This window comes from Fastidiosipila sp., assembly GCA_012511175.1.
GTDB lineage: Bacteria > Bacillota > Clostridia > Saccharofermentanales > DTU023 > UBA4923.
The window spans coordinates 57,672-115,342 of sequence record JAAZGO010000028.1 but is presented as its reverse complement, the minus strand read 5'-3'; the positions used below and the strand labels follow the sequence as shown (position 1 = coordinate 115,342).

56 protein-coding genes (2 of these 56 cut by a window edge) are annotated in these 57,671 nt (G+C 55.1%); 35 read left to right on the top strand and 21 right to left on the bottom strand.

Going from position 1 to position 57,671, the window contains the following annotated elements:
- Nucleotides 1-169: the end of a hypothetical protein gene (locus GX839_06700; protein NLB05146.1), read on the top strand. The gene continues 974 nt to the left of window position 1, outside the view; 169 of the gene's 1,143 nt are visible here — the last part of the coding sequence; its start codon lies off the left edge, out of view; the stop codon is at nt 167-169.
- A gap of 69 nt (nt 170-238) precedes the next feature.
- Here GX839_06700 and GX839_06695 read toward each other — a convergent pair whose 3' ends face one another.
- From GX839_06695 to GX839_06680, 4 genes are all read right to left on the bottom strand, one after another.
- Entirely contained in the window at nt 239-976 is a 738-nt protein-coding gene (locus tag GX839_06695; GenBank protein NLB05145.1) for a glycerophosphodiester phosphodiesterase, read from the bottom strand.
- Nucleotides 977-1,061: 85 nt separating this feature from the next.
- Complete coding sequence (locus tag GX839_06690) at nt 1,062-2,450, bottom strand: SLC45 family MFS transporter (protein NLB05144.1); 1,389 nt, start codon at nt 2,448-2,450, stop codon at nt 1,062-1,064.
- A 106-nt stretch (nt 2,451-2,556) separates the two neighbouring features.
- Entirely contained in the window at nt 2,557-2,838 is a 282-nt protein-coding gene (locus GX839_06685; protein NLB05143.1) for a DUF503 domain-containing protein, read from the bottom strand.
- A 7-nt stretch (nt 2,839-2,845) separates the two neighbouring features.
- Nucleotides 2,846-3,664 (bottom strand): hypothetical protein, encoded by an 819-nt coding sequence (locus tag GX839_06680; protein ID NLB05142.1) that lies wholly within the window; start codon nt 3,662-3,664, stop codon nt 2,846-2,848.
- Between the two features lie 272 nt (nt 3,665-3,936).
- Here GX839_06680 and GX839_06675 point away from each other — a divergent pair, with 272 nt between their 5' ends.
- The 6 genes from GX839_06675 to GX839_06650 are packed head-to-tail and all read left to right on the top strand — an operon-like array spanning nt 3,937 to nt 10,903.
- On the top strand, nt 3,937-7,338 hold the full coding sequence (locus GX839_06675; GenBank protein NLB05141.1) for an aminotransferase class I/II-fold pyridoxal phosphate-dependent enzyme: 3,402 nt from the start codon (nt 3,937-3,939) through the stop codon (nt 7,336-7,338).
- 10 nt (nt 7,339-7,348) lie between these two features.
- Nucleotides 7,349-7,972: a methyltransferase domain-containing protein gene (locus GX839_06670; GenBank protein ID NLB05140.1), complete on the top strand. Its 624-nt coding sequence runs from the start codon at nt 7,349-7,351 to the stop codon at nt 7,970-7,972.
- Nucleotides 7,969-8,310: a hypothetical protein gene (locus GX839_06665; GenBank protein ID NLB05139.1), complete on the top strand. Its 342-nt coding sequence runs from the start codon at nt 7,969-7,971 to the stop codon at nt 8,308-8,310. Before GX839_06670 ends, GX839_06665 begins: the two co-directional genes overlap by 4 nt.
- 51 nt (nt 8,311-8,361) lie before the next feature.
- On the top strand, nt 8,362-9,336 hold the full coding sequence (locus tag GX839_06660) for a zinc ABC transporter substrate-binding protein (GenBank protein NLB05138.1): 975 nt from the start codon (nt 8,362-8,364) through the stop codon (nt 9,334-9,336).
- Nucleotides 9,333-10,061, top strand: coding sequence for a metal ABC transporter ATP-binding protein (locus tag GX839_06655; GenBank protein NLB05137.1), 729 nt, complete (start codon nt 9,333-9,335; stop codon nt 10,059-10,061). The genes GX839_06660 and GX839_06655 overlap by 4 nt, the downstream gene beginning before the upstream one ends.
- Nucleotides 10,058-10,903, top strand: a complete 846-nt coding sequence (locus tag GX839_06650) for a metal ABC transporter permease (protein ID NLB05136.1) — start codon at nt 10,058-10,060, stop codon at nt 10,901-10,903. Before GX839_06655 ends, GX839_06650 begins: the two co-directional genes overlap by 4 nt.
- Here GX839_06650 and GX839_06645 read toward each other — a convergent pair.
- The gene (locus tag GX839_06645; protein ID NLB05135.1) at nt 10,851-11,561 is read right to left on the bottom strand and encodes a tRNA threonylcarbamoyladenosine dehydratase; all 711 of its coding nucleotides are present in this window, start codon (nt 11,559-11,561) and stop codon (nt 10,851-10,853) included. The two genes, GX839_06650 and GX839_06645, sit on opposite strands and share 53 nt — an antisense overlap.
- A 110-nt stretch (nt 11,562-11,671) precedes the next feature.
- Here GX839_06645 and GX839_06640 point away from each other — a divergent pair, with 110 nt between their 5' ends.
- Together GX839_06640 and GX839_06635 are read left to right on the top strand one after the other, a co-directional pair.
- Nucleotides 11,672-13,102, top strand: a complete 1,431-nt coding sequence (locus GX839_06640; GenBank protein NLB05134.1) for an NAD(P)/FAD-dependent oxidoreductase — start codon at nt 11,672-11,674, stop codon at nt 13,100-13,102.
- A gap of 148 nt (nt 13,103-13,250) precedes the next feature.
- Nucleotides 13,251-14,606, top strand: coding sequence for an SPFH domain-containing protein (locus tag GX839_06635; GenBank protein NLB05133.1), 1,356 nt, complete (start codon nt 13,251-13,253; stop codon nt 14,604-14,606).
- Nucleotides 14,607-14,669: 63 nt separating this feature from the next.
- On the opposite strand, the gene GX839_06630 is transcribed toward GX839_06635, so the two are convergent.
- From GX839_06630 to GX839_06575, 12 genes are all read right to left on the bottom strand, one after another.
- Nucleotides 14,670-15,608 (bottom strand): HD domain-containing protein, encoded by a 939-nt coding sequence (locus GX839_06630; protein NLB05132.1) that lies wholly within the window; start codon nt 15,606-15,608, stop codon nt 14,670-14,672.
- Between the two features lie 19 nt (nt 15,609-15,627).
- A complete protein-coding gene (locus tag GX839_06625; GenBank protein ID NLB05131.1) occupies nt 15,628-17,319 on the bottom strand; it encodes an ABC transporter ATP-binding protein in 1,692 nt (563 codons plus the stop codon).
- Nucleotides 17,319-18,995: an ABC transporter ATP-binding protein gene (locus tag GX839_06620; GenBank protein NLB05130.1), complete on the bottom strand. Its 1,677-nt coding sequence runs from the start codon at nt 18,993-18,995 to the stop codon at nt 17,319-17,321. The genes GX839_06625 and GX839_06620 overlap by 1 nt, the downstream gene beginning before the upstream one ends.
- Nucleotides 18,996-19,005: 10 nt before the next feature.
- Nucleotides 19,006-19,830, bottom strand: a complete 825-nt coding sequence (locus tag GX839_06615) for a hypothetical protein (GenBank protein ID NLB05129.1) — start codon at nt 19,828-19,830, stop codon at nt 19,006-19,008.
- 109 nt (nt 19,831-19,939) lie between these two features.
- Nucleotides 19,940-20,878, bottom strand: coding sequence for a glycyl-radical enzyme activating protein (locus GX839_06610; GenBank protein NLB05128.1), 939 nt, complete (start codon nt 20,876-20,878; stop codon nt 19,940-19,942).
- A gap of 3 nt (nt 20,879-20,881) precedes the next feature.
- Entirely contained in the window at nt 20,882-23,368 is a 2,487-nt protein-coding gene (locus tag GX839_06605) for a hypothetical protein (protein NLB05127.1), read from the bottom strand.
- Nucleotides 23,369-23,514: 146 nt separating this feature from the next.
- Nucleotides 23,515-24,165, bottom strand: coding sequence for a hypothetical protein (locus GX839_06600; GenBank protein NLB05126.1), 651 nt, complete (start codon nt 24,163-24,165; stop codon nt 23,515-23,517).
- Nucleotides 24,166-24,178: 13 nt separating this feature from the next.
- Complete coding sequence (locus tag GX839_06595) at nt 24,179-24,754, bottom strand: hypothetical protein (GenBank protein ID NLB05125.1); 576 nt, start codon at nt 24,752-24,754, stop codon at nt 24,179-24,181.
- 10 nt (nt 24,755-24,764) lie between these two features.
- Nucleotides 24,765-27,716 carry a VWA domain-containing protein gene (locus GX839_06590; protein ID NLB05124.1) on the bottom strand — a complete coding sequence of 984 codons (2,952 nt, stop codon included), beginning with the start codon at nt 27,714-27,716 and terminating at the stop codon, nt 24,765-24,767.
- 91 nt (nt 27,717-27,807) lie between these two features.
- The gene (locus tag GX839_06585; protein ID NLB05123.1) at nt 27,808-28,362 is read right to left on the bottom strand and encodes a hypothetical protein; all 555 of its coding nucleotides are present in this window, start codon (nt 28,360-28,362) and stop codon (nt 27,808-27,810) included.
- Nucleotides 28,363-28,406: 44 nt separating this feature from the next.
- Nucleotides 28,407-29,012, bottom strand: coding sequence for a hypothetical protein (locus GX839_06580; protein NLB05122.1), 606 nt, complete (start codon nt 29,010-29,012; stop codon nt 28,407-28,409).
- Nucleotides 29,009-29,614, bottom strand: coding sequence for a signal peptidase I (locus GX839_06575; protein ID NLB05121.1), 606 nt, complete (start codon nt 29,612-29,614; stop codon nt 29,009-29,011). The genes GX839_06580 and GX839_06575 overlap by 4 nt, the downstream gene beginning before the upstream one ends.
- A gap of 646 nt (nt 29,615-30,260) precedes the next feature.
- On the opposite strand from GX839_06575, the gene GX839_06570 reads away from it, so the two are divergent.
- Genes GX839_06570 through GX839_06530 form a run of 9 tightly spaced genes read left to right on the top strand, consistent with a single transcriptional unit; the run spans nt 30,261 to nt 35,487 of the window.
- Nucleotides 30,261-30,542 (top strand): DUF5320 domain-containing protein, encoded by a 282-nt coding sequence (locus GX839_06570; protein ID NLB05120.1) that lies wholly within the window; start codon nt 30,261-30,263, stop codon nt 30,540-30,542.
- Nucleotides 30,543-30,602: 60 nt separating this feature from the next.
- Nucleotides 30,603-30,983 carry a DUF134 domain-containing protein gene (locus GX839_06565; GenBank protein NLB05119.1) on the top strand — a complete coding sequence of 127 codons (381 nt, stop codon included), beginning with the start codon at nt 30,603-30,605 and terminating at the stop codon, nt 30,981-30,983.
- Nucleotides 30,980-31,387, top strand: a complete 408-nt coding sequence (locus GX839_06560) for an iron-sulfur cluster assembly scaffold protein (GenBank protein NLB05118.1) — start codon at nt 30,980-30,982, stop codon at nt 31,385-31,387. Before GX839_06565 ends, GX839_06560 begins: the two co-directional genes overlap by 4 nt.
- Complete coding sequence (locus tag GX839_06555) at nt 31,365-31,724, top strand: dinitrogenase iron-molybdenum cofactor biosynthesis protein (GenBank protein NLB05117.1); 360 nt, start codon at nt 31,365-31,367, stop codon at nt 31,722-31,724. Before GX839_06560 ends, GX839_06555 begins: the two co-directional genes overlap by 23 nt.
- A 4-nt stretch (nt 31,725-31,728) precedes the next feature.
- Nucleotides 31,729-32,571, top strand: coding sequence for a 4Fe-4S binding protein (locus tag GX839_06550; GenBank protein ID NLB05116.1), 843 nt, complete (start codon nt 31,729-31,731; stop codon nt 32,569-32,571).
- Nucleotides 32,568-33,434: a 4Fe-4S binding protein gene (locus GX839_06545; protein NLB05115.1), complete on the top strand. Its 867-nt coding sequence runs from the start codon at nt 32,568-32,570 to the stop codon at nt 33,432-33,434. The genes GX839_06550 and GX839_06545 overlap by 4 nt, the downstream gene beginning before the upstream one ends.
- A 12-nt stretch (nt 33,435-33,446) precedes the next feature.
- Nucleotides 33,447-34,268, top strand: coding sequence for an MBL fold metallo-hydrolase (locus GX839_06540; protein NLB05114.1), 822 nt, complete (start codon nt 33,447-33,449; stop codon nt 34,266-34,268).
- Between the two features lie 15 nt (nt 34,269-34,283).
- Entirely contained in the window at nt 34,284-35,129 is an 846-nt protein-coding gene (locus tag GX839_06535; GenBank protein ID NLB05113.1) for an Mrp/NBP35 family ATP-binding protein, read from the top strand.
- Nucleotides 35,122-35,487, top strand: coding sequence for a dinitrogenase iron-molybdenum cofactor (locus GX839_06530; GenBank protein ID NLB05112.1), 366 nt, complete (start codon nt 35,122-35,124; stop codon nt 35,485-35,487). The genes GX839_06535 and GX839_06530 overlap by 8 nt, the downstream gene beginning before the upstream one ends.
- Before the next feature lie 30 nt (nt 35,488-35,517).
- Here the strand turns inward: GX839_06530 and GX839_06525 are convergent, their stop codons facing one another.
- The 4 genes from GX839_06525 to atoD are packed head-to-tail and all read right to left on the bottom strand — an operon-like array spanning nt 35,518 to nt 38,206.
- Nucleotides 35,518-35,898: a hypothetical protein gene (locus tag GX839_06525; protein ID NLB05111.1), complete on the bottom strand. Its 381-nt coding sequence runs from the start codon at nt 35,896-35,898 to the stop codon at nt 35,518-35,520.
- Entirely contained in the window at nt 35,895-36,854 is a 960-nt protein-coding gene (locus GX839_06520; GenBank protein NLB05110.1) for an L-threonine 3-dehydrogenase, read from the bottom strand. Before GX839_06520 ends, GX839_06525 begins: the two co-directional genes overlap by 4 nt.
- A gap of 43 nt (nt 36,855-36,897) precedes the next feature.
- Nucleotides 36,898-37,551, bottom strand: a complete 654-nt coding sequence (locus GX839_06515) for a CoA transferase subunit B (GenBank protein ID NLB05109.1) — start codon at nt 37,549-37,551, stop codon at nt 36,898-36,900.
- Nucleotides 37,538-38,206 (bottom strand): acetate CoA-transferase subunit alpha, encoded by a 669-nt coding sequence (gene atoD, locus GX839_06510; GenBank protein NLB05108.1) that lies wholly within the window; start codon nt 38,204-38,206, stop codon nt 37,538-37,540. Before atoD ends, GX839_06515 begins: the two co-directional genes overlap by 14 nt.
- A gap of 454 nt (nt 38,207-38,660) precedes the next feature.
- Here atoD and GX839_06505 point away from each other — a divergent pair, with 454 nt between their 5' ends.
- From GX839_06505 to GX839_06425, 17 genes are all read left to right on the top strand, one after another.
- The gene (locus GX839_06505; protein ID NLB05107.1) at nt 38,661-39,041 is read left to right on the top strand and encodes a 3-aminobutyryl-CoA ammonia lyase; all 381 of its coding nucleotides are present in this window, start codon (nt 38,661-38,663) and stop codon (nt 39,039-39,041) included.
- Nucleotides 39,042-39,056: 15 nt separating this feature from the next.
- Nucleotides 39,057-39,881, top strand: a complete 825-nt coding sequence (locus GX839_06500; GenBank protein ID NLB05106.1) for a 3-keto-5-aminohexanoate cleavage protein — start codon at nt 39,057-39,059, stop codon at nt 39,879-39,881.
- 20 nt (nt 39,882-39,901) lie between these two features.
- Nucleotides 39,902-40,936, top strand: a complete 1,035-nt coding sequence (locus GX839_06495) for an L-erythro-3,5-diaminohexanoate dehydrogenase (GenBank protein ID NLB05105.1) — start codon at nt 39,902-39,904, stop codon at nt 40,934-40,936.
- A gap of 10 nt (nt 40,937-40,946) precedes the next feature.
- On the top strand, nt 40,947-42,242 hold the full coding sequence (ablA, locus tag GX839_06490) for a lysine 2,3-aminomutase (GenBank protein NLB05104.1): 1,296 nt from the start codon (nt 40,947-40,949) through the stop codon (nt 42,240-42,242).
- Nucleotides 42,243-42,250: 8 nt separating this feature from the next.
- A complete protein-coding gene (locus GX839_06485; GenBank protein NLB05103.1) occupies nt 42,251-43,315 on the top strand; it encodes a hypothetical protein in 1,065 nt (354 codons plus the stop codon).
- A gap of 24 nt (nt 43,316-43,339) precedes the next feature.
- Nucleotides 43,340-44,824, top strand: coding sequence for a hypothetical protein (locus GX839_06480; GenBank protein NLB05102.1), 1,485 nt, complete (start codon nt 43,340-43,342; stop codon nt 44,822-44,824).
- Entirely contained in the window at nt 44,802-46,373 is a 1,572-nt protein-coding gene (locus tag GX839_06475; protein NLB05101.1) for a D-lysine 5,6-aminomutase subunit alpha, read from the top strand. The genes GX839_06480 and GX839_06475 overlap by 23 nt, the downstream gene beginning before the upstream one ends.
- Nucleotides 46,357-47,118: a hypothetical protein gene (locus GX839_06470; protein ID NLB05100.1), complete on the top strand. Its 762-nt coding sequence runs from the start codon at nt 46,357-46,359 to the stop codon at nt 47,116-47,118. Before GX839_06475 ends, GX839_06470 begins: the two co-directional genes overlap by 17 nt.
- A gap of 19 nt (nt 47,119-47,137) precedes the next feature.
- On the top strand, nt 47,138-47,977 hold the full coding sequence (locus tag GX839_06465; GenBank protein ID NLB05099.1) for a 3-hydroxybutyryl-CoA dehydrogenase: 840 nt from the start codon (nt 47,138-47,140) through the stop codon (nt 47,975-47,977).
- Nucleotides 47,978-47,989: 12 nt separating this feature from the next.
- Entirely contained in the window at nt 47,990-49,165 is a 1,176-nt protein-coding gene (locus tag GX839_06460) for an acetyl-CoA C-acetyltransferase (GenBank protein NLB05098.1), read from the top strand.
- Between the two features lie 11 nt (nt 49,166-49,176).
- The gene (locus tag GX839_06455) at nt 49,177-49,956 is read left to right on the top strand and encodes a hypothetical protein (GenBank protein NLB05097.1); all 780 of its coding nucleotides are present in this window, start codon (nt 49,177-49,179) and stop codon (nt 49,954-49,956) included.
- Between the two features lie 141 nt (nt 49,957-50,097).
- A complete protein-coding gene (locus GX839_06450) occupies nt 50,098-50,985 on the top strand; it encodes a DUF488 domain-containing protein (GenBank protein NLB05096.1) in 888 nt (295 codons plus the stop codon).
- Nucleotides 50,986-50,988: 3 nt separating this feature from the next.
- Nucleotides 50,989-51,822: a hypothetical protein gene (locus tag GX839_06445; protein NLB05095.1), complete on the top strand. Its 834-nt coding sequence runs from the start codon at nt 50,989-50,991 to the stop codon at nt 51,820-51,822.
- 159 nt (nt 51,823-51,981) lie between these two features.
- Entirely contained in the window at nt 51,982-53,544 is a 1,563-nt protein-coding gene (locus tag GX839_06440; protein ID NLB05094.1) for a type I restriction-modification system subunit M, read from the top strand.
- Nucleotides 53,545-53,711: 167 nt separating this feature from the next.
- On the top strand, nt 53,712-54,482 hold the full coding sequence (locus tag GX839_06435; protein ID NLB05093.1) for a hypothetical protein: 771 nt from the start codon (nt 53,712-53,714) through the stop codon (nt 54,480-54,482).
- Nucleotides 54,483-54,554: 72 nt separating this feature from the next.
- Nucleotides 54,555-55,100, top strand: a complete 546-nt coding sequence (locus tag GX839_06430; GenBank protein ID NLB05092.1) for a restriction endonuclease subunit S — start codon at nt 54,555-54,557, stop codon at nt 55,098-55,100.
- Nucleotides 55,097-57,671, top strand: the 5' portion of a protein-coding gene (locus tag GX839_06425) for a type I restriction endonuclease subunit R (GenBank protein NLB05091.1). It continues 521 nt past the right edge of the window; 2,575 of the gene's 3,096 nt are visible here — the first part of the coding sequence; the start codon lies at nt 55,097-55,099; its stop codon lies off the right edge, out of view. Before GX839_06430 ends, GX839_06425 begins: the two co-directional genes overlap by 4 nt.

The window sequence follows — 57,671 nt, the reverse complement described above, 5'->3', positions numbered from 1 at the left end:
AGCCCGCTTCTTCCTGCAGCCTGGTTATTTTATTCATCTGACCTCCCCTGACGGCGCAGCCGGACCAGCTGCCATCCGTACCCGACGCCTTGCCGACAGACTGATCCCGTCCCCCTTTGCAGCCGTAGAAGTCAAGGACATAAGTCAGCAAATCGATCGAATGATTTGAGCCGTGAAAAGCGCGGGATTCCAGGAGGTTAAGACAAAATACCGATCCCTGCCCTGAATTAAACAGGGTCTACAGTCTTTCCCGACTACCGCGAAGCCTGAGGGCCAGTTCAGGCTCATCCGTCATAATGACCTCAACTCTCCGCCAAAGAGCATTGCGGATAAACCATGGGTGGTTGACCGTCCAGATACGAACCTTCAATCCCCGCCCGTGCGCCTGACGTGTAAGCCAGGGCCAAAGCTGATTGGCAAAGAAGGGATGAATGGCATCCAGGCCATGCATCAATGCTTTACCCACAACAGAGGGCAGAAATTTCTGGTAGAGGAAACCCACATCCATGTCGGGCGCCAGCCTTTTAAAGATCGCCACACTGTCCAGGCTGAAGGATGAGATGATGACACGGTCACGAAGGCCGTAGCTGTCAACCAGCCCGAGGACCTCTTTTTCCATGCCTTCATAGGGGACAATGGTATTCTTGAGCTCCAGATTGGCAGTCATGGAGGTCGTTTTGAACCAGGCCAGAAACTCATCAAGCGAGGGTGCACATTCGAGCGGGGAATCGGGCCTGTAGCGGGCAATGTTCAGGGCGGACAGCTCTTCGAATGTCAGATCCTTGACCCAGAGGTCTTCTCCTGACAGTCTTGCAAGATTCTCATCGTGGCAGATGATCAGCTGACCATCTGCCGTCCGCTGGACATCAAGCTCAATGCCGTCCAGCCCCATGGCTTCCGCAGCCCGGAAAGCTGTCATGGTGTTCTCGGCATGGTATTTCCGGACACCCCGGTGGGCAAAAATTTTTGTTACCATCGAATATCCCCTTTGCAAAGCGCCGGACGAGTGCTCTCTTGTCCGGCGCTTACGGCTGTTCTCAGGCTGTTTCGGCACCCGCTTTCTAGTCGAGGTCGAGTGTAGCCTCCTCCATCACTTCTTTGGTGTGTTGATGGACTTCGCCGTGCTTGACGAAGAGCATGGAGGCGAGTGCCAGCATGAAGCAAATGACTGCGTAGATAAAGAGCGTGTTGTAATCTTTGGTCAGGTCGCGGATGGCTCCCCACAGGATGGGGCTGAAAATCGAAGCCCCAAAGGAGAAAAAGTAGTAATAACCGGTGAAGCGCCCAATCTTGTCAACCGAGGCCAGCTCAACCACCATAGGCAGGGAGTTGATGTTGACACAGGCCCAGCCGAAACCGGCGGAAGCCAGCAGGGCAATGACAACAATCTGCTTGATCATGAGGGTTGACGTGTTTGCGATGTCAACGCCGAAGGCAGACAGAATCGGATTGATAAAGATCATGGGGAGCATGAAGGCAATCAAGAGAATCAGCCCCGTCACGATGGTCCGCTTGCGGCCCCGCTTCCCGGCGATCAGGCCCGCGGGGAGGGCGAAAGCTACGAAAGTCAGTGAGAAGGACGTCAGCATGGTAGTTGCCGTGCCTGCCCCAACTTTCAAGACGTTGACCGCGTACAGGGTAAAGAAAGTCTCGATGGCGTTGTAGGCGCAGAACCAGAAAAATATCGCAGCCAGGATCAAAATCAGGCTTCGCTTTTCACCGGCGGTCAGTTTATGGCCCGCCCCTCCTTTTTCCTTGATGTCCTCGGATTCTTCTTCGGTTTCGAGTGTCCTTGCAAATTCTTTGGCTGTCAGCCTGCGGCCAACGGTCTCACGTTGTGCCCTTGCCCACGCTTCGCCCAAAGGCTCACGGATGAAGAGTAAAAGACAGATCAGTGCCAGGACCATGACGATGGAACCCATCCCGAAAGACAGGCGGCCACTGCTGTCGATTTTCGCCAGAATGCCTCCGACGAGGAAGGCGATGATGCTGCCAATGCCGCCCATCAGGTTGATGATGCCGTTCGCCTTGCTTCGCAGGGGCCGAGGAGTCAAGTCAGGCATGAGGGCAATGACAGGTGACCGCCACAGGGACATGATCAAGTTGAAGCAGATGAGAAATCCCATGAACAGACCCAGGCTGGTTGACCAGGGAACGAGTGCAAAGAAAATGGCCGAGAGGGGGATGCCTATCATGATCCAGGGCATCCGCCGTCCAAACCGGGTGAAGGTGCGGTCACTGTATGCGCCAACCAGAGGTTGGAAAATGATGCCGAAAATGTTGTCAATGGTCATGATAGTCCCGATAACCGTCGTGGAAAGCAGGAAACGCTCTTCCAAAAGTACAGGAACCAGACTGTTGTAGATGCTCCAGGCGAGAGAACTTGCCAGGAAGCCAAAGCCAAGAAAGGCAGTCTTCTTATAATCCAGTTTTCCGGTTGACTGAGACATAAACACCTCCGAATACAAGTTGCCAGATGAATCCGGGATTAGCTGTCACATACGTCAACTGACAGACTTACCGGAAATACGCCTTCATTGTAACAAAGAATGAAGCCTAGAGAAGATCGACTTTCCAGTCTTGGATGTCGCCGTTGCTGTGTTCCTCGATGGTGGTGCGGATCGATTGCTCCAGCGTTCGGCCGCCCCCCTCGCTCAGGACAACGGCTGCCATCCCCAGGCAAAGCGTCTTCCACATATCCTGGCAATCAATTTCCTTGACCGACAGACGGTGGCGCTTTTCCAGGCGGTCAATCAGGCTCTGGCGGACCCGGCGCTTATCCTTGAGGGAATGGCACCAAGGCAAATCGATGATGGTTTCGATGATCAGGACATTCATAGGGACCTCATATACCGGGAGGGCTGAGACTGTTTAGCCGATAAGTCATTCTTGCAAGGAAGGAGGATGCCGCCCCGTCTTCGAGTCTGCCCGCAATGTGGATCAGGGACGGATCACAGGGATCGAATCCGGAAGTAACGATCAAGCGGTCGTTATAATGGACTTCCGCATTGTACTGGATGTGAAAGGAACTGATTTGAAGATACTGGCGCCGGGGATCCAGTTTGACCAGTCTGGCTGCGGCATCGACGGCAAGCCGCGCGTAGTGCGTGTTGTGCAGATGAATGTTCAAGTCCAGGTCGCCCAGACCGATGCGGTAATCAAGGCAGCAGGAAGTGGCGGGGGGATTCGCGGGTGGGCTGAGCCGTTCGATTATTTCCAGGTTGGCAACCCGGGGGTCGCTCAGGGCATTGAATTCGTCCGGATCGAGGATGGCAGCCGGGCGCAGCGGCCTGTGCCGGTCCGTGCTTGCCAGGATCCATTCCGATGTCGCCATCCCAATCAGATTGGCTTCAGCCTGCTTTCCCAGATAATAGTTGTTCTCGCGATAGAAGCGGATGCCATCAAGCCCTCTCGACCAGCTGTCGACTACCAGGATCTCATCGGATCCGGGCAGGCCGGCGATGAGACGGATGGCGTATCCCACCATGATCCAGCAGGCCTTGTGCTTGAGAAGGGATTTGCCGTCGACACCAAGGAGGCGGCAGTTGCGGTCGTCACAGTCTTGCGCGTAATCCATCAGGCGGTGCAGGTGGATACGACCAGAGGGGTCGCAGTCCTGGAACTTGACCGGGTAGCTCTCGACTGAGTGGCAAGAAGTATTCATTTAAAAAGGCGGTTCCGTCTCGCTTTCCTAAACTGCTATCCAACAGTCTAGCACGCCGGACGAAACCATCGGAAAAGAATTGGCTATAGTTGCAGTAAACCAGCCCTGTGAGGACTCATAATTGGCCAGAACGACAGGACGCTGACAATCCTCTTATTTATAACTTGCTCACATTTAAGTGACATACTATGCTTTACTTTGAGGGGATGATGAGGAGACGGCCCTCCTTTTCGGGTGCCTGTTCCACACGATCCTTTATCAGGGAGGATTGCATGAAATTTTTTGAATATCTTGAGCAATTAGAAGAAGTGCCGGGATACAGGGGACTCTTCCGCTTGGTGGAGCGCCTCGGCCAGGGAACGGCCTTTGAAATTCATACTTCGAATGGCCTGATGGAGATTTCCTACGATGAATACCTGGGCCTGATCGATGAGACTGCCAAACGGATGACCGACTATTTCCGCTCCGGCGGCATGCAAAAGGCGATCGAGGAAAAAGAGCGATCCCTGGACAAAGACGATCCGGGCCGGCGGGGTTGGGTGGGCATCCAGATGCAAAACGGCCCCGGATTCGGCATCTGCTACTGGGCAGCCATGGCCTCGGGCCACCCGGTTGTCCTGATCGATGTCAGAGCATCGGATCCATTGACTGACACACTGGCGGCTGAAACAGGTATCATTGCACTCATCGCTGACGAGGCAGCTGAGCGGACGACGCCCTATCCCGTCATCCCGGCCCTGGCCTTGATGCCCGACTGGCGCGATGCCGGTGTACGCCAGCGCTATGCCCGGGGCGGCAAAAATGAACTGGCTGCACCGGCTTCTGAACTTGACGGCTGGGGCGGACACATCTGCCTGTGCACAAGCGGGACGACCGGCATCTCGCGCTGCTACGTCCACGATGATATCGGGATCACCGAGCAGTATGGCATCCTGAAAAAACTGCTTGCGTCAACCGACCGCTTTGCCCGGGAAGGGGTCAAGGAAAAGGCGGTTGCCTTTATTCCCTGGCACCACGTCTTCGGCTTCATTGTCTGCTTCCTCTTCCCGCAGGTCTTTGGCAACACCATGGTGATTCCGGCGAAACCATCACCTGAAGCCATTGTCCAGGCCTGCAAGGAGAGCAGGGTCACTCAGTTTGTTGCCATTCCCGCTGTCTGGAATGGGGTCGCTCAACTGGTAAAAAAACGCTTTGTTGAGATGAGTGGCACATCACCCGAAGATTTTGACAAAATGATCGAACTGTCGCTGTCCTACCAGGAAGCAGGGGTGGATCTGCCCATGCCGGTTGCGGGCATGCTGCAGATGATCCGAGAGCAGCTTGTGGGAAATGAGCTTTACATTGCCGTCTCAGGCGGCGGCTACATCCTGCCGGAGACGCTGCGGATACTGAATGGCCTTGGCTATTACCTGGTCAATGGATACGGGATGACAGAGATCGGCATCTATTCCGTTGTCAATACCGAGGTGCTGGCAGACCGGCTGGATGGAAACGTCGGGGCACCACTCTTTGACGATTCGCTGAGGATGGTTCCGCTAGGCGACGAGCAGAGGGACAGGGATGATCCCTGCGAACGCGGCGAATTGACAGTCCGTTCCAACGTTGTCTTTTGCGGCACGCTGCGGGGAGGCATCTTCCATGCCCGGGACCGGAAGGAGTGGTTTCACACAGGTGATATCGGCCGCTTCTGCGGTGACCGGATTTTCCTGGACGGCCGGGTTAAAGATATTATCCTGAAAGCCAGCGGAGAAAATCTCTACCCCGATGAACTGGAGGGGGCTTTTGCGACCGTTCCCGGCTTGCAAAAATACGTCATTTTTGGACTTCCGGAGGGCCTCTATGACAGAATTGCCATGCTGGTTGAACCGGTTGAAGGAGCTGATCCGGAGGTCTTGGCGGAAGCCGTTGCGGAAATCAACCTCACCATGCCGCTCGACCAGCAGATCGAACGGTTCTTCGTATCGAAAAAACCGCTCGATCTTTCCGCTTCTGCCAAAGTCAGGCGGGGCCCTGTCGCTGAAGCTGTAGCCAGCGGTGATTGGCCCCTGACCGAGTACCCGCTTGCAGCCAGGAAAAAGGCAGCAGAAGCTGTAGCGCCGTCAGAAACGGAGATCCGCGCCTCGTCTTACTGCACGCCTGAGATCGCGGCTGATCCCGCCTTTTTTGAGGTGAGAAAGACCGTCCAGTCACTGATCGCGGAGCTGCTGGACCTGCCTTTCGACCAGGTTGAGCCTTCCTCCTACTTTTCACAGGATTTGGGCGGTGACAGCCTGCAAAGTATTTCATTGCTTACCCACGCAGAAGTGGAATTTGGACTGGCCATCGATGAACGCCTTTTCGACCGCGACTTGACGGTCAACGACATCGCGGCGCTGGTATTCCGTCGCATCCACGGTGAATTTGCCGATGGGCGCGCCGCCGATACCTCCGAGCCTGACCGCCAGGTGACGCGGATTAAGACTTTTGAGGAAACACCCGAATACAAAGCTTTCGCCGAGAGGCGTGATTCGCTGACGGCGGCTCTTGAGATGTTCGGCAATCCCTACTTCATTGCGCAGGATTCATCCTTGCGGGATGTATCCTATATCGGCGGCCGCAAGATGCTGAATTTTGCCTCCTACAACTACGTTGGTCTTTCCGGTGACCCCGAGGTCAACCAGGCAGCCATTGAAGCGGTGAAACAGTACGGTACGTCGGCAAGCGGCAGCCGCCTGATTGCCGGGGAAAAGACAGTTCATCAGGATCTCGAAAAGGCCTTGGCTGCCTGGAAGGGAACAGAAGATGCCCTTGTCCTGGTCGGCGGACATTCAACCAATGTCACCTTTGTCGGCAATTTTTGCGGTGAACGGGATCTGATTCTCTATGATGTTTTGAGCCATAACTCCATTACGGAGGGCATCCGGATGGCGCAGGCAGACGCCCGCCCCTTCCCGCACAATGACTTCCAGGCTCTTGAGCAGCTCCTGAAGAACCGGCGCGACCGCTACGAAAAAGTCCTGATTGTTATCGAAGGCGCTTACAGCATGGATGGAGATGTCGCCCCCGTGCCCGAATTCGTACGGATCAAAAAAACCTATGACTGTTTTCTCATGGTTGATGAGGCCCATTCCATGCTGGTGCTGGGAAAGACAGGACGTGGCGTCGATGAACATTTCGGGATTGATCCCAAAGATATTGACATTCACATGGGAACACTTTCAAAAGGTTTTGGAACCTGCGGAGGTTATTTGGCGGGAAGCCGCAATTTGATCGAATACCTCCGCTACAATCTTCCCGGCTTTGTCTTCTCCGTTGGAATCAGCCCGCCGCTCGCGGCCGCTGTTTTAAAAGGGATCGAAATCATGGAGCGTGATTCGAGCCGGGTCGACCGTCTGCGCCGCAATATCAAAATTTTCCTCGATGAGGCCCACCGCTATGGCTTTGATACCTGTCTGGCGGAGGAAACAGCCGTCACGCCCATCATGATCGGCTCGGACGAGATTGCATTCATGCTGTCAAAACAGCTGGAGGATGAAGGAATTATCGTTCCGCCGGCCGTCTTCCCGGCCGTTGCCAGAGGACAGGCCCGGCTGCGCTTCTGCATGACAAGCGAGCACACGGAGGAACAAATCCTGTCGGCGCTGGCCACGCTCCACCGGCTGGCATCGCGGTATCCGGGCCTTCTGGCACATTAAGGTGAAATCAATGGACAGCACGGGACTTTTCAATGAAAGAGCCGGCGAATACGACGCCTGGTATGAGAATAATCCACTGATTCTGGCAGCTGAGATTGAAGCTGTCCGCCAGGTGACACCACCTTTCGAAGATGCCCTCGAGGTGGGTGTCGGGACAGGGCGTTTTGCACAGGCCCTGGGTGTCAAGCTGGGCCTCGAGCCGTCTTCGGGCATGGCAGCATACGCGCGGGCACGGGGCATTGAAGTGGTCGAGGGTTTCGCGGAAGCCCTGCCCTTCGAAAACGAAAGCTTTGACGCTGTATTCATGATCACAGTCGACTGTTATCTTGAGGAGCTGTCTCCGGTCTTGAATGAATGCCACCGTGTGCTTTCCCCGCACGGCCATTTGATTCTGGGCCATGTCGATATTGACGCCCCCCTGGGAGCTGTCTATGAAGAGGAGCGTGATCAGGATCCCTTTTATAAGAACGCTTATTTCAGGGGCACAAAAGAAATGCTGACCGAGCTGGACAGGGCAGGCTTTGAACTTGTAAAAATCCGGCAAACGGTTTTCACTTTTGAAAATGTTGCCCAGGAAGTCCGGGAAGGTCACGGCGACGGTGTCTTTGTCGCCATGTGCGCGGTGAAACCATGAAAAAAGACACCATTTACGTTATCTACTGGTTTTTTGCGCTGGCCCCCTTCCTCACGGCCCTCCCGCTCTTTTTCCTGATGCCGGAAAATGTGGCTGCCCGCTATTATGCCCTGGCCATACTGGAACGTCAGGGAACGCGGTGGGAAGTCTTCCTGATCCCCACTGGCTGGCTGGCAGCCGACATCGTGCTCCACTACGTTTTCAGGCTGGTTGAACGGCGGGCAGATCCACTGCCTTTGGGTCTGGCGGCTTCCCGCCTGGCAACGGCGGGGATTTTTTGCGCTTTTGCCATCACGAACGAGCTGCTCTTGTACCGGTCAGCCATGATGGTATTCTAGATCCGGAACCTTTTTCATCCAGCAGGTCGTAAAGGGGGGAGGGTCATGGCCGTGGCCAGGAAAAACCGTCATCCGTGGTTGCCCGTTTTGTTTTTTACCCTGCTCGCAGCTTTTCTCCTTTCCGCCGGCTGCTCCCGGACAGATGGCAAGGGGCCGGAAAAAGATAAACTTGATGTCATTGCGACCATCTTTCCTCCCTTCGATTTCGCGCGCCAGGCGGGCGGTGAGCAGGTGGAGGTTTCCATGCTTCTGCCTCCCGGTTCGGAAAGCCATACCTACGAACCGTCACCCAGAGATGTGATCCGGATCAAAGATTGCGATTTATTTATTTACAATGGCGGCCCTTCGGATGCCTGGGTGGACCGACTGCTGGAAGCAGCGGAGATCGAGCCTGCCAGAACCGTCCGCATGATGGATTATGTGACCTTGATTGAAGAATCGGACCAAGGTGTGCTCGAGGGCGAAGCCGAACAGGAGACGGGTCCTCATATCCACCACTACGATGAGCATATCTGGACCGATCCCATGAACGCGCTCCGGATTGCGGAGGGGATCGCAAAAAGCCTTGGTGCCATCGATCCTGTCCATGCAGCCGATTACCGGACCAATGTCAGCCGCTTCGGCGATGAGTTACGGGCGCTGGACCACACCTTCAGGGAAATTGTCCAGGCCGGGCCACGCCGCGAGATTATTGTGGCGGACCGTTTCCCCCTCATCTATTTCACAACAGCCTACGATCTTGGCTATATGGCAGCTTTTCCCGGCTGCGCGGCAGAGACGGATCCCAAACCGCGGACCGTGTCGGCCATCATCGAAAAGGTGCGAAGGGAACAAATCCCTTTCATTTTTCACATGGAGTTTTCTGACCAGAAGCTGGCCGATCTGGTGGTTTCGGAAACAGGTGCCCAGAAGCTGCTTTTCCACGCCGCTCATAACGTATCAAGAGAGGAGATTGAGCAAGGGGTGACTTATCTTTCGCTCATGAAAGAGAATGCGGAAAATCTCCGCAGGGGCCTGGCGAAATGAGCCGGTTGCTGACACTGGACAGGGTCAGTTTCGCTTACGACCGCCGGCTCGTCGTCAATGACTTGTCCTTCACGCTGGACGAGGGCGATTATCTGGCGGTGATCGGCGAAAACGGATCAGGAAAGACCACACTCCTGCTTGGCCTGCTTGGCTTGAAAGAACCTTCGTCCGGGGTCATCGGACGGGGTGACGCCCTGCGATTCCACCGGATCGGTTATCTGCCGCAACAGGTGCCCGAACAGCGCGATTTCCCTGCGACTGTGCAGGAAATCGTCATGTCTGGACGGCTCAACCGCCACAGGCTGATTTCCTTTTATTCAGGGGAAGACCGGAAAGCCACGGGTTCGGTCATGCGGCGCCTGGCCTTGGAAGACCTGACAAAGCGTTCCTTCCGTGAATTGTCGGGAGGACAGCGCCAGCGGGTCCTCCTTGCCCGGGCCCTGGTGGCAGCCGAGGGATTGCTCCTGCTGGATGAACCGGTCGCGGGCCTTGACCCGGTGGTTTCCCACGATTTCTACCGCCTGATCCGTGAACTCAACCAGGGCGGGGTGACCGTCGTCATGGTCTCCCACGATATCCACTGTGTGACGCGCGACTCAACCCATGTCTTGCATTTGGGATATGGCCACCATTTTTTCGGGACAACGGATGAATACATGAACAGTGAACTGGTTGCCTCTTATCTGCCGGGCCGCAAGGGAGAGCGCCGGGGAGGGCAGGCATGACCGCTTTCATGGCAGATTTCTTCTCATTCTCCTTCCTCCTTCGGGCGCTGGTCGGGGGCTCGCTTATCGCGCTCTGTGCTTCGCTTCTTGGAACCAGCCTGGTTCTGACCCGCTATGCCATGATCGGTGATGGCCTGTCCCACGTCGCTTTTGGCACCCTGGCGGTTGCCATGGCCTTTTCCACTTCCCCCCTCGTGGTTTCGCTTCCGGTTGTCATGGCGGCAGCCTTCTTGCTCCTGCGCTTGAGCAGCAGCGCACGCGTCCGCGGGGACGCCGCCATTGCCATGCTTTCGTCCGCCAGCATGGCGGCGGGAGTGGTTGCGATTTCGCTGGCAAAGGGGATGAATACGGATTTATACGGCTTCATGTTCGGCAGCATTTTGTCCATGACAAAAAGCGATCTGACCATGGCGGTTGTTCTCTCGCTTGTTGTCGCTGCTCTTTTTCTTTTTTCCTACAACAAGCTTTTTGCTGTGACTTTCGATGAAAACTTCGCCCGGGCTTCCGGGATCCGGGCCGGGCTCTGGAATGGCCTGCTTGCAATCCTGGCCTCGGTCACGATCGTTCTTGGCATGCGGATGATGGGAGCCATCCTGATCGCCAGCCTGATTATTTTTCCTCCCCTGTCGGCTATGCGCCTTTGCGGGAGTTTCAAGGGAGTAACCCTTGTTTCGTCACTTGCCTCGCTTGCCTGTTTTGCGGCAGGACTCTTTTTATCCTATGGCCTTGACTTGCCTTCAGGGCCCGTCATTGTTCTTGTCAATGCCGGATGTTTCCTCATTTTCTCGCTCATCCGGCTGATTCGCGGAGCACGAGATCGGCGATCACTTCTGAAGCAATGAGGAAGCCCGCGACCGGCGCCACGGTAGGAACACTGCCGACCTGGCGAGGCTCCCCGTCCATCTTAACGGGCGGCTCCTCCGAACAAAGGACCTTGACTTTTTCGATGCCGTGTTTCCTCAGACCCTGGCGGACGCGACGTGCCAGGGGGTCACCCTGGATGCCGGAAAGTTCAGCCAGCCGGAGGCGGGAGGGATCCCGGCGGTTTCCCGTGCCCATGGAAGAGATCAGAGGAATGCCGCCATGGCAGGCTGAGGCGATCAGATCGACTTTGGCGCTGACAGAATCAATGGCATCGACGATGTAATCAACAACCGGGCAGCGGTCCCGCAAACCCCGGGCGGCTCCGGGGAACAGGCGCTCCCGAAAGCAAAGGACATCGATGGCTCTGTTGATGTCCCTGACTCGCCTGGCCGCCAGGTCACACTTTGCCTGACCGACCGTGCTTTCGAGCGCATAGAGCTGACGGTTGAGATTGGAGGGCGAGATGACATCAGGGTCGACCAGGATCAGTCTGCCCGTTCCCGCGCGCGCCAGAGCCTCGACGGTCCATGAACCGACCCCGCCGAGCCCTGCGACAAGCACAGTTTTGCCGGCCAATGCTTCGATGGCCGATTGCGGCCAGAGCAAGCGTGTCCGTTCATGCCGGTCAAAATCCATGGCTGACCTTCACTTTCCTCTGATTGCCAAAATACTTGGTCCTGATTTGCTTCACAAGCGTGATATCATAAACGGGTCCTCCATGTAAAGCAAGGAGGTTGGGAGAGAAAATGAAAAAAGCAGATGTTGCCATTATCGGTGCCGGTCTTGCGGGTATCTTTGCGGCCTATGAGCTTATTACCAAAGCGCCCCGGTTGAATATCCTGCTCCTGGAGCAGGGTGACCCGATTGCTTCCCGCCAGTGCCCCATCCTGGAAAAGAAGGTCAGCAAGTGCATTAATTGCAAACCCTGTGCCATCATGCGGGGTTTTGGCGGAGCTGGTGCCTTCTCGGACGGCAAATTCAATTTCACAACGGAATTCGGCGGCTGGCTGACCGATTATCTGGAGCCTGCCAAAGTGCTCGAACTTATCGATGACGTCGATGCCGTCAACAGGCAATTCGGGGCGACCCATGAGGTTTATTCGACCGCGACACCGGAGGCTGAGGCCATCGGCCGCCGCGCCCTTTCCCATGACATTCACCTGCTGAATGCCCGGGTCAAGCATCTGGGAACCGAGCACAACCGCAAAATTCTGGAGCGGATCTTCGATTGGCTGAACGCACACATTGAGCTCTCATGCCGAACGGAAGTGAAAGAGATAATTCCCATCAAGGATGGCAGGCCCATCGATCATTTGAACGGGGTCACCCCCGACTCCTATGAGCTTGAAACAACCAAGGGCCGTGTTGCCTGCGACATCCTGATTGCAGCACCGGGCCGGTCGGGGGCCGAATGGTTCAGCGATGTCTGCCGGGCACTCCACCTGCCCATGATCAATAATCAGGTTGATCTGGGCGTCCGTGTTGAATTGCCCGCCCTGGTTTTCAAAGAAATCACGGATGCCATGTATGAAGCCAAGCTGAAATACATGACGCGGCGCTACAACGACATTGTCCGGACTTTTTGCATGAATCCCTACGGTTACGTTGTGACCGAAAACACCGACGGTATCATCACCGTGAACGGACACAGCTATGATGATCCGGCCCTGCGAAGCGAAAACACCAACTTCGCGCTTTTGGTCAGCAACCGCTTCACCGAGCCCTTCAAGGAACCGTACCGTTATGGCAAGCACATTGCCTCACTTTCCAACATGCTGGGCGGCGGGGTCATGGTGCAGCGGCTGGGCGACTTGCGTGACGGTCGGCGGACCAATGAACACAGGATGTCAAAGAGTTTTGTCCGTCCGACGCTGGAGGCGACACCCGGCGACCTGAGTTTGGCGCTTCCCAAACGTCATTTGGACAATATCATGGAAATGCTGGACGTTCTTGACAAACTGGCGCCCGGCACAGCCAACGCCGACACCCTCCTTTACGGGGTCGAGGTCAAGTTCTACAGCGCCCGCCTGGAGCTGACCCGCGAGTTCGAAACGGGCCTTTCGCACTTTTTTGCCATCGGCGACGGGGCTGGCATCACCCGGGGGCTTTCCCAGGCTGGTGCAAGCGGCATCCATGTGGCCAGGGCCATTTTGAAAAGGATGAAAGGTAAGTCCTGACGGGTGTATCGGGCATAGGCCGGATGCCGGCAGAAAGAAGACAGCATGTGGTAAGATAACGAGGATCCCAATTGACGCAGCAGGGCGTTCTTTCCGGGACTTTCAACAATCGATATTCGAAATTATAAGAAATGCAAAGGAGAAAAAAATGGGCTTACTGAAAGCAGCAGGCGGAGCGATCGGCGGAGTACTGGCCGACCAGTGGCGCGAGTTTTTCTACAGCGATGCCCTGGCCGACGACGTGATCGTTAAAAAAGGGCAGAAACGGACCTCTTCGCGAAGCAGCAATGTCAAGGGCGAGGAGAACATCATCTCGAACGGATCCATCGTCGCCGTCAATGACGGTCAATGCATGATCATCGTCGAACAGGGCAGAGTCGTCGACTTCAGCGCCGAGCCCGGCGAGTATATTTACGATACTTCAACGGAGCCTTCTCTATTTTACGGACCGCTCGGCAAGAATATCCTGGGGACCTTCAAGCGGATTGGTTACCGTTTTACCATGGGCGGGGATACGGGGAAAGACCAGCGCGTCTACTATTTCAACATGAAGGAAATGATGAACAATAAGTTCGGTACGGCCAACGCTGTTCCTTTCCGGGTGGTCGACCGCAACATCGGCCTTGACGTCGACATTTCCATCAAGGCCTTTGGAGAGTATTCCTACAAGATCGAAGACCCGCTCCTCTTCTATACCAACGTGTCAGGCAACGTTGAGGAGCCTTACAAGCGTGACCGCATGGATGAACAGTTGCGCGCGGAACTGATGAACGCGCTCCAGCCGGCCTTCGCCAAGATTTCCGCCATGGGCATCCGCTACAGTGAGCTGCCCGGTCATACCGAGGAAATCGCCAAGGCCCTGAACGAGGTTCTGTCAGAAAAGTGGGGCAACCTGCGCGGGATTAAGGTCGTTTCTGTTGGACTCCAGTCGGTCAAGGCTTCGGAAGAAGATGAGCAAATGATCAAGGAGCTCCAGAAGAGCGCGGTCTTCCGCGATCCGACCATGGCGGCGGCCGGTCTTGTCGGCGCCCAGGCGGATGCCATGAGAGCAGCGGCCTCAAATGAAGGCGCCGGTCCTTTCATGGCCTTTGCCGGTATGAGCATGGCCCAGATGGCCGGTGGCGGGCAGGCAGGTCAGCTCTTCCAGCAGGGAGCTCAGCAGGCCCAGGCACAGGCGACCGTTCCGGTTGGTGTTACGGAAGTCCCGGTCTGGAAGTGCCCCGAGTGCGGCAAGGCCGATAATTCAAGCAAATTCTGCGCCAACTGCGGCGCACCCAAGCCGGAAGTCGAGGAATGGGTCTGCGAGTGCGGCACCACCAATACGGGCAAGTTCTGTGAGAACTGCGGCAAACCGCGGCCGGTTGTCAAGCACTACCGTTGTGACAAGTGTGGCTGGGAACCCGAAGACCCGACCAAGCCGCCCAAGTTCTGCCCGGAGTGCGGTGACGTGTTCGATGAACTTGATGTGGTCGGCGGGGAAGAGCAGGCAACCGGGAAAGAATAAGGGCAAAAGAGTTAAGGTATACGCTCAAATAAGCCGCCCCTGCCCGACAGGAGGGGCGGCTTTTTATTCGCTTTCGTCCAGGGGAATTCCCTGCAGGAAGCCGAAGTCGGGATGCCTGACCTTGCCGCCCGGCGCGTTCAGCTGCTCCCGCAACAGCTCGGTTGTCTGACTTTCCAGCACATCGATGTAATGGACGATGGCAGCGGCAACCGTGGTGGGCCGGTCACCATATTGTCCGTGGTGCCCCGCGATGACGGATTGGACCTGCCGGTAAAAGTCCTCGTCGTAATGCGAGATGATTTCGTCCCTGATTTCCGCCAGGAATTCAATGCCCCGGACGCGGTGGTTGGCAAACCAGAATTCCGACAAGTCAAGATCCCTGTATTCGAAAATTTTCCCGATGTCGTGCATGAAAATGGAAAAGGTCAACAAATCAGCGCTCTTACGAAGTTCCGGATTATTTTCAAGCAGGGCGGCAAGGATACGAAGCATTTTGGCGGTGTGGTGGGCCAGCCCCCCAACCACGTTGTCGTGGTGCCGCACGGCTGCCCCCTCAATAAAAAACCGTCCCTCAAGCCCGGGCCGGGCCAGGGCAGAATCGACCAGCTGCCAGCAGGTTTCTGTCACGCCGACCGCGGTCAGTTTCCTTTTTACATCCCCCAGGCTCTCCATCAATTCCTCCCGGGAGAGGCCGCCCATGAAATCATTTCGGGTGAGGTCATCTCCGGGATAGAGATCAATGCTGCGGACGGTCAGATAGGGGCCGTTAAAATCGGATCCCACCGTTTCCGCCAGGTAGATGCCGGGGCCGTACTCCAGAACGATCCCGTAAATATTCTTTTCCCAGATCCGGAAGGGGAAGGTCTGACCCTTCAGGTAGAATTCACCCGTCACATAATCGTCCCGCCTGCCGGAACGAAGATCGGGCTTGCTGTTGATGAGGACGGGTCCGCGGGAGACGCGGCCCTTTTCGAGGGCCTGGCTGAGATCAAGTAGTTCCATGGATTTCTCCTTTTGCCCATCATACCATTCCAGAAGCCGGCCGCCGGGTCACACGGCCACGCTTGACCTCAAAGACCGCATCATACAAAGGGGCCGTATCGGGGAAAACGATGTGGCTGACAGAGACGACGGTGACACCTTCCAAAGACAGGAGCGTGTGCTCAATGTTTCGTGCGACCTCCTCATCCAGACTGGCGAAGGCTTCGTCCAGGAGCAGGAGGTCGGCCCTGGCGATCAGGCCGCGGGCGATGGCGATCCGTGCCTTTTCGCCTCCAGACAGGTTCTGCCCGTTGTCGGTGATCACATAATCAAGACCGCCCGGAAGCGAAGCCAGGAAATCTGTCAGTCCGGCTCCCTGGACTGCGCGGATGATCGCTTCTTCATCGTAGAGCTTGAAGAGGGTCAGGTTATTTCTCAGGGTGTCATCGAACAGGAAGACTTGCTGCTCGACATTGGCCAGGTGTTGGTAATAGGATTCCCGGCTGATGGCACGCAGTGGCTGCCCGTCGATCAGGATGGTGCCTTCATCAGGGTTGAAGTACTTGCGTATCAGGCGCAGGACTGTCGACTTGCCGCCCCCCGAAGGTCCCACCATCAGGTATTTCCCTCCGCGCTTGAGGGTGAAGGAGGCCTGACGCAATACCCGGTTCTCACCGTAGGCAAAAGAGACTTGATCAAACTGGAGAGAATGGTCGAAACCTTGAAGGGTTTCGGTTTCAACCTCTCTTTCCTTGTTCTCGAGCGCCTTTTCCATGCGCAGAAAGACCGGGCGCTCGGACCGGATCATGGGCAGTCTTTCCGAAACCATGTAGAAGGTGTTGATGATGCTGGAATAACCATTGATGATCAGGATCAGCCCGCCGGTTGTCGTGATTCCTGCCCGGACAGAGAACATGGCAGCGGTCAGCAATCCCCCGATCATGATCCCGAAGACCGTGTTGTTTCTGACCTGGACAAGGGTTTCGGCCTTGTCGAGTTCATAACGTTTCTGTTGGACCTGGGTGCTTCTCCGGTCGAAATCCTCGGTAACCTTGTATTCGAGGCTGTTGTTTCGGATGATGCGGAAAGCAGACAGGACTTCCCTGATATAGATGGTGTACTGTTTCAGGAAACCGGAACGTTCACCCTCATGCTTCTCAAGACCGCGGCCTGACCGGATTGCCACATAAGCGGCGATGACGCCCGGGATCAGGGCCATAACAGCGACTAGCCAGTGGACATTGAGCAGGATGATGACCCCCGCCATGGCGCCGAAACCCCTGTTCAGGATTTCGTGCAGGGAGATGAAGTAGCGCTGCTCCACCGAGTTCATGTCGTTGGTGATGTTGGAAAGGTAAAGGGCCAGGTGCTGGCTTTGGAACTCGCTGATGTTTTTGGCGAATACCCGGTCAATGTAACGGCCCTTCATGGACTGGTTGACATAACGCAGATAACGCCCCCGCATCCAGGCAGAAAAGAGCTCAACGGGAATGAAGCAGGCGACGCCCAGAAGCATGGGCAAGACAACGTCCCTGACGCGACCGGGATCGCCCGCCAGGGCGGCGTCAAGACTCTCCCGGATCAGGAGCATGAGCAAAACATTGAGTGCTGACGACAAGAGCAGGGGGATTGAGGCGGGAAGCAGTTTCCACCTTGTCCGACGGAGCGTCCGTTTCAAATCAGGGGGGAGGAGCGGGCGGCTTTGTTTGTCGGGGCTTGTCTTTTTGAACATCAGCCGGCCTCCTTGAAATAATCGCCGGGTTGCCAAACAGAGATGGTTCCCCCATCGATTTCCAATATTTTATCGTAGCCCTCTGTCACACCCTCGTAGTAGCGGTGTGAGATGGAAATCACTGTGGCGTCAAGTGAAAGCAAGGTCGCCTCAATATGGCGGCCCAGATTTTCATCCAGGTTGGAGGTAGCCTCATCGGCCAAAAGGAGTGAGGCTTGCTTCAGGATGGCCCGCGCGATGGAAACGCGCTGGCGTTCGCCTCCGGACAGATTTTTTCCATTTTCTTCCAAAGGAGTCTCCAGACCCAGCGGCAGCCTTTCGACCAGTTCCCGCAAGCCGGCCCTGTCGACAGCGGCTTCGATCGCTTCCTGCCCATAATCACTGAAGAGGGTGATGTTGTTTTGCAAGGTATCCTCGAAGAGGAAGACATCCTGATATACTTCCGCAATCCTGCGGTTGAGCGGAGCAGGATCGATGGTCCTCAATTCCCTTCCGTCGTAGCGGATTTCACCCCCGTATGAGCTGTAGACACCTGCCAGCAAATTGAGCAGGGTGGTTTTGCCCGAACCGGAAATCCCCCTGAGCAGCACTTTTTCTCCCTTGTTGATCTTGAATGAAGCTCTTTGCAAAACAGGCCGGTTATCATAGGAAAAAGAAAGCTGGTCGACTTCAATCCCCTGGTTCAGCGTGAAGGGCAGGGTTCCCAAAGGAGCCGGGGCCTCCTGTTCGTCGGGGCTTCCCCTGACAATCCGGTCAAAAATTGCCTGGCTGGCACGTACCTTGTTCAGATGGGGGAAAACCTGGACCATGCCCCAAATGGCACGCTGGGTGATTTGCACCATGAAAACCCCCTGCGGCAGGGAAAGCCTGGCGGAGACCAAGCCGGTTCCGATGTAAAAGAAAGACAGGACAGTGAAAATGAGTCCCAGTGTTTCCATTGTGCCGCTTTGGAAATAGTCAAAGATGTTGAAGCGCATTTTTATATTTTCAAGCGCTGTTACATAGCCCATGGATTTTTCCCGGAAGGGTGCCTCGACCTGGTTGAGCTTCAGGATCTCCAGCCCTCGAAAGACATTTGACATCTGTTGAGAGAAGTCTTTGTTGGCGTCGGATTCTTTCTCCTTGAGCGAGACGATTTTCTTTTGGAAACCCCTGCCTAGAAGTGCCAGAAGACCGGTCGCCAAGGTGCTGGCCAGGCCGTATCGCCAGTCGAAAAAGAAGAGGATGCCAAGGGCAATCAAGGTCAGTCCGCCGTTAAAAATGACATTGAGGAAAGAGACGAAGAAATCATTCTCGAAGATGTTGAGGTCATTGACCAAAAGCGACAGGTAGTGATCGCGGGATTTGCGTGAGAAGACGCGGACAGGCAGGCTCAGGATATGGCGGAAGCCCCGCTTCCGGACGTCAAGGAGGATGTCGCGCATGAAGCCGATCCGAAGTCTCCTCGAAATCCAGTGGAAGACGGACGGCACCAGCATGGCCGCGACCAGGATGGCGATACGTACGCTGATTTCCGCTTTTGTCCTGGCTTCCAGGAGTGTAAAAGAGAAACCCAGGGCAGCCTCCATGATAAGTTGCTGGAAGATGGGCAGGAAGGCAGCAAAAAGATAGATGATGAAGCCACGTTTGCGGCTCCACATGAGCTGGTAAAGTGTCCTTGGCGGATCTTCTTGCATCAGGCGGTCCCTAGAATTCTGTGACAGCCTCCCAGGGCGTCTCCGGGTAGATGTAGCGGTGAACGGGGGGCATGCAATTGTAGACCCGGTCGACGTCGACGGCGCCCAAGCCTCCCGGCAGCCTGCGGTAGGTACCCTTGAGGAGCACAGCCTCCATGTCGAGACTGGCTGCGAAAAGTGAAGCCCGATCCCCGTCCTTCAGTCCCTCTGCCAGCTTCTTATAGGGTGCGGGGGTCAGCAGGATCCGGCTTCGGGAAACGGACTTGCCCTGGATGACGGGAAGTAGGCGGGGATAACCGTCATCGCCGGAAAAGCCCAAAAAGAGCAGGGTTCCAGCCTTGGCGGTATGCCGGCGGGTCCAGGGATTGAATACCGGCACCTCCCGGCCTTTGAACAAGGCGCTTGCCAGTATGACGCGGACCATGTTGGCTGCGATCCCGGCCATGTTGAGCTTGCGCTTTTCGGAGATCTCCCGCAGTTCGGCGTAGTGAACCGTATGGACCCCGAAGTAAGTATTGAAACGAAAGAGGGTCATCTCGTTGAAGGTAATGTATTCCGGCCCCTCCGTTTTCTTGTCGTAAAAATCCATGGTCCCGGTCCAGAACTCCCTGGCCAGATTCATGATGAGAAAGCCGGCCCGGGGTCTCTCGTGGAAAAACTGCTTGCTCAAGCCTTTGACGAACTCGCCGACTACCATTTCGTCATCCCCCCGGTTCATCAGAGATGACAAGAGGGTGATGTGAACATCCTTTTCTTCATCGTGGGTGGCGATCAAAGCCACCTTGTAGGGCGAAGCGAAATCCTTGGCGTCGCGCTCAACATTGATCTTTTTCATCTTGACCTCTTCCCTTTCCCCGCTTCAAGCCTAGGAACCGTTCAAATGCCCGTCAAGAGACCACGGGTTGTGTTTTTGCAATATAATCAACTGCCGGTTGTAGTTGTTGTCACCCCTTGGTTGTGTGAGGCTTTTCCAGTCTGGTATTGCCTGTTGCATGGGTGTTTGCGCAGCCTTCCTCCCTGGCCATGGCTTCCAGTTCGCTCATCCGCTCAGACGTCATCAGAGGGACCCCGGCGAAGGCCCAGGGATTGCCCAGCCGATCGTATTTTCCCGTGCAAAGGTTGTTGAAGGCGCATAGCTCCCAGCGGTCGGCCCGTCCGCCGATGAAACGGGCGAGTCGGCGTATGTTGTCATCGCTGTCGGTTGCGCCCGGGATAATGGGCGTCCTGACCCAGACGGAGAAACCCAGGATTTCTTTTTGTTCTGCCAGGTAGTCAAAGTTGTCCATGATGCGCCGGTTGCCAATCCCTGTCCAGTGCTGATGGGCCGCGTCGTCAAAGAGTTTGAGATCGTAGAGAACCAGATCGGTCCAGGGCAGGACCCGGTCCAGCGCCTCCCTGGAACAAAGGCCCGAGGTGTCGATGGCGGTGTGAATGGCGTGTTCTTTAAGTTTTTGCAGCAGCATTGCCGCTTCAGCCGCCTGAGTCAAGATTTCTCCGCCGGAAAGAGTGATGCCGCCTTCCTCGCCGAAATAGGCCACATCCTTGATCAGTTCATCAAAGAGATCGTCGACGGTCCTGTCCTCGCCCCGGGTTTCGATGGCCCGGGCCGGACAGGCTTCGGCGCAGGCAAGGCAGAGATTGCAGATCTCCCTGTCGATGATCAGGCCTTTTTCCCCCAATTCAAGAGCGCCCTCAGGACAGACGGAAATGCAGGTCCGGCAGCCGATGCAGCGTTCGCCCAGCCACTCAATCTGAAAAGAGCGGGACAGGCTTTCAGGATTGTGGCACCAGGCGCAGGCCAGTGGGCAGCCCTTGACAAAAAGAGTGGTCCGAAGGCCGGGCCCGTCCTCGGTGGACATACGCTGGATGTTCAGGATCCGCATGGCTCAATATTGCAGGTGGCTTTCGCGGGCGATGATCTCGTCCTGCAGTTCTTTGCCGATGGAAGTGAAGTAGGCGTTGTAGCCGGTGACCCGGACCAGAAGATGGCGGTAGTCGGAAGGATGAGCCTGGGCTTCTTTCAATACTTCCGGATCCAGCATGTTGATCTGGAGGGCTGTCCCTCCATTTTCACAGTAGCCTTTGAGGAAGGATTTCAGTTTGGCCTTGTGCTCCGGTGTCCTGACCAGGGAGGCATTGAAGGTGATGGTATGGCTGGCCCCGTTGGGGAGGACATTGACGTAGTTGCCGCAATCGGTCTTGCCGCCCAGGGCAGTGCCGACCGAGTTGCTGTTGGCGGTCGGACCGTTCAGATCGGCTCCGTTGGAGGGACAAATGGCGTTGGAGAGAAACTGGTTCTCGGTCCGTCCGTTGGCACTGGCTTTCATGATGTAGCCCGAGCCGATCCAGTAGTTCCAGGACAACATGCCGGGCCGGAACTGCCGCCCGGTGGATTGGGTCTTGTATCGCCAGACTTCATCCGTCCAGATCCGCATGACTTCCCAGGCCAGGCGGTCACTTTCGTCGTCGTCACGCCCGTATTTGGGGGCCCGGTGAAGGGCCTTGGCCTGGAGGACCTCATGGCCCTTCCAGTTGTCTTTCAGGGCCTGGACCAGTTCCTCCAGGCTGCATTCCTTTTTGTCAAAGACCAGGTATTTGACCGCCAGGAGCGAATCCACCGCGGTGGCGTAGGTCACGCCCTCCATGGTGGTGTAGGACAGCTCTGCCCCTCCCTGGGTCACGTCCAGGCCCTGCTCAGCGCAGCCCTTGACCAGAAGCGACAGGTAGGGGGTGGGATGGTATACTGCCCGGATGGCCTCGCTCATTTCATAGGTATCAACCATTTTTTTGACGATGAAGCGGGTCTGTTCAACATAGGCATTGAAGAATTTGTCCCAGCTGTCAAGATCAGCCAAGGTCCCGGTTCGGGGGCCCTCCTGCCTGATTTTGCTCCATTTGCCGGTCATGGGATCGTAGTAGGGCAGCAGGTCACAGCCGTTGCCATAGACCAGCTCCATGGCTTTCAGAAGGTTGATGTTGTTGTCCACGGTTCCCGACCGGTCGTTGCCTGCCATGGTGTTTTCCAGGCAGCCGACGGCAGCGTAGTCAAAGACATTGTCCCGGTTGATCAGGGCCTGCTGTCCGGACTTTTCCGCCTGGAGCAGCATGCCCGCGACTGAGCGTTCATCAAAGTTTAAAAGAAAAGGCGCTCCCTGGCTGCCCGAGATCATATCGACGATGACATCGAGCAGGCGGTCGGGGCTCTTTTTGTGGAGCCTGACATTGGGCTTGGGTTCCAGGATGGGGCTCATGGCCTCGATGACCTCCAGGATCAGGTAGGTCAAGTCATTGGTCATGTCCCGGCCGTCCGGCCCGAAACCGGATAGATTGAAAAGCTGGCCGAAGCCGGCCGTAATTCCCTGGTTGCCCCCGACGCGGATCTGGGCATCATAGACCGTGTTGCAGTGCACCCAAAAACAGCCCAGGATGTCCTTCATTTCCTCATCGGTCATGCCCTCTTCTTTGGAGATCAGGTAGTAGGGGTAAAGGTACTGGTCCAGCCGGCCAAATGACACACCCGGCCCCGGGTATTTTTCGTCGGACATGACCAGCATATGGGTAAACCAGAGCGACTGGACGGCCTGGTGGAAATCTTCCGCTCCCCGCCAGGGAACCATCCGCATGTTGCCGGCCATGATCCGGAGCTCATCGGCCCGGACCGGATCTTCTTCCTCATCTGCCAGAAAGTCACAATGTTCGGCGTATCTGTCAGCCAATTCCCTGGGCATGAGGCAGGCCGTTTTCATGGCGCGGAGTACGGCGCCCCGGGATCCTGCCTTTTCCGTATCGGTCAGCTTGCCGTATTCCGCTTCAAGCCCCTCCAATACCCCACTGAAACCGTGCCTGATGATTTTTTCGTAATCGGGGATCAGGTGACCGCTGGTGGCACCGCAGTTGCCATAGCCGTGGGTGTGCAAAAAGAGAACGGCGTCCCGGGCTTTCCGTGTCAGCCGGTCGCGTTCTTTTTGCTCTTCCCGGTTGAGGCACATGGAATACTGAAGGTTGAACCGGGCCCCGCACAAAAGGTCGCCCGGGAGGACTTCAACCGGCATATGCCGGGTGACAACCCGGCGGGTGAACCAGGCCTTGCGCTCCGGGATGGACCAAGAGAAGAAGTCATCAGGGATCGCCACCTTCTGGGCACTTTGCCGGCAGGAGACGGTAAAGGAATTCATGAAGGCATACATCTCGGGAACGATGTAGTAGGTCAGTTCATCAAACTGGGCGTCCCAGGGTGTTCCCGTCGTGTAGATCAGGTATTCATTGTTCCATTTGCGGTCCGTGCCGGTAAAATAGTAATCGCGAAGCCACTTGACGCGTGGCGAAAGAAGGCCAGGTTCCTTGATGGCCTTGGCATACTTGACAGCGCTCATAATCGATCCTTTCCCGGAAGCAGATGACCCGATGGGGCTGTTGACTTTTTCATTATACTGAATCACAGACCAGGGTACAAAGAGGGGCACGCGGAAACCCCCAGGATTTTGCCCCCGGGGGTTTCCTGTCAACAGGCCATGGTTGCCTACCGGATCATTTTTTTCCGGACGAGCAAGAGGAGAATGGCCATTGAACCACAGACAAGCAGTCCTGTGCCGACCATCAAATGGGAGACGGATTCGCCCGTTCGGGGAGTCTCCTTCTCGGTGGTTGTCGGGACCGTTTCTTCTTCCGCTTCAACCAGCTCTTCTTCCGCCAGGAAAGTCCAGACCAGGGTGTATTCCCTGGACTGGAAATCGTTGTCCAGCGTGTCGGGCACTTTGAGCTCGACTAACATTTCCAGGCTTTCGAAGGGTCTCAACTCTTTGAGCAGAATGCGGTCAGTCAGGTTGGTCGCGGGAGAGTCATAGTTGAAGATCTCGACCGCGCCGACCTTTCCTCTGAGGGTCGACCGGGAGAGGAAGGTTGTTTCCTCAGCGCCGTATGCTTTGCCGCTCAGATAGATCCGGATGATCGCATTGGTGTTGTTTTTCAGGGCAATCACCTGCTGCCGGGTGTCCCCCGGCATCACACCCTTGAACCCTCCGAACAAGTCGGTCGTATCCGGGATGAAGACGAATTTTTCTGCGTGACCGCGATAGATCACTTCGGACTGTACCGCAAAGACGGCGTGGCCGGAGAGGAGGAAAACGGCAAGAAGAGTGAGAAGGGTGAGTAGAAATCTATACTGTTTCACGTCGTTGCCTCCTTCATGGTGATACCGGTTCCAAGACGGAACCGGCGCCGACCGTCACCGGCCACGCGGACTCGACTGCCCCGGGGGGCAGAGCCTGGATGCTCTGTGACGCCACGTCGATGTTCAGGTAGTAATGGACCCCTCCCAGCGTTTTCAAAGGGATATTCAGGGCTTCGATTTTGCTGAACATCACATCTGTTAAGCCGCCCGGCGGTACCGGATGCTTGAAGTAGTAATAGTCTTTCTGCTTGAACCAGGTGCTGCCCAGTGCCGACAGGGTGTAATCCGTACCGTGCACGGGCGAGTAGGCCAGGATGTCGCCGTTTTCGGCCTTGGCCTGGATGACAAGAGCGGCGCGGATGTAGGCATCGACATTGCCGGTGTTCTCGATCCGGATGTTCTCCTTGATCTCTCCGTCAAAAGTTTCCGTAATATCGGGGGGAACATAAGGATCGGTGAACATGTTCTCCAGCGCATCCGGCGATGAAGTTAAATAGCTCAGGGCCATGGGGATGGTCACTGCGGCGAGGACCAGCGTCAGGATGAGGGTCACCATGAGAGCGGGAGTCTTATGATCCAATCGTTTCATGACTCACCTCCTAATCCATCAAACCTTTGAAAAGGTTCATGACGAAGGTCTCGCCGGTGATCCACCGGCCGGCCTTCCCGTTGGCCACCAGAACCGCCGCATGGTCTTCCGTTTCATTGGGTTTGAGCTCCACGCTGACCGACCCGGGCGAGGGAGTATACTGCCAAGACCACAGGGCATCCTCCTTGACGGTGTAGACACCGATGGGGAGGCCCCGTAGTGTGGCGGATTCACCCACACACAGGCGAAGCCGCCAGGTGTGCCCGTGCGTGTCGGACACATCGATCATGAAAGACTCATTGGACCCAATGATGGTGCCGGGCGCTGCCTGTTTGGTTACAGTAATCCGGCAGGTCTTAAGGAAGATCCAGAAGGGCAGTTTGAAGTCAGGGTTGGACCCCTTTTCGCTGTATCCGTCGCCGGCCCGGTAGAGCCAGCAGGCATCCGTGATGTCCACGTGTTGCGGCTGAGCCGGCCAGGCTGTATTGGCCCACTTGACCTGAACCTTGAATTCCGACTCCTCCGCCGGGGCAAAGTGCGCCGGATCGCCCGGCACCGTGCCTGAGACAAAGACGGGCGTCAGGGTCAGCTGAGGTTCCGTTCCGTGAATGCCGCTGCTGTCCGGATTGTCTTCGCACTTCCAGCCGATTTTCGCGTAATGCGGCAAAACAGTCGGAAGAATGCTCGTTTCCTGACCCAGGTAGAGGGTTTCATCCCGGGTCTCGATGACGGGCCGGTAGCGGTAAACCAGGAGCCCGGTGTTCTTGATCAACGGATCCTCGATGGATCCGGCAAGTGAGGGTTCCACCGTGACTTTCACCGTATAATGGTTGGAGTCAGCCGCCGGCACGACCGGCGTTCCTGACCAGGAGCCGGACGCTGCAGCATCCCCCGCCTCGATCACGAAGGTTCCGAGCAAGATGGCCCCATCGTAGACCTCGTAAGTGATCCTGACATGGTCGTTGTTGAAGCCGTCGGGCTGGTAGGACACACTTCCCCCTGTCACAAATTCGATGACCGCCGCGATATCGACCGGGTTGCCCAGGTACTCCTTTTGCACCAGATTCTCCATGACCTCGTACTTGAGGGGCACATCGACGTCCGGCACCGGGAAGGTGCCGACCGGAGTGCTGACCCCGGGTTCGTACACCCCGCTGGTGTTGACGTTGGTTTCCACCCCATTGCCTCCAAAGAAGGTCGGGTCCGGCGTGACAGGAAATGAGATGATCAGTTTCCTGCCATAGTCGCTTCCCGTTCCTCCCTTGGGTTCCTTGGTGACAAAGTTGGCGTTGAAGTCGAAGCCCGTCACTGAAACGGTTTGGGTACCGGAATCAATGGAGGCGGTCACTCCCGATGGAGCCGCATAAGGCTGACCAAAGGTGTAGATCCCGCTTCCGGTGTCAAAGCCCGTGCAATCAGCCAACTGAAGGGTGATGTGTACGGCGTCAGACACCTGGAAATGGGGCGCCACCACATCCCGGACAACCGTGTCGTCATCCAGCTCAATGGTCGGCGTCTCAATGGTGTGGGCGATCGACTCGAAAATGTTGTTCAGTCCGCTGGGGTCGCTGGCACTTAAATAATAACCGCTCTTGGTTAAGGTGTGGAATTCCACGATGTTGAATCCGTCGTAGTATTTCCTCTTGTTTCCGCTTCCAGTCGTTATCGTAGTCCTTGTCAAACCTGTGTTAGCCGCAGTAGATGAATTGCTTGACAGCAGGTTCATGAAGCGGTTGGCTGCGGGGATTTCAACATCAGTACTCGTTCCGGTTGAACTGTTTACTTGCTTATCCCAACGGGGATGATCGCTCGTGCCATCGCTGTAAGTATAGAAGGAATAGGCATGATAGTGATCATAGTCTCCGTACATGACATCGGGGTCGGCCCCGTCAAAGATGCCGACGGCAAAGACGGTGGACCCGCCCTGTTTCAGGGTGCGGGCATTATTGACGGCTGTGTCGGCCACAGTCACATTGAAGGCCGTGCCGGTGGTGGGCACACCGTCCGTAAACATAATGACGATTTTGTTTCTACCGGTTGAGGATCCTTCCATGACCGTGATGGCACTGGCCATGCCCGCTCCTGCATTGGTCGCGCCGCTGGGTGTTCCAAGGCCGTTGATAATAGTCCGGGCAGCCCCGTAATCGACGCTCAGGTACTGCCTGATCGATGACGAAGACGCGAAGGTCACAATACCGATCTTGTGGTCGACACTGTTGGCCACCGCGTTCGTTTCCACCGCGTTGATGAAGTTAATGACGGCTGTCTTCAGCGCGGCCTGCCGGGTTGTGGTTCCAAAGGCGTAGGCCATACTGCCGGACTGGTCGAGGACCAGACAGATGTCGGTCGGCACAGGCACCTGGGACGTGATGACCTCGCCGGAGGTGAAGACATCAAGCGTAATCAGGGCGTGTCCGGCCATTTCGTCATAGACGGCTGTCTTGTCCATGTAGAGGCCGGCCGGAGCTGTGCCCCCGCCAGACAGTGCATTCAGTGGGGCCTTTCCCAGCGTGACTGGATTGACCAAAGGTCCTGCCGTGGTGAAATTCCTGGCTGGTGGGATCACAAGAGGATCATCGGGCACGTGATCTTCCGGGAGGTTCTTGTCCGGAGATTGACCGGAAGGATCAGGGGCAGGCGGCTCTACAGTGGATGTCCCGCCTTGTGCCCCGGCCTCTTCTTTCCCCTCTGGTTCAGTTCTTATTGTATTCTGTTCCTGTGAGCCGCCTTGGGATCCTTCTCCGCTTTCATTGGTGGGGATTCCCGGCGGCAATCCGGTGGTCTCGTCCGGGGGAGCTTCCTCCGGTACGGGATCACTGCCTGTCAGTTCCTGATTCTCGCCTGCCACATCCGGTTCCGCGAAGGCCTCAGTCGTGGGGTAGGCAGGAAAAGCTAAAGCAAGCGCCAAAACCAAACAGAGAATCAGAACGGGCAGACGCCTGTATTGAATTGTCGGGTTCATGGCCTTCTTCCTTTCAATGCTTCCGGCTGTTCAGCTAAAAGCGTATGACCTGGCAGGTATGCCGGGGCATTGCTGCCGTTCGGAAGGCCGGTCACGGAGTCGGCCAACCCGCTGCGTCGGCATAGCCGGTGCCATTGTTTTCGGACTGGACCCCCTGGGCTTCAACCAGAAGCGTGTAGACGGCGTCCTGGTAATCATTGCCCATGGTGTTCGAAAAGACGACCTGGGTGATCAGGGCGGGGGTGGTATCACCCTTAGCCAAGACATATTTGTAGTGGTACCAGTCGCCAATTTTCTCCCAGTTGGCCGTGTCGGCGGCGAAGGTGATCAGGCCCCCAAACCCCTCGACAACAGGCGCCAGGGCAGGCGTCAGCTTGACCCGGACATAGGCGGGATTGTCGCCGACGTTCTTGACTTGGACAATCTTGTCAACCGTCGTACCGGGCATGGCCGGAACGCCGGCTTCGGGGAAGGGTACCGGCTCTTCTTCGTCATCGAGGGTATCGTCGATAAGCAGAATCTTGATGTTGCCCATGGTGATGATGTTGGTGGCGTCATCCTCGGCTGTGAAGAAAGCCAGGGTTCCGAAAACGGCCATGGCCAGGACGAGGACCAGGGCGCTGATCAGCAGAGATTTCTTTTTCATGATCATTACTCCTTATCTTAGTAAATGATGAGTCTGTCCGCTGCTTAAGGTAGCTGCACTTTGGCGGCGTCTTCAGCAATCGTGTAACTGAGTACGCCATTGACGTAGGCCTGATGGGCGAAAGCATTGATTGTCAATTTGTCCACAAGAGGATCGAAGGCCGGGACGTCATCGCCCCCTTCGACTTCATAGCCCTCAAAAATCCTATTGTCCAGATCCGCTATGACTTCCACCTTGTCGAAGAGGGCGGGCAAGACAGTGCCGGCCGTAACGACTGCCGGCGTACGAGGATCCCCTGTCGCGTAGACGTAGAGGTTCGATCCGCCGGTGACCGGTATCCAGTTGGAGTTGATGCTGATCGGCTTAAGGAAATCCATGATTCTGCCTTCCGGCTTCAATTGCATGAAGACGTAGGCATCCTCACTTCCAGCCAAGAGTTTGACCGTGGGATCTTTGGGGATTTCGGTTCCGGGGAGAAGCTTCGGGGGAGCTTCCGGAAAGTTCGGTTCTGTCAGGTCAATCTTCAAATTGCCGACCGTGAACGTGTTGGTGACATCCTTCTTGTCTGTGAAGTACGCGATGGTAACAACCAGACCGATTGCGAGGATGGCCACAAGGGCCACCGCAATCACCAAACTTTTTTTCTTCATTCTTTGTTCCTCCTGTTCAGAACGTTGATCTGGATCTTCTCTTTATTGACAGACTTGCGTCCGGATCCCTCGTTAGGCGATTGCTCTTGATTGACTTTTTTCTTCCAATTCCGGTTGCCGTCGACCGCCAGCATGGCCGCGATGGAGGCTATGATGAAAGCCAGAGCAAGGGGCTTTCCCGGAGAGGTTGAAAGTGCATGGTATACAAAACCGGCAGCCGGAAGCGTGAAACGTGGCGTGCCGATGAGGTTGGAAAACTGGACAGGCATGCCGTCCGGTGAATTGTTGGCGTCGCCTTTGGTGATGAAGTAGCGGTTGGTGGCGTCGATTTCGATGACCCGGTGGGTGGCGACCGGACCGCCTTGATTGAGGTGGAAGGTGATGGGGTCGCCTTCTTTAACCCGGTAGGGATCTGTCGCGCGGACGTAGATGAGGGCGCCTGTCGGAATAGCCGGTTCCATGCTGCCGGACAGGACGACATAGGGCGTGTAGCCGATCAGCCTGGCTCCGGCCGTCAGTGCCGCCGCGATCAGAAGGAAGGACAAAAGCATCCAAACCAGAAAATGAATGGAAAAAGATAGTATTTTTCGTGCCGAAAGCATATCCCCGCCTCCTCGTCAGGGATACCCCTGACCGGCATCCGCGACACTTCAGTGTGCTCTGATTCCGGTTTTTGGGTCTTCAACACGGCCCCGGCTCCCGGTAACAAGAAAGCCGGCGTCAGCCAAAGAATAAATGGGGTTGGAATCCAACCATGGCAATATTCAAATGAATTAAGTGGATGCGATCGTCGATTCTGTTGGAACTGTCCCGCTTTCTCCCTTAGCTGAAAGACAAGTTCCAAAGAAAGGCATCAATTAAATGCGACAAGTCCCCCGCGTGAAACTGTTTCTATCATCAAAGCTCGAACCGTCATTGCCCGTGTCCCTGTGCCCACCTCGAAACAGGTTGAGCCGGAACAGCCACCTGTACCTGATCCCCGGACCTTTCCCATGGTTGGGGAGAGGCAAGAGCAGCTGATGAGGTGACTATAGCATCATTTGAGAGCGAATGCAATAGCATATTACCGTATGCTAATATGAATTACTAATATTTTGTTTGTAACACTATGCATATTAAAATAATACAACACATTGTTTTTGTAATATTAACCCAAAAACAATAGTTGACATATGTCACTAACAGGCGTACAATCATGGAAGTAAATGACATATGTCACTTATAAAGAAAATTTAGGAGGTATTCAATATGCCACGCAGAGATGGAACAGGGCCGATGGGCTATGGCCCCATGACGGGCTGGGGAATGGGCCCCTGCCGCGATTATGGATACGGCTACGGGCGCCGCGGGCGCCGCATGGGCTACGGCCGGCGGGGGTACGGAATGGGTTACGGTTATGGCCGCGGATTTGGCCCCGGCTACGGCTACGCACCCTATGATGACCGCAGCGACCGCGAAATTTTGGAAGAAGAAAAGGAAATCCTGCAGGAACGCCTGGACTACATTTCCAAACAACTCGAAAGCGAGTAAAATAGTCGGGGATGGCCGGGCTGCCGGTTATCCCCCCATTATTAGTTGAGGTGAGTCACTGTGGCCAGACCCATGAAATGGCGAAGAGTCTGTCAATTGCCGCCAATCAGCCGCTTCGGGCCGCTGGGGGTGGGCGCGGGCGCACGCGAGCACGTCCGGATGACCGTTGACGAATATGAGACGGTCAGGTTGATTGACCATGAGGGATTCAACCAGGAGGAGTGTGCCCGCCAGATGAATGTTGCCCGAACGACCATCCAGGGCATCTATGTCAGGGCCAGGCAAAAGATCGCTGATTCACTTGTCAATGGGAAAGTACTGATTATTGAAGGAGGCGAATACCGGCTGTGTGAAGGCCCCGAGGGTATTTGCGGCCACGGCTGTCACCGTTACGGGCGCGGCAGGCAAATGCACGGGCATGGCGGCCGGCGCAATCGATGATTTATTCAGACACCGTCATTGACCATTTCATGAGCCCCCGAAATGCCCATACCATGCCCGACGCCGATGCCGAGGGCAGCGTGGGTGATCCTTCATGCGGCGATTGTCTGGTCATGTACATCAAAGTGAAAGACAACCGCATCGACGACATTTCCTACCTGGTCTACGGTTGCTGCGGCGCCGTCGCAACCTCCAGCATGACTTCGGAGCTGGCCAAGGGGAAAACATTGGAGGAAGCGCTTTCCATCACGGAGGACGATGTGATCCAGGCGCTTGACGGCCTCCCTGAGAGCAAGATCCATTGCTCGCTTATGGGGGTGGGGGCGCTCCGTCAAGCCATCGCGAATTATTACGAAATGCACCCAGAAAGAGGAGAAATCCATGAAATTAGCCATACCGGTTGACAGCAACAGCATTGAATCCAAGGTCTGCATGTCCTTCGGGCGCGCGCCCTATTATCTGATCCACGATACGGAGTCGAAAGAGAATCAATTTGTCTTGAATACCGCTGCTCAAAGTGCCGGAGGAGCCGGTGTGCGCGCGGCCCAGATCGTTGCCGATCAGAAAGTTGATGCCGTCCTGACACCCCGCTGTGGCCAGAACGCCGCCGGCGTTCTGCTTGCGGCAAAAGCCAGAATTTACCGGACAAAGGGTGAGTCGATCAAGGAGAATATTGACGCCTTCCTGGAGGGAAAACTGTCGGAGCTGGATGAGATTCACGCCGGACTCCACAGGCATTGATCCCATGAAGATCGCGGTATTAAGCGGCAAGGGCGGTACGGGAAAAACACTGGTGTCCGTCAACCTGGCCGAAGTTGCAGGGCAGGCCCGTTACCTGGACTGCGACGTTGAGGAGCCGAACGGCCATCTTTTCTTCAAACCGGGCGATTTGGAAATTGAGCGGGTCGCAGTCAAAATTCCCGTCGTCGATCAGGACAAATGCACGGGGTGCCGCAAGTGCGTGGATTTTTGCCAGTTCAACGCTTTGGCCTACATCAGGGAAGAGCTGATTGTCTTTGAAGAAATCTGTCACTCCTGCGGAGGCTGCGTCCTGGTCTGCCCTGAAAAAGCCTTTTCCGAAAAGGACAAGGAAATCGGCCGGATCGAACGTGGAGTGTCAGGCCAGGTTCAGGTACACTCCGGTATCATGAACACCGGGGAGGAATCGGGTATCCCCATTATCGACCGTTTATTGGAGGGTCAGGATGACGATCCGGACCTTCTCACCTTTATTGACTGCCCTCCGGGTACCTCCTGCATTGTCATGGAGACGGTTGCGGGGGCTGATTACTGTGTACTCGTGGCAGAGCCGACGATTTTCGGCGCCCATAACCTGGCCATGGTTTATCAACTGGTAAACCTGATGGGCAAGCCCCTGGGAGTGGTCCTGAACAAGATTCAGGAAGGTGATAATCCCTCCGAAGCCTTCTGTCTGGAGAAAGGACTCCCCATCCTGGGAAGCATTCCCTTCGATCAGAAGCTGGGTTTAATTAACTCGAAAGGAGAGATCGCCGTTCGGGAAGACCAAGGCTATCGAATCTGGTTCGAAGAATTGCTGACGGTCATCCTGGAGGAGGCCTGCCCATGAAACAGCTATTGATCTTAAGCGGCAAGGGCGGCACAGGAAAGACAACCGTTGCCAGCGCCTTCATCAGGCTGTCAGATGCCAGAACCTACGCCGATTGCGATGTTGAAGCTCCCAACCTGCACCTGATCACCGGTTGGTCCAGTGAGCCTGTCCGTACAGATTTTTATGGTCTGTCCAAAGCGGAAATCGACGCGGATCTTTGCATCGAATGTGGTCTGTGCAAGGAGCACTGCCGCTTCAAAGCCATCCGGGTCGAAGAAACCTACACGGTCGATCCCTTTGCCTGTGAAGGCTGTGCGGTCTGTCATCATGTCTGCCCGGTCTCGGCGGTCACCATGGCGCCGGCTGTTTCGGGGGAGCTGCTCCTCTATCAGGAGGGTGACCGGGTTTTTTCGACCGCGGAGCTCAAAATGGGCAGCGGCATGTCGGGCCTGCTGGTAGCCGAAGTAAAAAAGCAAATGCGTGAGAAGGCCCTTGAAAAGCGCTTTGCCATCATTGATGGCTCCCCCGGCATCGGATGCCCTGTCATTGCCTCTCTCAGCGGGGTCGACCTGGTGCTTATCGTGGCGGAACCTTCTTTGTCGGGGATCAGTGATATGGAGCGGGTCATTGATACGGCCATGAAATTCGGGACCACCGTTGCGGTCTGCGTCAATAAGCACGATACGAATCCGGAAATAACCGGCCGGATACGAACCTTTTGCCAAGAGGAGAACCTGCCCTTTGCCGGTGTCATTCCCTTTGACACGGAAGCTGTCAGGGCCATCAACAAGGGGCAGAGCATCGTCGATATCGATTGTCCTTCCGGGGAAGCGGTGCGGTCGGTCTACGAAAAAACCATGGCGCTGCTTCTGGAAAAATAGGCGGTTAAGACCATGATTATTAAGGTACTGATGGAAAATTCGGCGCGGAGCGAGACTTTGGGAAGCGAACACGGTCTCAGTCTCTACATCGAAGCCCTGGGCCACAAAATTCTTTTCGATACGGGAGCCAGTCCGCTTTTCATTGAAAATGCCCGCAAAATGAAGGTTGACCTGTCTGAAGTTGAATTCGTTGTCATTTCTCACGGTCACTATGACCATGGGGGCGGCCTGGATGCTTTTTTCGAACTCAATGACAAGGCGGAAGTCTTCATCCATCCGCAGGCCTTTGGTGACTATTACGCCAGGAGGCAGGGAGACAAGCTTCAATTTATCGGGATCGATAAAAAGCTGAAAGAAAACCGGCAGGTCGTTTTTACCACCGATCGTTTCACCATTGCACGCGGGATCCGCGTCTTTTCGAACGTGGAGCCGCTGGAATCACTGCCGTCCTCCAACCGCGACCTGCTGAAAAAAGAGGGCGGAGAGCTGACGGACGACGATTTTGTCCACGAACAGAATCTGGTGATTGAGCAGGATGACAAGACGGTTCTTTTTACGGGGTGCGCCCACATGGGCATCATGAATATTGTCAGGCATTTTCATTCGATCAAGGGGCGTTACCCCCACGTGGTGATCGGCGGCTTTCACCTGGCAAAAAGCGACCAGGACCGTGAAAGCGATGGAGAGATTGACCGGATCGCGGCTTTCCTTGCCTCGACGGGCGCCAAGTACTACACTTGTCACTGTACGGGCAGGGTCCCTTACCAGCGGTTAAAAGAAAAAATGGGCGGCCGGATCGATTACCTGGCGGCCGGCGATATGATAGAAATTTGAGGGGCGGAGCAGAATATGCCAGAAAATTGTGACCACAACTGTGCTCAATGCATGGAGGACTGTGCCGAACGGACGGAGGCAGCCCATGACTTTTCAGAGAAACTGAATCCCCTGAGCAGCGTCAAGAAAGTCATTGGCGTTGTCAGCGGCAAGGGGGGAGTCGGCAAGTCACTGGTGACTTCGCTGCTGGCGGTTGCCATGAATCAGCGGGGTTACCGGACAGCCATCATGGACGCGGACATCACCGGATCCTCCATTCCCAAGATGTTTGGCATCAGGGAGCGGGCCAGGAGTGATCAAAGGGGCCTCTTTCCCGTCCGCAGCCGGACCGGCATTGAGATCATGTCCATGAATGTCCTCCTGCAAAATGATACCGATCCCGTCATCTGGCGGGGACCCCTGATTGCCGGGGTGGTCAAGCAGTTTTGGACCGATGTCATCTGGCGCGACATTGATTTCATGTTCATCGACATGCCGCCCGGTACAGGCGACGTTCCGCTCACGGTTTTTCAGTCTGCGGCGGTTGACGGCATCGTGGTCGTCACCTCGCCCCAGGAACTGGTCTCCATGATTGTCGAAAAGGCCGTCAATATGGCCGGTATGATGAATATCCCCGTCATCGGCATTGTGGAGAATATGTCTTACTTCCTTTGTCCTGACAACGGGAAAAAATACAAGGTATTCGGCGACAGCCATATTGATGAGATCGCGAAAACCCATCAGCTGGAAGTGATGGCACGGATTCCGATTGATCCTTCGATCGCGTTGGCCTCCGACGAGGGCCGGATTGAAGAACTGGGAATCGACTGGCTGGATCAGCTGGCTGATCAGATCGAGAGAATGGAGAAAACAGATGATTAAGATCGCGGTGGCAAGCGAAGGACAAAAAGTCACAGCGCATTTTGGACACTGTCAAAACTTCAATCTTTTTGAAGTCGAAGACGGACAGATCATGCGGAGCGAATCCATCGTCAACCCGGGTCACCGCCCCGGATTCCTGCCCAACTACCTTCACGGACTGGGTGTGAGCGTCATCATTTCCGGTGGCATGGGCGGTTCGGCGGTTGAGATTTTCAACCAGCACGGCATCGAGGCAGTTATCGGCGCCCAGGGCGACGCCAGAGAAGCTGCCGAGGCCTATCTGAAAGGTGCGCTTGTGTCCACGGGTTCCATCTGCCGCGAACATCAGCACCATGATGAATGCGGGGAACATGCATAAAATGGGGATTTGACCTCCCCGCTGAAACGATCAGATCTTTTCGGGATAGCCGAGCAGCTGGCGCAGTTCCCCGGATACATCCATTCCGTCCGCCGCCTTCTTTTTTAACAAGCGGTAGGTTTTCAGAACCTCATGATCCCTGCAAAGAAGGAAAATAATTTTCCCCTTGACTGATTCCCGCGGAGTCAAGGCCGTTTGAGGGAAATCTTTCTCCTCGTATAAAACCAGGTCGTATTTTTTGATGCTCTGCTCAACGTAGACCCTGACTTGCGATGCCAGTTCAGGTTCCAGCGGTGCGCTGAGCGCCAAAGGTTTCAAACCCCCGGCCACCATCTCGCAGAAAGCTTCCACGGCCCCCGTGTAATAGGATACCGGCTCAAGTCCGGCAGGCACTTGATGGTGGTCTTTCATCGGTATACCCGCCGATCTTTTTTCAGCTGCTCAAGCATGTCAGCCGTCATGGAGGCCAGATCGTAATCCGGCTTCCAGTCCCACTCCCGGCGGGCACAGGAATCGTCCATGGCGTTGGGCCATGAATCGGCAATGGCCTGACGGACAGGATCAACATCAAAGGACAACTCGAAGTGAGGCAAATGCTTCTTGATCTCCTCCCCGATTTCCTCAGGCGCGATACTCATGGCTGTGATGTTGAAAGCATTGCGGTGGACCAGACGAGAGGGATCTGCTTCCAGGAGCATCGTAAAGGCCTTGAGGCAATCGGGCATATACATCATATCCAGCCGGGTCCCCTCGGCGATGTAGCTTGTGTAGTGTCCCTGCCTGATCGCTTCATAGTAGATGTGTACGGCATAGTCTGTGGTCCCCCCGCCCGGCAGTGTTTGATGGGAGATCAGACCCGGCAGCCGGACCCCCCGGGTGTCGACACCGAAGCGGTGGTGGTAATAGTCGCAGAGAAGCTCGCCGGCCACCTTGGTGATCCCGTACATGGTATTGGGCCGCTGAATGGTGTCCTGCGGGGTCTGGTCAGCGGGGGTCGACCCGCCGAACGCCGCAATGGAGCTTGGGGTGAAAACGGAAAGCTTGTTTTCCCGTGCCACCTCCAGAACCTTATAAAGGCCGTTCATGTTGACATCGAAGGCGCGCTGGGGAATCTCTTCACCCGTCGCCGACAGGATGGCGGCCAAATGAATAACTGTGTCGATCCCGTAGGCACTGACAATGGCCGCTAGCCGCTGCGCATCGAGTACATCAAGCTGTTCGAAGGGCCCCGTGCCAATCACCTCGGGAACGTCTTTGCGGATGAGATCAGAGGCAATCACCCGATCCTCGCCGTATTCTTTTCGAAAGTGGCAGGTCAATTCGGTGCCGATCTGACCAAGACTTCCCGTGATCAGTATCTTTCTCATCATCCCCCTCGATTCAGAAAACTGCGGCAGGCCGCAAATCACTTCAGGAATTCATGACACCTATTTGATTCGGAATAATCAGGACCGCTTCGGTTTTCGACTGGATCTCATCGACGGTCACGCCGGGAGCCAGTTCCCTTAACACGATCCCTTCATCGGTGACCTCCATGAGGCCCAGTTCTGTCACGATCAGATCAACTTCGTGTGCCGCGGTCAGGGGGAGCTTGCACTTTTTCAGGATTTTCGGCTCTCCCTTTTTGGTCAGATGCTCCATGGCGATGATCACTTTTCTGGCGCCCGCGACCAGGTCCATGGCGCCGCCCATGCCGGGAACCATCTTTCCAGGGATCATCCAGTTGGCCAGGTTGCCTTCCTGGTCAACTTCCAGGGCTCCGAGCACGGTCGCGGCCAGGTGGCCGCCCCGGATGATGGCGAAGGAGGTGGCGCTGTCAAAGCAGCAGCCGCCGGGCAGGATGGAAACAGGCATGCCGCCCGCATCAACGATATCGGGGTCTTCCTGTCCGGGTTCGGGAACAGGGCCGACGCGCAGGAAACCGTTTTCCGACTGCAGGATGATGTGCACACCGTCCGGTACGTAGTTGGCGACTGAGGTGGGAAGCCCGATCCCCAGGTTAACGACATCGTTGTCTTTGAAGATGCGGGCAACGCGGCGGGCAATTCTCTCACGCGGATTCATGGGGCACCTCCTTCTTGACAATAAGATCCACAAAGATGCAGGGAGTCATTACTTCATCAGGGTCCAGCTGACCTGCTTCAACAATCTCGTCAGCCTCAACGATGACAAGGTCGGCTGCCATGGCCATGAGGGGATTGAAATTCCTGGCGGCCCGGCGATAGACCAGATTGCCCGAGGTGTCAGCCTTGTGCGCTTTAAGCAGAGCAACATCAGCCCGGATGGGTCGTTCCAGAATGTATCTTTTTCCGTCAAATTCCATGGTCTGTTTGTTTTCTTCAACCACGGTTCCCGCCCCGGTCGGAGTCAAAAAACCGCCCAGGCCCGCACCGGCGCTGCGGATCTGTTCCGCCAGAGTCCCCTGTGGAATCAACTCCACCTCGATCTCCCCGGCATTCATCTTATTGCCCGTTTCCCGGTTGGTCCCGATATGGGAGGCGATTACTTTTTTAACCTTGTTGAAGGCAACGAGCTTGCCAACCCCCCTGTCGGCAAACCCTGTATCGTTGGAGATCAGGATCAAGTCCCGGATATGGCTGTTAACAAGGGCATCGACTATACCCTCAGGCGTGCCGACCGTCATAAATCCGCCGATCATAACAGACTGGCCGTCTTTAATACGGGACAGGGCTTCCTCCATTGTCACAACTTTGTTCATAGGCGTCTAACCTTTCTTCTTGCTTCTTTGCCCGCTGCAGGCGGGAACCTGCCATCGATTGAATCCCCCTGCATTGTACCATCACGAAAATAAATGACAGTCCTCACAGCCGGCTTCTTGTCAAAATTGAAAATGCTCAGGTATAATGAGCGGGCACACCCCCGGACGGCACCTCTATGCCGCCGCCGGCCCGCACCAGAGCACCTGGGATCTTGAAAATTTAACGACAATAGAGGCGCAGCGAATGGGTAGATGCGGTGGCCAGCCCGGGATCGGGGCCGCATCAAAGTGTTCGTTGCCGAAGGGCGTCCGGCAGATCCCTGGCGGGTGACCCTGGTAAGCCGTACCAAGGACGGCTTACTGTCATGCTGGAGCATGAAGCGCTATGCGTATTTGAGAAAAATAGGCGGCGCTTATTTTTTTCTAACTGAAAATTGATGGAGGAGACAAAATGATCGAAGCCATGATCCGCGTCCGCATCGGCGCAGAAGACGCGCATTACGGAGGGGGGCTGGTAGACGGCGCCCATCTTTTGAAGCTGTTCGGCGATGTAGCGACCGAACTCCTGATACGGCGTGACGGTGATGAGGGGCTTTTCCGGGCCTACGACAGCATCGATTTCCTGGCACCGGTATCAGCCGGCGATTTCATCGAAGCAAAAGGCTGGATCGAGGAAGAAGGCAACACGTCACGAAAAATGAAGTTTGAGGCCTGGCGGGTGATCGCGCCGCGAACCGACCTGTCGGATTCAGCCGCTGATCTGCTGGATCAGCCCGTCCTGGTCTGCCGGGCTTCAGGCACCTGTATCACGCCCAAAGCTAAACAACGTAAATAGGAAGGGGGAGTACTTATGTCAAAAGTCATCATTACCGCCGCCATCAGCGGTGCGGAAGTCACGCAGGAGATGAATCCGGCCGTTCCCTACACGGTGGACGACTTTGTTCGCGAGGCCAAATCAGCAGCCGGGGCCGGTGCGGCCATCATTCACCTTCACGCGCGTCACGACGATGGTTCGCCGACCCAGGACCGCGAGCGTTTCAGGGTTCTCATCAACGCCATCCGGGAAGCTTGCCCCGAGGTGATTATCCAGCCGTCCACGGGCGGAGCCACGGGCATGACCGCTGAGGAACGGCTCCAGCCGACTGAACTCAATCCCGAGATGGCCAGCCTGGACTGCGGCACCATGAACTTCGGCGGTGATGAGATCTTCGTCAACACCGAGAACATGATCATCGAATTCGCGGCCAGGATGCGTGAGCGCGGGATCAAGCCTGAACTTGAATGTTTTGATAAAAGCCATATCGACATGGCCATGCGCCTGGTCAGGCAGGGTCATATCGACCGGCCGCTTCACTTCAACATCGTGCTGGGTGTCAATGGCGGTGCCGCGGCAACCCCCCGTGACCTGGTTTTTCTCCGTCATTCACTGCCGGAGGATGCCACTTTCACCGTGACCGCCATGGGGCGTCATCAATTGCCCCTCAATGTCATGGCCATGGCCATGGGCGGGCATCCCCGGACAGGCTTTGAAGATAATCTGCAATATGCACGCCGTGTCAACGCCACAAGCAACGGCCAGCTGGTAGCCCGGCTGGTCCGCATCGCGCAAGAAATGAACCTTGAAATCGCCAGCCCCGATGAGGCGCGCGAAATCCTGCAAATGAAGAAAAAATGAGAAAAGGAAGGATACACAGCATGGCCATGGGAGATAAATACGGCGCCCACCGCGTCCTGGAGCCTCAGGGATTACTGCCGCAGGCGGCTCAAAAAATCGATAACAGGATGGAGATCTATGACAATGAGATCCTGATTGATGTCTCCGCACTTAACATTGACGCGGCAAGCTTCCGCCAGTTGTGGGAAGAAGCCGGAGGCGATGAAGCAAAGCTGAAGGCAAAAATCATGGAGATTGTCAGTGAACGCGGCAAGATGCAAAATCCGGTAACCGGATCAGGCGGCATGCTGATGGGAACGGTGGCCCGGATCGGCCCGGCGCTGGCGGATCGCGACCTTGTGGCCGGCGACCGCATCGCGACCTTGGTATCCCTCTCCTTGACACCTTTGCACATTGATCAGATCACAGCCGTTCACCCCGATGTTGAGCGGGTTGAGATCAAGGGTCAGGCGATTTTGTTCGAAAGCGGCGTCTACGCCAAGTTGCCGGCAGATATGAGTGAGAATCTGGCGTTGGCCGTTCTGGATGTGGCGGGCGCGCCCGCCCAAACCGCCCGGATCGTTCAGCCGGGCGACAGTGTCCTGATCCTGGGGGCCGGCGGCAAGAGCGGCATGCTTTGTGGCTATGAGGCCATGAAACGTGTCGGCCCCTGCGGCAATGTGGTCGGTATGAGCCGCAACAACCGGCCGGAAAAGACCCTGCTGGACAACAAATTGGCTCATTCATTCTTTGTTGCCAACGCGCAAAATCCGGTCGAAGTCCTTGAAAAGGCGTTGGCCTTGAACGGCGGCCGGGAGTACGATGTGGTCATCAATGTGGTTAACATTGACGGAACCGAGATGTCTTCTATCCTGCCTGCCAGGGAAGGCGGCATTGTTTATTTCTTCAGCATGGCGACCAGCTTCACCCGGGCTGCCCTGGGCGCTGAAGGTGTGGGCAAGGATGTCACCATGATGGTCGGCAACGGCTACACAAAAAACCATGCCGAGTTCTCGCTCCAGGTTGTCAGAGAGAGCGAAGCGCTTCGACACATCTTTGAAACTCTCTACCTGTAAAGGAGGCCCCATGAAAGCGGAAGATAAATACATCAACAAGACGGGCCGGGCCAGGCGGGAGATCCTCTTCCCCGGGGTGCCGGACGAAGACTGGAACAGCTGGCAATGGCAGGTCAAAAACAGAATTACCAGCCTGGAAGGCCTGACGGGTCTGATGACCCTGACCCAAGAGGAGACTGATGGGGTCAAAGAGGCGCTCCAGCAGTTCCGCATGGCGATAACACCTTATTACCTGACCCTGATCGATCCGGATGATCCTCACGACCCCGCCAGAAAGCAGGCCATCCCCACCGCTTGGGAGCGGAGATCTGCACCGGAGGACCAGGACGATCCGCTCCACGAGGACGGCGACTCTCCGGTATTTGGCCTGACCCATCGCTACCCCGACAGGGTTCTCTTCCTCATTACCGATATGTGCTCCATGTATTGCCGCCACTGTACCCGGAGGCGGCTGGCAGGCCAGAAAGACGGCGCCCGGACCCGGGCCGAGATCGATGCCTGTATCGAATACATCCGCCAGCACCCCATGGTCCGTGATGTCCTCCTTTCAGGAGGCGACGCCCTGCTCATGAGTGACGACCGGCTGGAATACATCCTGAAGGAACTTCGGGGAATCGAGCACGTCGAGATTATCCGGATCGGAACCCGGACGCCTGTCGTCATGCCGCAACGGATCACGCCGGAACTTTGCCGGCTCCTCAAGAACTACCAGCCTGTCTGGCTCAATATGCAATTCAACCATCCCAATGAAATCACACCCGAAAGCGCTGCCGCTTGCGCCATGCTGGCCGATGCCGGTATCCCGCTTGGCAACCAGTCGGTGCTTTTGCGGGGCATCAATGATTGTGTCCATGTCATGCGCCGCCTGGTTACCGGTCTGGCCTGGATCCGGGTCAGGCCCTATTACATCTACCAGTGCGACCTGACGCGGGGGATTTCGCACTTCCGGACCTGTGTTTCAAAGGGCATTGAGATTATTGAGGGTCTGCGCGGCCATGTGTCCGGCTTTTGTGTGCCCACCTTTGTGGTTGATGCCCTGGGCGGCGGCGGAAAAATCCCGGTCATGCCCGACTACCTGATTTCGCAGAGCCCTGAGCGGGTGGTTCTCCGCAACTACGAAGGGGTGATCAGCACCTATACCCAGCCGCGGGACTACAGCAGCCAGTGCCACTGCCCCGTCTGCAGCGGAGAGGAAGAAATGACAGTGACCGGTGTCTCAGGCCTGTTGGAAGGGCAGGGCGAATCACTGGAGCCCAAGGACCTGGCCCGCAAGACCATGGCCGGCAGGGACGTCGAGTACGTTTAGGCCAGACAGTGGCAGAAGACAGAGCCGTCCGTCTGATTGAAGCGCTGGATCTGGACCGGCTGGCTTCGCTTGCCATTATGGGCCTCGGGAAAAACGCCGGGAAAACAACAGTGCTGAACCATCTGATCAGAACCTGCGCGAAGGCCGGGCTGCCCCGGGTACTGGCCCTGACATCTGTTGGCCGCGATGGCGAGGATCAGGATCTGGTGACGGGCGGTATGAAACCCCGGATATATGTCAGGGAGGGTACCTTGATCGCCACCGCTGCCGGCTCGGTCGGCAAAAGTGATGCCGTTCTGGAAATTCTGGCACTTACGGGTATCCGCACGGCGACCGGTGAGGTTGCTGTCGCCCGGGCCCGGTCAAATGGTTATCTCGAACTGGCCGGTCCGTCAATTGCAAGAGATCTGGCTCTTTGTGAAACTTTCTTTCGCCGGGAAGAGGCGGACTGTCTTTACATCATCGACGGAGCACTGGACCGCAAATCCCAGGCGGGAGGCGGCCTGACAGAAGCGGTCGTTCTGGTTGCCGGGATGGCCAATGCCGCCTCCATTGAGGAGCTGGCTGAGAAAACGGCGGTCCAGGCGGAGCTGTTGAAACTGCCATCCCTGGCTGAGGAAGAAAGACAGGAAATCGAAGCTGCCATGGAAGGAAAAGCCGGAGCGCGGGCTGCCATCCGGGACATCCGCGGCGAAGTCCGCCTGATGGAAATGCCTTCACTTGCCGGACATGGAAAAGAAGTGGCCCAGGGCCTTGCACCGGGTGACAGGATCCTGTTTTTGCGGGGTGCCGTCACAGAACGTTTTGTTGAGGATTTGCTTTCAAACAAGCACTTCAGACAGATGACCCTGGCGGCGGAAGATGGCACCCGCTACTTCATCGGGGGCAGGACGCTTGCGCGGCTCAAGCAGCAGGGGGTAAAACTTGAGGTCATCCACCCGCTGATACTGCCCATGGTTTTTGTCAACCCGGCAAGAGGAGGCGGCAGCCAGGTGGATGCCAGGGAGCTTGTCAAGGCTGTCAGTACGGCCGTAGATGTCCCCGTGATGGATACGGGGCCGGCCCTGGTTTGATCAAAAGACAGGGAGGAAAGTGTCATGTTGTTAATCAGCCGGCAGGACCGTGAGCGCCTGGGTTTGTCCCAGGCCCTGGAAGCCTGTCGTTGCCTGACTCCCCAGGGGAAACGGATGAAGCTGAAATACCGGTATTACGGGCCGGATGAGAAAGAGCTTCTGGAAGCTGAACTGTCCGCTGTTGACCGTCTTGCCGAGTACACCAAGCACCATCCGCTTGAAATCCGCCAGGCGCTGGGTCATCTTTCCCGCTTCCGTGACCTGCGGGGAAGCCTGGCTGGCCTTTCGAAAGCCCGTACCCTGGATCTTACTGAGCTCTTTGAGATCAAAGAGGCAGTTCGTCTTTTGCACCAACTGCTTAAAATCCCCGTCCTCCTGGCCAGGGCAGATGTCCTGATCAAACCGCTGCCGGAGGCCGAGGCCCTGCTTGATCCACGCAAAATGGAAAGCAGCGGCTTTTATCTTTATGACGAATACTCAGCCAGGCTGGCGGGGCTCAGGCAGGCGCGGAAAAAGGTTGAAATAAAATTGGAGAGCGCCGGTGGGGAAGAGCGGAGCAGGCTGCTTGAGGAACGAAGTCAACTGCTTACGGAGGAGAATGAGGAAGAAAGGCAGGTCAGGGCAAACTTAAGCGGTCAGCTTGCCCCCTACGCGGACCGGCTTTCAGAAAACCTGGATGCGGCCGGCCAGCTCGATTTTCGCCTGGCCAAGGCTCAGCTGGCCATCCGGTGGGCCGCTTCAAAGCCGGATCTGCTTGAAGCAGGCGCAACCTTGATCCTGGAACAGTTCTATCATCCGGTCATCGAGGCGCATCTGTCCGCCAGGGGAGCGGCCTACGAGCGTCAGACGGTCACGCTCGCCCAAGGAACAAGTGTGCTGACGGGCGCCAATATGGGCGGGAAAAGTGTGGCCCTCAAGGCCATGGCCCTGTCAGTAGTCCTGATTCACCTGGGCTATTTCCCGCCCTGCGCCTATGCAGCTTCACCGCTTTTTGGCTTTGTCAGTTACAGTTCTGATTATTTCGATACAACTAAACGGGGCCTGTCGACTTTTGCCGCTGAAATTGTCAAGATCAGGGACGACATCCGTCAGGCCAGGCACATGCCGGGATTGGTCATCCTGGATGAACCGCTTCGAGGCACCAATCCGCAGGAGGCGACGGCTCTTGTCAGGGCCCTGTGCCGGCTTTACGCGGCTTTTCCCGGTGTGCTGGTCGTAGCGACTCATTATGAGGTTCCGGCGGAAGAGGGCATCAGGCATCTGCGGCTTCGCGGCATCGAGCCGGGGGAACTGGAGGAAATCATTTCGGGCACCGGCGACCCTCAGTCCGACGAGGAGGCGGTCCGGCGGATTGAATCCCTGATGGATTACTCAATTGAGGCGGTTGACGGTTCAGCGTCCATCCCGGCAGACGCCATCCGCATCGCGGGATGGCTGGGTCTGGATAAGGGGGTCTTTGAACTGCTCGAAGGTGAAGGGGGGGGTGCTGATGGCAGAGCTCAGACTTGACTGGAACAAGGTGGATAAGGCGCGCCAGGCCGCAGCGGCCGTCGCTGACAACGTGACGGAGCAGCTTGAACTCTGTTCGACAGTGGCGGTGGAACGGGCGATTTGCCGTCTTTTTGGGGTTGACGGCGTGGATGCCTTCGATGTGCCCCTTGCCAACCGTCTGGTTGACCATCTCAGGACCCAAGGCGTCCTGGAGGCGGGTGCCGCCTACTGGCTGGCGCAGGGAGCGCTTTCGACGGGGCTGGCCCCCATCAAAATGGCGGAAGCGGTCGCAGCAGGAAGCCTGGATCTGACTGCCCATGAGAAACACGATGCCTTTGCCTGCCGGCTTTGGGCCAAAGAGCAGGCGGAAAAAGCAATTTTCCGGATTCGGGAGGGCAGGAAGACCCGTGAATCCCTGCTTGAAAAGTATGGCGAAAGATCCGCTCCCTGGCTTTACGCCATCGTAGCGACCGGCAATATCTATGAAGATATAATCCAGGCGCAGGCCGCCGCCAGGCAGGGTGCCGACGTCATCGCGGTCATACGGACGACAGGGCAGAGCCTGCTCGATTACGTGCCCTACGGTGCCACGACTGAAGGTTTCGGGGGGACGACCGCCACCCAGGAAAATTTCCGCCTCATGCGCCGGGCCCTGGACGAAAAAGGAAACGAACTTGGCCGCTACATCCGGCTCTGCAACTATTGTTCCGGTCTCTGCATGCCTGAAATTGCGGTCATGGGGGCCTTGGAGCGCCTGGACGTCATGCTGAACGACGCCCTTTACGGGATTTTGTTCCGTGACATCAACATGCAGCGCACCCTGATCGACCAGAGTTTCTCGCGGATGATCAATGGGGCGGCCGGCATCATCATCAACACCGGCGAAGACAACTACCTGACCACCTCAGACGCCTACGAGGAGGCGCATACGGTTCTGGCCTCCCAATTGATCAACGAACAGTTTGCCCTTCGGGCGGGGATGCGGAAAGTGCAGATGGGGCTGGGGCACGCCTTTGAGATGGATCCCTCCCTGCCTGACTCCTTTGTTTTTGAATTGGCCCAGGCCCAGATGGCCCGCCAGATTTTCCCGGACGCCCCCCTCAAATACATGCCGCCGACCAAGCACATGACCGGCAACATCTTTCAGGGTCATGTGCAGGATACGCTCTTCAATGTGGCGGGGGTGCTGACCGGCCAGCAGTTCCTCCTTCTTGGCATGATGACCGAGGCCATCCACACGCCCCACATGGCAGACCGGGCGCACGCCATCGCCAATGCCGATTATGTCAAACGGGCCATGAAGTCTCTATCGGATGAAATTGAGTACAAGAGGGGCGGTCTGCTGGAGAAGCGGGCTGACGAGGTCCTTGACCTGGCGCTCGGGTTTCTCGAAACCATCCGCCAGGATGGGCTCTTTCGTTCACTGGAAGCCGGCCGTTTTGCCGGAATCAAAAGGCGGCCTGAGGGCGGCAAGGGGATGGAGGGTGTGATCGCCAAAGGTGACCATTACTGCAACCCCTTTATCGATTTGTTTTTGGAGGAACAGCAAGATGATTCCCAAGCCTGATCTCACCCGCCTCAAGCCCTACGGCGACACCATGGATGACGGCCGAATCCAGCTGAGCTTCACCCTGCCGGTTCCTGACGACGAACGGGCAGTTGAGGCAGCCCGGGCCATACTGACCGCCATGGGTTTGTCCAATCCTCTGATCAGCTGGCATGAGGCGCTGGATGATCGTTTCACCCGGATCATCGCCTATGCCACCTTCGAAAAGGGGATCGACTACACAAGGATCGAGGCTGCAAGCATTGAAGCGCCTGTCATGACCATGGAGGAAACCGATCAGTATATCCGCGATCATCTGGGCCGCAGGATCCGGGTGATCGGCGCCAGCACGGGAACCGATGCCCATACGGTTGGGATTGACGCGATCATGAACATGAAAGGCTATGCAGGTCACCATGGCCTGGAGCGCTACGACATGATTGAAACCCTCAACCTGGGCAGCCAGGTGGAAAACGAGGATTTTATCCGCGAAGCCGTCCGATTCGACGCTGATGTCATGCTGGTATCCCAGACAGTGACCCAGAAGGATGTCCACATAAAGAATATTTCGGAACTGGTTGAGCTTCTGGAGGCGGAGTCGCTTCGCCACCGGTTTCTGCTCATCCTGGGAGGACCGCGTATTTCCCATGAATTAGCCAAGGAGCTGGGTTGTGATGCGGGCTTTGGTCCCGGCAAGTACGCCGATGATGTCGCAGGCTACATGGCGGCGGAGCTGGCCAGAAGACAGGAAGCAGCCCACAAATAACAGGACAGGAGGATTGTAGATGAAAGTATTTGTTGCCGGATGCGGCACCATGGGGGCGGGAATCGCACAGGTTTTCGCGTCCTTCGGCCATGAAACCGTCATGTTCGACCGGGAAGCGGACCTGGTAGAGCGCGGTTATGCCCTGATTGAAAAGCAGGTGAGACGCCAGTTTGACAAGGGCCGCCTGACACAAGAGGAAGCGGAAGACCTGCTTGCCAACTTGAAACGATCGACCGATCTTGAAGAGGCAAAGGGGGCAGACCTTGTAATTGAAGCCATTTTCGAGGATCTGGAGGCCAAGCGCGTTCTTTTTGGCAAGCTGGACAAGCTGTGCCGTCCGGATTGCCTTTTTGCGACCAACACCTCCTCACTTTCCATCACGGAGATCGCGTCGGAACTGGACCATGAGTCCAGCTTGGCCGGCATGCATTTCTTTAATCCGGCGCCGGTCATGAAACTGGTTGAGGTCGTAAGCGGTGACCATACCTCGGAAGAGACAAAAGAACAGTTCGCCGCCATCGTCCGGGCCATCGGCAAGGAACCGGTTTTTTGCAAGGAGAGCCCGGGCTTCATTGTCAACCGGCTGCTGATCCCCATGATCAATGAGGCAGCCGATCTCTTGCATCAGGGGGTCGCGTCGCGCGAGGACATCGACCAGGCCATGAAGCTTGGGGCTAATCACCCCATGGGGCCGCTTCAACTGGCTGATTTTATCGGAATAGACATCGTTAAAAACATTATGGAAATCATCCGGGCGAGAACAGGTAATCCAAAATACGAGCCGAGCCCCCTGCTTGGCCGCATGGTTCAAGAGGGCAAGCTGGGCCGCAAATCGGGACAGGGATTTTATCAATATTAGAAAGAGGAAGCGATGAAAGACATTGTGATTCTGGGAGGCTGCCGTACGGCAATCGGAAAATTCGGGGGTAGTCTGGCCAAGGTTTCGGCCGTCAGGCTGGGTGAGGTGGTGGTCAGGGGTGCGATCCGGCGCGCGGGCATTCGTCCGGAGGATGTGGATGAAGTTCTCATGGGCTGCATCCTGGCAGCAGGCTTGGGACAGAATGTGGCCCGGCAGGCCGCCATGGCAGCCGGAATTCCTGAATCAGTTCCTGCCTCCACCATCAATAATGTGTGTGGTTCAGGCCTGAAAGCCGTGACACTGGCAGCTGCCTTGATTGAAAGCGGTCAGGCTGAAATCGTCGTCGCGGGCGGAACCGAAAACATGTCGGCGGCGCCTTATCTGCTCGACAAGGCCCGGGATGGTTACCGCATGGGTGACGGCACCCTGATTGACAGCATGATCAAGGACGGTCTCTGGGACATTTTCGGCGATTATCACATGGGCATCACGGCTGAAAATGTGGCCGAAAAATACAGCATCAGCCGGGAAGAACAGGATGCCTACGCCCTGGAAAGTCAGCGGAGGACGGAGCGCGCCCAAAAGGAAGGCCGGTTTGAAGCTGAAATCGTCCCGGTGCACATCAGGGAGCGCAAAAATGAATACGACTTTGAGGCCGATGAATACCCCCGGCACGGAGCCACTTTGGAGGGGATGCAAAAGCTCCGCCCGGCCTTCAAAAAGGATGGCACGGTGACGGCCGGCAATGCGTCCGGCATCAATGACGGCGCGGCAGCCATGGTGGTCATGAGCGGCAAAAAGGCCAGGGAATTGGGGTTAAAACCCATGGCTGCCCTGACCGCCGGCGTTTCCGTCGGCCTCGATCCCTCCATCATGGGCATGGGGCCTTATGTCGCGACAAAAAAGATTCTTGAAAAGACCGGCTTAAGCCTGGATGACATTGATCTGATTGAATTCAATGAAGCCTTTGCGGCCCAGTCCCTGGCGGTCCTGAAAGAACTGGGTGCCGATCCGGCAAAGGTCAACGTGAACGGCGGTGCCATCGCCCTCGGCCATCCGGTCGGCGCCTCGGGCGCGCGTGTCCTGGTGACCCTGCTCCATGAAATGGAGAAAAGAAACGTTAAACGCGGCCTGGCCTCCCTTTGCATCGGTGGGGGCATGGGCATCGCGGCCGTGGTGGAACGGTGAAAGGAGCGGTCATGTCCATCATCAAACTTGACCAGACAGATTACGTTGCCGAATTGACTATCGACCGGCCCGAGGCCCTGAACGCCTTGAACAAGGCCGTCCTCCATGAGCTGTCGTCTGCCTTATCCGATTTGGCTGACGACCAGCAGGTGCGGGCCCTGATCATCACCGGTGCCGGTAACAAGGCTTTTGTCGCCGGCGCAGATATTTCTGAAATGGCGGACATGGACCGGGAGGAGGCGGAAATGTTCGCCCGCTTCGGCAACCGGGTCATGAATCAGGTCAGTTCGTTTCCCGTCCCCGTCATCGCGGCAGTCAATGGTTTTGCCCTGGGCGGCGGTTTTGAACTGGCCCTGGCCTGCGACTTCCGCATCGCGTCAACAAAAGCAAGTTTCGCTTTTCCAGAAACAGGCCTGGGAATTACACCCGGCTTCGGAGGAACCCAGCGGCTGGCCAGGCTTGTCGGTTCCATGTCCGCCTTCGATCTCATCATGACGGGCAGGCGGATTGATGTCAGGGAAGCCCAGGCCCTGGGTCTTGTCATGGAGGTATCAGAGCCGGATCACTTGATGGGGCGGGTCCATGAACTGGCAGCAACTATTGCCCAAAAGGCACCGGTGGCCGTCAGGGAGGCCAAGCGGGCCATCAGGGGAGGGCTGGATCTGACACTGGCAGAGGGTTTGGCTTTGGAGGCGTCCTGCTTCAGCCGGTGTTTTGAGACCAAAGACCAAAAGGATGCCATGAAAGCATTCCTGAGCAAGAAAAAGATGGACGGATTCAGGGGTGAGTGATTACCTTTTGTCTATTTACCGCCTCTCCCGTCCAAAAAGCCGATGTACCTGGCGCTTGCCCCTCTGTATCCTTGACGGGACCGGGCACCGGAATTAGTATTGGGTTGAAGGAAGACAACAAAAGAGAGGAGGCGCTTCAGTATGGGCATTGTTGCCGGCCGGCCATCTTATAGGCGCCAGCGCTTTCTTCTCTCCTTTGTAAATGAGTTGGTTGGCGGTGTGAAGAGCACGGATCTGCAAAAACTGGTCTTCCTTCACACCATGTCGGGTGATTCTGACTTCTATGAATTCGTCCCTTTCCGGCATGGCGCCTATTCTTTCCAGCTTGCGGCAGACTTAGACACTCTCCACGCGCATGGCCACTTCAAGGTTGAGAGGTTACAGGAGGGGCAAGAGAAGACAGTAACGGCTGTCATAAGCTGTCCAAAAGAGAATCATCCCTTTAAGACAGCCCCTGAACGTGGTATTGAACTCATGCGCCGGGCTTATCGGGAGCATCCCTATTACACCATTAGGAGTGAGATCCTTGCTGATCTTTTTTTCGGAAAAGAACTGGAAAGTTTCAACCGGATAAGACAAACCTATGCCAAAAAAGAACCAATCCTTTTTACGATTGGCTATGAGGGCAGGAACCTGGAAGCTTTCATTAACCAACTGATCCAAAATGATGTGCGCCTGCTTTGTGATGTGCGGAAAAACGCGCTGAGTCGCAAATTCGGGTATTCAAAAAGGAAACTTGGCGAGATCGCAGAATCCGTTGGGATAAAATATGTTCACATTCCCGGACTTGGCATCGAGTCTGCCAACCGGCAGTCGTTGGAAACGAAAGAAGACTTCCAGGACCTTTTTGAAGTGTACGAGAAAACCATGTCCCTTCGAATAAGTGAGCTGAACCAACTTGAATCCCTGCTAAGAAAGTACTTTCGTGTAGCCCTAATGTGTTTTGAACGGGAACCATCCATGTGTCACCGGCATGTGATCCGGGACTACGTCACCCATAAATGCCGAGTGAAGAGTATCGACCTGTAAGAAGTGGAAAAGAAGCGGATCTACATCCTGGTCAAGACTTATCCCACGATTTCAGAAACCTATGCTGAACTGGTCTGTACGGCGGGGATTCTTGAGGATGGGAGCTGGATTCGCCTTTATCCGGTTCCCTTCAGAAAACTCGACCTTGAACAAAAATACCCAAAGTTCAGTTGGATCGAGGTTGAAACGGCAAGAAACACCAAAGATTTCCGGCCGGAATCCTACCGTCCAAACTTGGAGACACTTTCGGTTGTGCAGGAGGCGAAGAAGAAACTGGATTGGGAGGAACGCCGAAGAATAATATTTGGTAATCAGCACGTTTACACCAACCTGGAAGAATTGATCACCAAAGCAAAGGCAGATGACATCTCCCTGGCGGTATTCAAGCCGGCCAGGATTCTCAGTTTTAATGCAAGTAAAACGAATCCATCCTGGGATCCCGCCAAGCTGGCTAATCTCGAGTATGTATCCAGACAATTGAATGTCTTCCAGACGGTTGACGAGATCGTTGATGAGTTCAGGGTGGTGCCAAAAGTGCCTTACCACTTCTCCTACAAATTTCTGGATGACAGCGGCAGGCAGTCCACCATGAAGATCCTGGACTGGGAAATTGGCATGCTCTACGTCAATTGTTTAAAAAGGGCCGGAGGAAACAAAGAGATTGCTGTCGAAAAGGTCAGGCAAAAATACTATGAAGAGTTTTTGAAGCATGACCTTCACTTCTTTCTCGGTACAACCCTGAAGCATCATAAAGTTGCGAAGAATCCCTTCACCATCGTTGGCGTCTTTTATCCGCCATTCCCATCGAAGCAATTGAACCTCTTTGATTTGGCTTAACATTGTTGGCAAAAAGTCGAAAGGCTGGAGTTTCAGAAGTTCTTGCCTTTGTGGTGTGCGCGGGCGCTTGGTATAGTATTAGGGAATGAGATCAATATTCCCGGATCATTGAATTAGTTCGTTAACCAGCAGGATAAAACAGAATAGCGGGGTCATGGCATGGACAACAGGAAAGAACAGGAACGGGCTGAGCTTCACCGTACCATCTGGGGGATCGCTGACGATCTGAGGGGGAGCGTTGATGGCTGGGATTTCAAGCAATATATACTCGGCATTCTTTTCTACCGGTATATTTCGGAGAATATTACGTCCTACATCAATCAAGGGGAACACGAAGCGGGTCACCCCGATTTTGACTACCCGACCATTTCTGATGAAAAAGCAGAAAAAGCTCGGGAGGATCTGGTCAGGACGAAAGGCTTTTTCATTCTTCCCAGTGAGTTATTCGTCAATATCTGTGAAAAAGCCAGGGCCAACGACAAAGACCTGAACGAGAAGCTGGCAGCTGTCTTCAAGGATATTGAAAGCTCAGCCATGGGAACAGATAGTGAGCAGAATTTCAAGGGGCTTTTCGACGATATTGATGTCAACAGCAATAAGCTTGGCGGAACGGTTGAACAACGAAATAAAAGGTTAAAAAATCTCTTGCTTGGCGTGCAATCCATGCGACTGGGAGACTACCAAAACAACACGATTGATGCCTTCGGCGACGCTTATGAGTACCTGATGGGCATGTATGCCTCAAGAGCGGGTAAAAGCGGCGGCGAATTTTTCACACCGCAGGAAGTGTCCGAACTGCTCACCCATCTCACATTAGTTGGGAAAAAGGAAGTCAACAAGGTTTACGACCCCGCCTGCGGATCAGGATCGCTGCTTCTCAAATTCTCAAAAATCCTTGGAAAAGAAAATGTCCGCCAGGGATTTTTCGGCCAGGAGATCAACATCACCACCTACAACCTCTGCCGCATCAACATGTTCTTGCATGACATCGGTTACGATAAGTTTGATATCGCCCATGGAGATACCCTGACCAGCCCTCAGCATTGGAATGACGAACCTTTTGAGGCCATCGTTTCCAATCCCCCCTACTCCATCAAGTGGGAGGGCAAGGACAACCCCATCCTGATCAATGACATGAGGTTTTCCCCCGCAGGTGTGCTGGCACCTAAATCCAAAGCGGATCTGGCCTTTATCATGCACTGCCTCTCCTGGCTGGCCACCACAGGAACAGCCGCTATTGTTTGCTTTCCCGGGATCATGTACCGGGGAGGGGCAGAAAAAAAGATCAGGCAATTCCTGATCGACAGCAACTATGTCGATTGCGTCATCCAGCTGCCGGATAATCTCTTTTATGGCACTTCCATCGCGACCTGCATCATGGTGCTCAAGAAGAACAAGAGCGAGAATAAAACGCTTTTCATTGACGCGTCCAAAGAATTCGTCAAGGTGACCAACAGCAATAAGCTGACCCAACAGCACATCGACAATATTCTGGAGGCTTTCAAATCGCGGGAGGACAGGGAGTATTTTTCCAGGTTGGTACTCAATTCAGAGATTGAGGAGCACGAGTACAACCTGACGGTCACCTCCTATGTTGAACCGGAGGACACCCGGGAAGTGATTGATATTGTCAAGCTGAATCGGGAGATTGAGGAGATTGTAGCCCGATCGGATTATTTGCGTAAGGAGATTGATAAGGTCATTCGAGAGATAGAAGGGTAGGTCTTCAGCTTGTCTCTATAGCAGGAGGAGAGGATATTTTTTGCGATAGCCAAGAATAGTCTTACGTAGAGCACGGTAACTGAGTCTTGCGAAGAGTAATGAAGCGCTATTGCAGCGCATTATTTGCACGATGGAATAATGAGCATTGATGGTAAAGGAGTGAAGCGATGCGACTAGGTGATGTCTTATCTAAACCTCCCAAGCGTAATTTTGTGCAGATTGAAGGATTCCTAGTTAACAGAAAAGGAATAATAGGCCAGCAGGTCAAAATGTCTGTCGGCAAAGTGATGCTGAATTATTACTGTTCGCGCTGTGAGGATATTCGCACGTTTACTTCAAGGGGCAGGTTATCTTGTGTTTTTGTAAGCACGAGAATCATAAGCATTGACTGTGTTTTAACTTGTAGTTGCGGCACAGATGTCCAAGTTTGGTTCTCTGTCGAAGCTGAGGAAGATATCCGCGGACAAGCGCCCAAGGTACGGATTCTTAAGCGAAGTGAGAAACTCTCTGAGAAAGTTTCCATCGTTAGCGAACAATACGGCACGTTTTCATTGCTTTTGAATAAGGCGGAACATGCCTATCGTGAAGGATTAGGTGCTGGGGCTGTTGTTTATCTGCGGAAGATCATGGAGAAAATTACAAAAGAAATTGCAGTTTCCGAGTCAATAAGTGTGAGCACACCGAAAGGAAAACCAAGACCGTTTAAGGAGCTCTTAGGTGAGGTAGATCAGAAGCGTGCCATCATTCCACGTGAGTTCTCACAAAATGGGTACAGGCTCTTTGGTGAAATCAGTGACGTTATCCATGGAGATTTTGATGAAGAGATTGGACTTCGCAAATACAGGCCATTTCGGAGACTCGTGCTTGGAATAATTGAAAATGTCAAAAATCGTGAAGAATATCATAGTGCTACTGAAGATTTGGGTTGGCTAGAATAGGAGTCTCTCAATATGAAAATGGCTGACAAGTTTGTTCAAGGTTTTTATCCATACGATGTGGAAAAAGCCTTGATGTCTGAAATTGCATACCTCGAGATGGGCATTTCTCCCAAGGGTGACAGCGTTTCAAGTGACCCAAAGTCAGGCATCGAATTCCATCAAGGGAAATCACTGTTTGGAGATATGTATCTCAATCACTCGTCACAATACACTTCCACACCCATCAAAATTGCGCCTTCGGGTAGCATTGTCATGAGTGTGCGGGCCCCCGTTGGAGATGTAAACATTGTAGACAGGAATATTGCGATTGGGCGCGGGCTGTGTGCACTATGGGGGAAAGAGCGCCTTGACACAAAGTTCTTGTATTACTGGTTGAATGCCAGTTCATATGAAATCAAGGCAAGGTCGTTTGGCTCTACCTTTGACGCGATCAACACAACTGAGATTAGAACGCTACGGGTCCCTGTGCCACCTCTCCAGATCCAGCGTGAAATTGTCCGAATTTTGGACAATTTCACAGAGCTTACAGCAGAGCTTACAGTAGAGCTTGCAGCCCGTCAAAAACAGTACCAATACTACCGGGACAAGCTTTTGACCTTCAAGGAGAAAAAGACATGAGCCAATACAAGATTGTCGTCAGCTCCGAAGAGGAAACCGTCGTCGCAGAATACAAGCCCTTATACGGTGACCGGCCCGCCAGATACCAGAGTGAGGCGGAACTGGAAAAAGAGTTCATCGATCAGCTTGTCTCGCAGGGGTATGAGTATCTTCCGCTTCGCAATGAGATGGCCTTGATTGAAAACCTTCGGCGGCAGCTGGAATTGTTGAATGGCATTACATTTTCAGATGAGGAATGGAATCGGTTTTTCCAAGAAAAACTGGCCAATCAGAATGAAGGGATTGTTGAAAAAACCCGCAAGATCCAGGTCGATTACATCCAGCTTCTCCGTCGTGATGACGGGAGTGTCAAGAATATCTATCTGCTGGATAAGAGCAATATCCATAACAACCGGTTGCAGGTCATCAACCAGTATGAAGAAACAGAAGGCAAACGATCAGCCCGTTACGATGTGACCATCCTGGTTAATGGTTTGCCCTTGATCCACATTGAATTGAAAAGACGGGGGATCAGCATCCGGGAAGCCTTCAACCAGATCAACCGCTATCAGCGAAACAGCTTTTGGGCGGGATCCGGTCTTTACGAGTATATTCAGATCTTTGTGATCTCCAATGGAACCAACACCAAGTATTACAGCAACACAACCCGCCGTTCCCATATCGCGGAAGCCAGTGAGAGTCAAAGGCAAAAGAGCAAGAAAACAAGCAACAGTTTTGAGTTCACAAGTTTTTGGGCGGATGCTGGAAATCAGAATATTTTGGATCTGGTCGATTTTACACGGACCTTTTTTGCCAGGCACACCATCCTGAACGTGCTGACCAGGTACTGTGTTTTCACTTCCGACGAGTTATTGCTCGTCATGAGGCCCTACCAGATTGTCGCCGCCGAACGCATCTTGTTACAGATTAAATCTGCCCACAATTATCAGCTGATGGGTAAAAGAGATGCAGGCGGTTATGTCTGGCACACAACCGGGTCGGGGAAGACCCTGACCAGTTTCAAAACAGCCCAGCTGGCGGCGCAGCTCCCCTTCATCGATAAGGTGATCTTTGTTGTTGACCGCAAAGACCTGGATTACCAGACCATGAAAGAATATGACCGCTACGAGAAGGGGGCGGCCAATGGCAATACATCGACACAGATCCTGCAGCGTCAGATGGAAGACCGGAATGAACGGGGTGGACACCACGATTATAAAATCATTGTGACCACCATCCAGAAGCTAAATGTCTTCGTTAAAAGCAACCCCAGGCATGATGTTTATGGCAAACAGGTGGTCCTGATTTTTGATGAATGTCACCGCTCACAGTTCGGGGAGATGCACCGGGCTATCACCCGGAAATTCCGCAAATATGCGATCTTCGGTTTTACGGGAACCCCTATCTTTGCCGACAATGCTCCAGTGGGGAGTCATCTCTATTACCGGACGACACCGGATGCTTTTGGACGCCCGATCCATACTTACACCATTGTTGATGCCATTCGCGACCACAACGTGCTTCCCTTTCGGGTGGATTTTATCAACACCTTCAAACTTCCCGACCAGGTCGAGGATAAGGATGTCTACTCGATCGACCGCGAAGAGGCGCTCCTGGATCCACGGCGGATTTCCAATACCGTGACCTATATCCTGGAGCGCTTCGATCAGAAGACCAAACGAGATACCATGTCCTATCTGATCCGATCCCAGATGTTGGGAAAAGAGGCGGGGCAATCGAGTCAGCTAGCTGAACGCCGTGTTAAAGGATTCAATTCGATCTATGCGGTTTCATCCATCAAGGCAGCCCAACGTTACTATGCGGAGTTTAAAAAACAGCTGGAGGAATCTTCGAGACGGCTCAACCTCGCCCTCATTTATAGTTTCAGCGCCAACGAAGAAGAACCGGAAGGCTTATTACCGGATGAAGATTTCGATACGGGAGGTCTTGACCAGAATTCCCGGGATTTTCTTGACGGGGCCATCCAGGATTACAATTTGACTTTCGGCACCAGCTTCGATACCTCGTCACAAAAGTTTGAAAACTATTACAAAGATCTTTCACTGCGCGTCAAGAACCGTGAGGTTGATCTATTGATCGTGGTCAACATGTTTTTGACAGGCTTTGACGCAACAACGCTGAACACCCTTTGGGTAGATAAAAACCTCCGGCAGCATGGCCTGATTCAGGCTTTTTCCCGGACCAACCGGATTTTGAACAGCATCAAGACCTATGGAAACATTGTCTGTTTCCGGGATTTAAAGGAACAGATGGACGAGGCCATCGCCCTCTTCGGCGATAAAGAGGCGGCTGGAACGATCCTCTTGAGGTCTTACCGCGACTATTATTACGGCTACGTTGAAGAAGGGGAGCGAAAGCCGGGTTATCGTGACCTCATCCGTGAGCTCACTGCCAATTATCCGATCGGAGAATCCATCCTGGGTGAGACGGCTCAGAAGCGTTTCATCATGCTCTACGGAGCCATTTTGAAAGTCAGAAATATCCTGACAGCCTTCGATGAGTTCGAAGGCAATGAAATATTGACCGAACGCGATTTCCAGGATTACCAGAGTATTTATATCGACTTGTATG

Bases quoted from the DNA above. Each gene is read 5' to 3' on its own strand.
- GX839_06655 (NLB05137.1), top strand. From the start codon at position 9,333: ATGAGCCGGTTGCTGACACTGGACAGGGTCAGTTTCGCTTACGACCGC.
- GX839_06450 (NLB05096.1), top strand. From the start codon at position 50,098: ATGGGCATTGTTGCCGGCCGGCCATCTTATAGGCGCCAGCGCTTTCTT.
- GX839_06610 (NLB05128.1), bottom strand. From the start codon at position 20,878: ATGCGGATCCTGAACATCCAGCGTATGTCCACCGAGGACGGGCCCGGC.
- GX839_06630 (NLB05132.1), bottom strand. From the start codon at position 15,608: ATGGAACTACTTGATCTCAGCCAGGCCCTCGAAAAGGGCCGCGTCTCC.
- GX839_06675 (NLB05141.1), top strand. From the start codon at position 3,937: ATGAAATTTTTTGAATATCTTGAGCAATTAGAAGAAGTGCCGGGATAC.
- GX839_06495 (NLB05105.1), top strand. From the start codon at position 39,902: ATGGCCATGGGAGATAAATACGGCGCCCACCGCGTCCTGGAGCCTCAG.
- GX839_06585 (NLB05123.1), bottom strand. From the start codon at position 28,362: ATGAAAAAGAAATCTCTGCTGATCAGCGCCCTGGTCCTCGTCCTGGCC.
- GX839_06455 (NLB05097.1), top strand. From the start codon at position 49,177: ATGTCCATCATCAAACTTGACCAGACAGATTACGTTGCCGAATTGACT.
- GX839_06615 (NLB05129.1), bottom strand. From the start codon at position 19,830: ATGAAAAAGATCAATGTTGAGCGCGACGCCAAGGATTTCGCTTCGCCC.
- GX839_06685 (NLB05143.1), bottom strand. From the start codon at position 2,838: ATGAATGTCCTGATCATCGAAACCATCATCGATTTGCCTTGGTGCCAT.
- GX839_06500 (NLB05106.1), top strand. From the start codon at position 39,057: ATGTCAAAAGTCATCATTACCGCCGCCATCAGCGGTGCGGAAGTCACG.
- GX839_06645 (NLB05135.1), bottom strand. From the start codon at position 11,561: ATGGATTTTGACCGGCATGAACGGACACGCTTGCTCTGGCCGCAATCG.
- GX839_06605 (NLB05127.1), bottom strand. From the start codon at position 23,368: ATGAGCGCTGTCAAGTATGCCAAGGCCATCAAGGAACCTGGCCTTCTT.
- GX839_06465 (NLB05099.1), top strand. From the start codon at position 47,138: ATGAAAGTATTTGTTGCCGGATGCGGCACCATGGGGGCGGGAATCGCA.
- GX839_06580 (NLB05122.1), bottom strand. From the start codon at position 29,012: ATGAAGAAAAAAAGTTTGGTGATTGCGGTGGCCCTTGTGGCCATCCTC.
- GX839_06435 (NLB05093.1), top strand. From the start codon at position 53,712: ATGCGACTAGGTGATGTCTTATCTAAACCTCCCAAGCGTAATTTTGTG.
- GX839_06570 (NLB05120.1), top strand. From the start codon at position 30,261: ATGCCACGCAGAGATGGAACAGGGCCGATGGGCTATGGCCCCATGACG.
- GX839_06620 (NLB05130.1), bottom strand. From the start codon at position 18,995: ATGCAAGAAGATCCGCCAAGGACACTTTACCAGCTCATGTGGAGCCGC.
- GX839_06690 (NLB05144.1), bottom strand. From the start codon at position 2,450: ATGTCTCAGTCAACCGGAAAACTGGATTATAAGAAGACTGCCTTTCTT.
- GX839_06545 (NLB05115.1), top strand. From the start codon at position 32,568: ATGAAACAGCTATTGATCTTAAGCGGCAAGGGCGGCACAGGAAAGACA.
- GX839_06460 (NLB05098.1), top strand. From the start codon at position 47,990: ATGAAAGACATTGTGATTCTGGGAGGCTGCCGTACGGCAATCGGAAAA.
- atoD (NLB05108.1), bottom strand. From the start codon at position 38,206: ATGAACAAAGTTGTGACAATGGAGGAAGCCCTGTCCCGTATTAAAGAC.
- GX839_06480 (NLB05102.1), top strand. From the start codon at position 43,340: ATGTTGTTAATCAGCCGGCAGGACCGTGAGCGCCTGGGTTTGTCCCAG.
- GX839_06520 (NLB05110.1), bottom strand. From the start codon at position 36,854: ATGAGAAAGATACTGATCACGGGAAGTCTTGGTCAGATCGGCACCGAA.
- GX839_06440 (NLB05094.1), top strand. From the start codon at position 51,982: ATGGACAACAGGAAAGAACAGGAACGGGCTGAGCTTCACCGTACCATC.
- GX839_06695 (NLB05145.1), bottom strand. From the start codon at position 976: ATGGTAACAAAAATTTTTGCCCACCGGGGTGTCCGGAAATACCATGCC.
- GX839_06530 (NLB05112.1), top strand. From the start codon at position 35,122: ATGATTAAGATCGCGGTGGCAAGCGAAGGACAAAAAGTCACAGCGCAT.
- GX839_06525 (NLB05111.1), bottom strand. From the start codon at position 35,898: ATGAAAGACCACCATCAAGTGCCTGCCGGACTTGAGCCGGTATCCTAT.
- GX839_06470 (NLB05100.1), top strand. From the start codon at position 46,357: ATGATTCCCAAGCCTGATCTCACCCGCCTCAAGCCCTACGGCGACACC.
- GX839_06575 (NLB05121.1), bottom strand. From the start codon at position 29,614: ATGCTTTCGGCACGAAAAATACTATCTTTTTCCATTCATTTTCTGGTT.
- GX839_06535 (NLB05113.1), top strand. From the start codon at position 34,284: ATGCCAGAAAATTGTGACCACAACTGTGCTCAATGCATGGAGGACTGT.
- GX839_06430 (NLB05092.1), top strand. From the start codon at position 54,555: ATGTCTGAAATTGCATACCTCGAGATGGGCATTTCTCCCAAGGGTGAC.
- GX839_06635 (NLB05133.1), top strand. From the start codon at position 13,251: ATGGGCTTACTGAAAGCAGCAGGCGGAGCGATCGGCGGAGTACTGGCC.
- GX839_06560 (NLB05118.1), top strand. From the start codon at position 30,980: ATGATTTATTCAGACACCGTCATTGACCATTTCATGAGCCCCCGAAAT.
- GX839_06590 (NLB05124.1), bottom strand. From the start codon at position 27,716: ATGAACCCGACAATTCAATACAGGCGTCTGCCCGTTCTGATTCTCTGT.
- GX839_06555 (NLB05117.1), top strand. From the start codon at position 31,365: ATGAAATTAGCCATACCGGTTGACAGCAACAGCATTGAATCCAAGGTC.
- GX839_06540 (NLB05114.1), top strand. From the start codon at position 33,447: ATGATTATTAAGGTACTGATGGAAAATTCGGCGCGGAGCGAGACTTTG.
- GX839_06680 (NLB05142.1), bottom strand. From the start codon at position 3,664: ATGAATACTTCTTGCCACTCAGTCGAGAGCTACCCGGTCAAGTTCCAG.
- ablA (NLB05104.1), top strand. From the start codon at position 40,947: ATGAAAGCGGAAGATAAATACATCAACAAGACGGGCCGGGCCAGGCGG.
- GX839_06625 (NLB05131.1), bottom strand. From the start codon at position 17,319: ATGTTCAAAAAGACAAGCCCCGACAAACAAAGCCGCCCGCTCCTCCCC.
- GX839_06665 (NLB05139.1), top strand. From the start codon at position 7,969: ATGAAAAAAGACACCATTTACGTTATCTACTGGTTTTTTGCGCTGGCC.
- GX839_06515 (NLB05109.1), bottom strand. From the start codon at position 37,551: ATGAATCCGCGTGAGAGAATTGCCCGCCGCGTTGCCCGCATCTTCAAA.
- GX839_06670 (NLB05140.1), top strand. From the start codon at position 7,349: ATGGACAGCACGGGACTTTTCAATGAAAGAGCCGGCGAATACGACGCC.
- GX839_06595 (NLB05125.1), bottom strand. From the start codon at position 24,754: ATGAAACGATTGGATCATAAGACTCCCGCTCTCATGGTGACCCTCATC.
- GX839_06550 (NLB05116.1), top strand. From the start codon at position 31,729: ATGAAGATCGCGGTATTAAGCGGCAAGGGCGGTACGGGAAAAACACTG.
- GX839_06650 (NLB05136.1), top strand. From the start codon at position 10,058: ATGACCGCTTTCATGGCAGATTTCTTCTCATTCTCCTTCCTCCTTCGG.
- GX839_06640 (NLB05134.1), top strand. From the start codon at position 11,672: ATGAAAAAAGCAGATGTTGCCATTATCGGTGCCGGTCTTGCGGGTATC.